Genomic DNA, 56,188 nt, shown 5'->3' with positions numbered 1-56,188 from the left:
AGGGTGGAAAAGAAGCTGTAGCCGGTCGGATGCAGGAAGCGGATGGTGTGCGGCGCCCGGCGCACCTCGATGCGGTCGCCCGGCTGCAGGTCGGACCAGGTCTGCATGTCGAAATGCACGCTGGCGCCGTGGTCGACCCGGCCCATGGCCGTGAGCGTGAGCTGCAGCACGGCATTGTCCGGCAGCACGATGGGGCGGTGCGACAGGGTCTGCGGCGCCACCGGAACCAGCAGCATGGCGTTCAGGCCGGGGTGCAGGATGGGGCCGTTGGCCGAGAGGGAGTAGGCCGTCGATCCAGTGGGGGTGGAGACGATCAGGCCGTCGGCGCGCTGCGTATACATATAGGTGCCGTCCACGTCCAGCCGCACCTCGATCATGCCGCCGCGCCCGGCCCGGTTCAGCACCACGTCGTTCAGCGCCGAGGCGCGGAACATGACTTCGTCGCCGCGCACCACGCAGCCGGTGAGCAGCATGCGGTCCTCGGCCTCGAAGCTGCCTTGCAGCAGGCCGGCCAGCGCGTCCTGGGCATCTTCCAGCGGGATGTCGGTGATGAAGCCCAGCCGGCCGTGGTTGATGCCCACCACCGGCACCCCCAGCGGGGCCAGCTGGCGCGCCGCGCCCAGCATGGTCCCGTCGCCGCCCACGACCACCGCCAGGTCGGCGCGCTGGCCGATCTGCTCGTAGGTGGCGGCGTCAAAGCCGGTGACGCCCGTGTTGCGGGCGGTGTCGGCCTCGATGAGCACGGTGCGCCCGGCCTGAGCCAGCGCACCGGCCAGGGCGGTCAGCAGGGTGTCCAGCCCGGTGTCCTGGTAGCGGCCGATCAGCGCGACGGTGGGAAAATGCATGGGTCGGTGCGTAGCGAAAGGGGTTGCGCTGATTATAGGGGGCGCATGGCTTGTGGCGCTGGACACAAACGACCCATAAAATAGCTGTCATGGACGATCGTGCGCGCGCGCTGCTCAAGGCTCTTATCGAACGCTACATCGCCGACGGGCAACCGGTCGGCTCGCGCACGTTGTCCAAGGTGTTCGACCTGTCGCCGGCCTCGATCCGCAACGTCATGGCCGACCTCGAGGAGCTCGGCCTGATCCAGAGCCCCCACACCTCGGCCGGGCGCGTGCCCACCCCGCGCGGCTACCGGGTATTCGTCGACACGCTGCTGGCGGCCCGGCCCATCGAGCTGGCCCATCCCCATCCGCCCGGCATGAACGGGCTGCTGCCCTCGGCCGACCCGGCCCGCGCGGTCAACGCGGCGGCCCAGCTGCTCTCGAACCTGACCCGTTTCGCCGGGGTGGTGCTGGCGCCCAAGCGCGCCCAGGTATTTCGCCAGATCGAGTTCATCCGCCTGTCCGAGCGCCGGGTGCTGCTGATCATCGTCACGCCCGACGGCGACGTGCAGAACCGCATCCTGATGGTGCCGCGCGACTACCGCGAACAAGAGCTGCTCGAGGCCAGCAATTTCTTCAACCAGCATTTCGCCGGCAAGTCCTTCGAGGCGGTGCGCGCGGCCCTGGCCACCGAGCTGGCCCAGCTGCGCGAGGATATCTCCCGGCTGATGCTGGCCGCCGTCGAGACCGGCACCGAGCCGGTCGACGAGAACGAATCGGTGGTCATCTCCGGCGAGCGCAAGCTGCTGGACGTCTCGGACCTGTCCTCGGACATGGACCGCCTGCGCAAGATGTTCTCCATCTTCGAGCAGAAAACCGAACTGCTGCAGCTGCTGGACGCCTCCAGCCGCGCCCAGGGCGTGCAGATCTACATCGGCGGCGACTCGCAGCTGGTGCCCATGGAAGACATGAGCGTCATCACCGCCCCCTACGGCGTGAACGGCCAGGTGGTGGGCACGCTGGGGGTCATCGGCCCCACGCGCATGGCCTACGACCGCGTCATCCCCATCGTGGACATCACTTCCCGCCTGCTCTCGAACGCGCTCAGCCAGAACCCTTCCTGAACCCCGCGCCCGTTCCGGGCGCCCCTAGAGGTATTGCCGTGTTCCTGAGATCGTTCAAATACATCTGGCCCGAGCGCTTCCTGCCCGAGCCCGCCCAGGACGATCCCTTCGACACCGATCCGCCGCTGGCCGCGGCCGGGCCCCTGGGCGTGCTGCTGGTCAACCTGGGCACCCCGGACGCCCCCACGGCGCCGGCCATCCGCCGCTATCTGGCCGAGTTCCTGTCCGATCCGCGGGTCATCGAGATCCCCCGCTACCTCTGGCTCCCCATCCTGCACGGGCTGGTGCTGCGCATGCGCCCGCCCAAGCTGGCGCCGCGCTACGCGCAGATCTGGATGCAGGAAGGCTCGCCGCTGCTGGTCCATACCCGCCGCCAGGCCCAGGCGCTGGCGGGCGAGCTGGGCGCGCGCGGCCTGGCGGTGCGGGTCGAGGCGGGCATGCGCTATGGCAACCCTTCGCTGGCCGACGCGCTGGCGCGGCTGCGCGCGGACGGCTGCGAGCGTATCCTGACCGTGCCGCTGTATCCGCAATATTCGGCCAGCACCACCGCCACGGTGGTGGACCAGGTGGGCCGCGAGGCCGCGCGCCTGCGCAACCAGCCGGAGCTGCGCTTTCTCAAGCGTTTCCATGTGGATCCGGGCTACATCGGCGCGCTGGCCGGCTCGATCCAGGCCTATTGGGACGCGCATGGCCGGCCGCAGAAGCTGCTGATGAGCTTTCACGGGCTGCCTCGCTACTCGATCGAGCTGGGCGATCCCTATTACCGCGACTGCCTGCAGACCGCGCGCGCCGTGCGCGAGCGCCTGGGGCTGGCGCCCGAGCAGGTCGAGGTCTCTTTCCAGAGCCGGTTCGGCACGGCCCGCTGGCTCGAACCCTATACCGAGCCCATGCTGGCCGAATTGGCCCGGCAAGGTGTTACCGAGGTGGATGTAGTGTGCCCGGGTTTTACCGCCGACTGCATCGAGACGCTGGAGGAAATCGCCCAGGAAGGGCGCGAGGCCTTCCTGCGGGCGGGGGGGCGCCAGTTCCGCTACATTCCGGCGCTCAACGACGATCCGGCCTGGATCCGGGCGCTGGCCGACCTGGTTCAAACTCAGTTACAGGGCTGGGCCGGCGCGCCGGCTGGCCGGGGATAAACTCGATGGCATCCGGGCCGGGCGCAGGCGCCCGCCCGCCGTGCAAGCTTGCTTGCCGCCCGTGCGGCAGCCAGGAGTCCATTGATGAGCACCCCCGAGAACCGCAGGCCCTCCCATACGTCCAAGATCGGCACTTCCTCCGAACCCGGCCACGGCAAGCCCAAGGAGGACGCGGTCGAGCGCGAGCTGGACGAGGCGCTGGAGGATACCTTCCCGGCCAGCGACCCGGTGGCCGTGACCCACGATCCCGACCACGCCGCCCAGGCCGAGCGCGACAAGGTGGACAAGGCCTTGAAGGACACCTTCCCGGCCAGCGACCCGCCCCCGACCACCCCCCGAAAGCCCTGACCGCCGTGGGGCCTTGAAATCCGGGCCGCGATCCCCATGTACGGGGAAATCGCAACTTTTATCCCCGGAGGATGCCCCATGACGGCTACGAACGAGCCCGACAACCCCAGGCCCGACGAGACCGCCAGCCCCGCTGCTGCCCCCGGGCAGCCCGATATCCAGGCCCCGGCCGCGCAAGAGCCGGCCGGGCAAGACCCGCAAGCCCAGGGCGAGCCGGCCCAGGGCGCCGACGCCGCCGGGCTGCAAGCCGCCCTGGCCGCCGCCCAGGGGCAAGTCCAGGAACTGCAGGACAAGCTGCTGCGCGCGCACGCCGAGATGGAAAACGTGCGGCGCCGCGCGCAGGACGAAGCAGCCAAGGCCCGCAAGTTCGGGATCGAGTCGTTCGCCGAGAGCCTGGTGCCGGTGCGCGACAGCCTGGAGGCCGCCCTGGCCCAGACCGGCCAGAGCGCCGAGGACCTGCGTGCCGGGGTCGAGGCCACCCTCAAGCAGCTGGTGTCGGCCTTCGAGCGCAACCACCTGAAGGAAGTCGCTCCCGCCGCCGGGGAGAAGTTCGATCCGCACCTGCACCAGGCCATTTCCTCGGTGCCGGCCGAACAGCCCGCCAACACCGTGGTCACCTGCCTGCAGAAGGGCTACCTGATCGCCGACCGCGTGCTGCGCCCGGCGCTGGTGACCGTCTCGGCCGGCGCCCAATAAGGCATTGGACCGGAGCCCGCCATGTCCGCCCTATCCTTCGATCCCACCCAGGTCTTCGAGGCCCTGGCCATGCAGCCCGTCGATAGCGAAGGCTTCGACGCCGCGGTGGTCGAAGGCGGCGGGGACACCCTGCATTGCGTGTTCCTGTGGGGCAAGGACTGCTACAACTGCAATCTGTTCAAGCAGGCCGCCCTGCTGCACCAGCAGGCGCTGCGCCAGCTCGATCTCAAGTGGTTCCAGGCCGACGTCTACCAGGACGTGGCGCTGGGGCGGCGCTTTGCGCTGCACGGGGTGCCCACCTTCGTGTTCTACCGGCGCGGCAAGCGCCTGGGGCGGATCACCGGCTGGCCCGGCCTGCCGCAGTTCCAGGCGGCGGTGGCCAAGTTGCAGGCCGAGGCTTGAAAACCATGGCGGCGTCCCCAATATAGCTAGCAACCCCGGCTTGAAGGCCGAAATTTGACCGAATTCACGTATTTCCTGATTAAATTTCTTAGGTAAGCCATCATGAGCAAAATCATCGGTATCGACCTGGGCACCACCAACAGCTGCGTGGCCGTGCTCGAAGGCGGTCAGGTCAAGATCATCGAAAACGCCGAAGGCGCCCGCACCACGCCCTCCATCGTCGCCTACCTCGAAGATGGCGAAATCCTGGTGGGCGCGCCGGCCAAGCGCCAGGCCGTCACCAACCCCAAGAACACCCTGTACGCGGTCAAGCGCCTGATCGGCCGCAAATTCGACGAAAAGGCGGTCCAGAAGGACATCGACCTGATGCCCTACAAGATCGTCAAGGCCGACAACGGCGACGCCTGGGTCGAGGCCCAGGGCAAGAAGCTGGCGCCGCCCCAGGTGTCGGCCGACGTGCTGCGCAAGATGAAAAAGACCGCCGAGGACTACCTGGGCGAGGAAGTCACCGAGGCCGTCATCACCGTGCCGGCCTATTTCAACGACAGCCAGCGCCAGGCCACCAAGGACGCCGGCCGCATCGCCGGCCTGGAGGTCAAGCGCATCATCAACGAGCCGACCGCGGCCGCGCTGGCCTTCGGCCTGGACAAGACCGAGAAGGGCGATCGCAAGATCGCCGTCTATGACCTGGGCGGCGGCACCTTCGACGTGTCGATCATCGAGATCGCCGACGTCGACGGCGAGAAGCAGTTCGAGGTGCTGTCCACCAACGGCGACACCTTCCTGGGCGGCGAGGACTTCGACCAGCGCCTGATCGACTACATCATCGCCGAGTTCAAGAAAGAGCAGGGCGTGGACCTGTCCAAGGACGTCCTGGCGCTGCAGCGCCTGAAGGAAGCCGCCGAGAAGGCCAAGATCGAGCTGTCCTCCAGCCAGCAGACCGAGATCAACCTGCCCTACATCACCGCCGACGCCTCCGGTCCCAAGCACCTGAACCTGAAGCTGACGCGCGCCAAGCTCGAAGCCCTGGTCGAGGAGCTGATCGAGCGCACCATCGAGCCGTGCCGCGTGGCCATCAAGGACGCCGGCGTGAAGGTCTCGGACATCGACGACGTGATCCTGGTCGGCGGCATGACCCGCATGCCCAAGGTGCAGGAAAAGGTCAAGGAGTTCTTCGGCAAGGAGCCGCGCAAGGACGTCAACCCCGACGAGGCGGTGGCCGCCGGCGCCGCCATCCAGGGTTCGGTGCTCTCGGGCGACCGCAAGGACGTGCTGCTGCTGGACGTGACCCCGCTGTCGCTGGGCATCGAGACCCTGGGCGGGGTCATGACCAAGATGATCCAGAAGAACACCACCATCCCCACGCGTTTCTCGCAGGTGTTCTCGACCGCCGACGACAACCAGCCGGCCGTGACCATCAAGGTGTTCCAGGGCGAGCGCGAGATCGCCGCGGGCAACAAGAGCCTGGGCGAGTTCAACCTGGAAGGCATCCCGCCCGCGCCGCGCGGCACGCCGCAGATCGAGGTCACCTTCGACATCGATTCGAACGGCATCCTGCACGTCTCGGCCAAGGACAAGGGCACCGGCAAGGAAAACAAGATCACCATCAAGGCCAACTCGGGCCTGACGGAAGAAGAGATCCAGCGCATGGTCAAGGACGCCGAGGCCAATGCGGCCGAGGATCACCGCGTGGCCGAGCTGGCGCAGGCGCGCAACCAGGCCGATGCGCTGGTGCACAGCACCCGCAAGTCGCTGGGCGAGTATGGCGACAAGCTCGATGCGGCCGACAAGGAGGCCATCGAGGCCGCCATCAAGGATGTCGAGGAAACCTTGAAGGGTTCGCCCGACAAGGCCCAGATCGACGCCAAGGTCGAGGCCCTGGCCACGGCCGCGCAGAAGCTGGGCGAGAAGATGTACGCCGACGCCCAGGCGCAGCAGGCGGCGCAGGCCCAGGCCGCGGCCGATGGCGCCAAGCCTGCGGACGACAACGTGGTCGATGCCGACTTCAAGGAAGTCAAGCGCGACCAGTAAGCCGGGCGGCCCGGCGGCAACCAAGCGCCGCGCGCGTCCAAGGGGGCGGGTGCGGTGCGCAAGCTACGCTCGGCGCCGGCGCTTTGCCGGCGGCCGGGCGTCTTCGCTCCAGGAATACGAACCGCCTTCAGGGCGCGAACTGAGCAATCATGGCAAAACGCGATTACTACGAAGTTCTGGGCGTCGCCAAGAACGCCTCGGATGACGAGATCAGGAAAGCCTACCGACGGTTGGCGATGAAATACCATCCGGACCGCAATCCGGACAGCAAGGAAGCCGAGGAAAAGTTCAAGGAGGCCAAGGAGGCCTACGAGATGCTTTCCGAGGCCGACAAGCGCAGCGCCTACGACCGGTACGGGCACGCCGGCGTCGACCCCAACGCGGCGGCGGGCGCGGGCATGCATGGCGGTTTTGCCGACGCCTTCGGCGACATCTTCGGCGAGATCTTCGGCGGCGGCCGGCGCCCCGGCGGCGGGCCGCAGGTCTATCGCGGCGCCGATCTCAAGTATGCGCTGGACATCACCCTGGAGCAGGCCGCCAACGGTTTCGATACCGAGATCCGCGTGCCCAGCTGGGAAAACTGCGATACCTGCCACGGTTCGGGCGCCAAGCCCGGCACGCAGCCCAAGACCTGCCGCACCTGCGGCGGCGCGGGCGCCGTGCGCATGCAGCAGGGCTTTTTCAGCGTGCAGCAGACCTGCCCGACCTGCCACGGCTCGGGCAAGGAGATCACCGAACCCTGCCCGGCCTGCGAAGGCGTGGGCCGCATCCGCCGCAACAAGACCCTGCAGGTGAAGATCCCGGCGGGCATCGACGACGGCATGCGCATCCGCTCCAGCGGCAACGGCGAGCCCGGGCTGAACGGCGGGCCGCCGGGCGACCTGTATGTGGAAATCCACATCAAGCCGCACAAGATCTTCCAGCGCGACGGCGACGATCTGCACTGCGAGCTGACCATTCCCTTCACCACCGCCGCCCTGGGCGGCGAGGTGCAGGTGCCCACGCTCACCGGCAAGGCCGAGATCGCCATTCCCGAGGGCACGCAGTCAGGCAAGACCTTCCGCCTGCGCGGCAAGGGCATCCGCGGCGTGCGCGCCAGCTATCCGGGCGACTTGTACTGCCACTTGGTGGTCGAGACGCCGGTGCGCCTGAACGAGGACCAGAAGGCGCTGCTGCGCCAGTTCGAGGCTTCGCTCAACGATGGCGGCGACCGCCACTCGCCGCAAAGCAAGTCCTGGACCGACCGCGTCAAGGAATTCTTCAGCTAGCAAGCAAGAAAGCCTGCTCCCAGGGAGCAGGCTTTGCGCCTGGACCGGCCGCGGCGGCGGCCTTTAGTTGGTCTTTTTCGGATAATCCAGGTTGCCGCGCGAAGTCTGGCCGGTGGCCTGGGCGGCATCGCGCTCGGCCGAGACCTCTTCGCGGGTTTGCGAAGTGGTCTGCTCGCGCTGGTTCAGCTGCGTCAGCTCGCCTTTTTGCTGCATGTCCCCGGTGGCGCGGGCCGCGTCGCGGTCCTGCGTTACTTCTTCCCGCGTATTCATGTTGGGCGAGCCGGTGCCCCCGGGCTGGTAGTCCAGGTTGCCGCGCGACTGCGTGCCTTCCTGCGGCCCGGTGCCGGGCGTGACCGGCGAGGCGGTGTCGGGCACGGTGGTCGTGCCGGCCTGCGCCAGCAGCTGCCCGCCGCCGGCCGGGCGGTCCAGACCGGCGGCATGGACGGATGCGGCGCCCAGCAGCGCCGAGGACACGATCACGATGGGGGTGAGCTTCTTCATGAGAGACCTCCGATACGGTTGTTTTGGATGCGGGCAGGGGCGGGCCGGTTGGCCATGCATCGCCTGCGCGTTGACCGTTGTTCCAGTATGGAGGCAGGAAAAACGGCCGTGTGAGCAGGTCTTACCCGGGCAAGGGGACCGGCCCGCCCCGGCTTGCCAACCGGTGCCATACGAAGCGTTTTTTCACAGCTTCAAGACAAAGCGTTGGCTGCCCGGCGCGCTGGCATGAACCAAATCCGCCGACTACACTCGAACGCTGGTTCGCATTCAGAGGATGTGCCGATGTCTATCGTGTTGTGGGGCGCGCGGCGCCTTCTGGCCGGGCTGGCCGCTGGTTTCCTGGCTTTTCAGACGGCGTGGGCGAGCCTGCCCAAGGGGCTGGAGCAGGTCGCGGTGGTCGAGGGAATCACCGAATACCGGCTGCACAACGGCCTGCGGGTGCTGCTTGCGCCGGACCAGTCCAAGCCCACCACCACCGTCAACATGACCTATCTCGTGGGTTCGCGCCACGAAAGCTACGGCCAGACCGGCATGGCGCACCTGCTCGAGCACATGCTGTTCAAGGGCACGCCCACGGTGCGCAACGCGCTGGGCGAATTCTCGCGCCGCGGCCTGCAGGCCAACGGCTCGACCTCCAGCGACCGCACCAATTACTTCGCCAGCTTCGCCGCCGATCCCGAAACCCTGGACTGGTACCTGGGCTGGCAGGCCGATGCCATGGTCAATTCGCTGATCGCGCGCGAGGACCTGGATTCGGAAATGACGGTGGTGCGCAACGAGATGGAAAGCGGCGAGAACAACCCTTTCCGCATCCTGATGCAGAAGATGCAGGCCGCCGCCTACCAGTGGCACAACTACGGCAAGAGCACCATCGGCGCGCGCTCGGACGTCGAGAACGTCGACGTGGCGCAGCTGCGCGAGTTCTACCATCGCTACTACCAGCCCGACAATGCGGTGCTGATCGTGGCCGGCCAGTTCGACCCGCAGGCTGCCTTGCAGTCCATCGCCCGGGCCTTCGGCAAGCTGCCGCGCCCCGAGCGCGAACTGCCGCCGCTGTATACGGTCGAGCCGGTGCAGGACGGCGAACGGGCCGTCACCCTGCGCCGCACGGGCGGCACGCCCCTGGTGGCGGCCATGTATCACATCCCGGCGGCGGCCAGCCCCGATTTCGCCGCCGTGGAGCTGGCCGCGCAGATCCTGGCCGATACCCCCTCCGGCCGCCTGTACCGCGAAATGGTGCCCAACCGGCTGGCCGCGGCCACCTTCGGCTTCACCATGGACCAGCACGACCCGGGCCTGGTCATGTTCGGCGCGCAGCTGCAGCCGGGCATGCCCCAGGACAAGGCGCTGGCCACCCTGACCGATACGCTGGAATCCGTCGGCAAGAACCCCTTTACCCAGGAAGAGCTCGATCGCGCGCGCAGCCAGTGGCTCTCGGCCTGGGAGCAGGCCTACAGCGATCCGGAGCAGGTCGGCGTGGCGCTGTCCGAGGCCATCGCCGCGGGCGACTGGCGGCTGTTCTTCCTGCAGCGCGACCGCGTGCGCGGGGCCACGCTCGAGCAGGTGCAGCAGGCCGCCGAAACCTACCTGCTGCAAAGCAACCGCACGCAGGGCCGCTACATCCCGACCGACAACCCGGTGCGCACCCCCTTGCTGCGCGCGCCCGACCTGGGCGAGGTCTTTCGCGACTACCAGGGCGATCCTGACTTCAAGCAGGCCGAAGCCTTCGACCCCACGCCGCAGAACATCGACAGCCGGACCGAGCGCAAGACCCTGAACCTGCCCAACGGCGAGGTCAGGCTGGCGCTGCTGCCCAAGGCCACCCGCGGCGGCCGGGTGCAGGCCGCGCTGGAGATCAACTTCGGCGATGCCGACATGCTCGGCGGCCAGCGCGCCGTCGCCTCGGCCGTGGCGGACCTGCTCGATCGCGGCACCGACAAGCTCAGCCGCCAGCAGATCCGCGACCGCATCGACCAGCTGCGCGCCGACGTGTCCTTCTCGGGCGGCGGCACCACGGTCTCGGTCAACATCTCGGCCCCGGGCGAGAACCTGCCCGAGCTGATCGCGCTGGCGCTGGACGTGGTGCGCAATGCCAGCTTCCCGCAATCGGAAGTGGACGAATACGTACGCCAGGCCCTGACCTCGGTGCGCAGCGCCATGACCGAGCCCACCGCCCTGGCCTCGCGCGCGCTGGCGCGCCACGGCAATCCCTGGCCGCGCGCGGATATCCGCTACGTGCCCACGTTCGAGGAGAACATCAAGGAAATCGAATCCCTGACCCGCAAGGCGCTGGTCGATTTCCACGCCAACATGTACGGCGCCGGGGCCGTGCGCTTCTCGGCGGTGGGCGACTTCGACCCGCAGGCCGCCGAGAAGGCCCTGGCCGAAGGCCTGGCGGGCTGGCGCCGCGCCCCGGCCTATACCCGGGTCAGCAACCCCTACCGCGAGGTCGAGCCCCGCCAGTTCGACATCGACACGCCGGACAAGGCCAATGCCTTCTACATCGCCGCCCGGCCGCTGCCCCTGCGCGATACCGATCCGGATTTCGCGCCGCTATACCTGGCCAACTTCCTGCTGGGCACCTCCGAGACCTCGCGCCTGTGGACGCGGGTGCGCGAGCAGGAGGGCCTGTCCTACAACGTGCGCAGCAACCTGTCGGTCTCGGCCTACGAGCCTTCGGCCACCTGGACGGTGTACGCGATCTTTGCGCCGGAGAACCGCAAGCGGCTGGAATCGGCCATGTCCGAGGAGCTGGCGCGGGCGGCCCGGGAAGGCTTTACCGAGGCCGAGGTCAAGGACGGCGTGGCCGCCCTGCTGAACTATCGCCGCCTGGCGCGCGCCCAGGACAGCGTGCTGGCCTCGACCTGGCTCAGCTACCTGGAGCGCGGCCGCACCTTCGCCTGGTCGGCCGATATCGACCGCCAGCTGCAGGCGCTGACCGCCGAACGGGTCAACGAGGCGGTACGCAAATACCTGGATCCCGAAGGCTTCGCCAGCGCCGTGGCCGGCGACTTCTAGCGCCCCAACACTCGCATGGCCTGCTCCAGTCCGGCCACGGTGACCGGGTACATGCGGTCCTGCATCAGGTTGCGCATCAGCCCGATGGACTGCCGGTATTGCCAGGACGCCGCAGGCTCGGGGTTGAGCCATACCGAATGCGGCCAGGCCTCTACCAGCCGCTGCATCCAGACGGCCCCCGGCTCGCGGTTGAAGTGTTCCACCGAGCCGCCGGGCTGCAGGATTTCGTAGGGGCTCATGGTGGCGTCGCCCACGATGATCAGGCGCCAGTCGGCGTTGTACTTGCGCAGGATGTCCACCGTATCGATGCGGTTGGACTGGCGCCGCGCGTTGGACTGCCACATGCTCTCGTAAGGGCAGTTGTGGAAATAATAGACCTCGAGATTGCGGAACTCGCTGCGCGCGGCCGAGAACAGTTCCTCGACCCGGGCGATGTGGTCGTCCATGCTGCCGCCCACGTCCAGCAGCATCAGCACCTTCACGGCATTGTGCCGCTCGGGGATCATGCGCAGGTCCAGGTGGCCGGCGTTGCGCGCGGTGCTTGCGATGGTGTCGTCCAGGTCCAGCTCCAGCTCGGCGCCCTGGCGCGCGAACCGGCGCAGCCGGCGCAGCGCCACCTTGAAGTTGCGCGTGCCCAGCTCCTGCTGGTCGTCGTAGTCGCGGTATTCGCGCGCCTCCCAGACCTTGACCGCGCTGCGCTGGCGCGATTGCCCGCCCACGCGGATGCCCTCGGGATGGTAGCCGCCGTGCCCGAAGGGCGAGGTGCCGCCCGTGCCTATCCATTTGCTGCCGCCAGCGTGGCGGCCCTGCTGCTCGGCCAGGCGCTCGCGAAACAGCTCCATCAGCTTGTCCCAGCCGTGCTTCTCGATGGCGGCCTTCTGTTCGGGCGTCAGGCTGCGCTCGAACTGCTGGATCAGCCAGTCCAGCGGGATTTCCTTGTCCGGCGGCAGCGCCGCCTCGATGCCCTTGTAGAAGCTGGCGAAAGCCTGGTCGTAGCGGTCGAACAGGGTTTCGTCCTTGATGAGCACGGTGCGCGCCAGGTGGTAAAAATCGTCCAGCCTGGGCCGCATCGCGCCTTGCCGCAGGGCCTGCAGCAGCGTCAGGTACTCGTTGACCGACACCGGCAGCCGGTGGGCCCGCAAGTGGTAGAAGAAATCAAGCAGCATGGCGCGCGAGTTGATGGGCCAGGTGCGCCCGGACCTCGGGCCATTCGCCGGCCAGCAGGCTGTACATCACCGTGTCGCGCACCGTGCCGTCGCGGCGCAGCGCATGATGGCGCAGCACGCCGTCGCGCCGTGCGCCCAGGCGCTCGATGGCGCGCTGCGAGGCGAAGTTGTAGTTGTCGGTGCGCCAGCCCACCACGCCGGCGCCCAGCGATTCGAAGGCGTGGGTGAGCAGCAGCAGCTTGCAGGCCGTGTTGACGTGGCTGCGCTGCCAGCTGGCCGCATACCAGGTGTAGCCGATCTCCAGGCGGGCCACCGGGGCCACGATGTCGTGATAGCGGGTGCTGCCGATGATCCTGCCGCTGCCTTCCTCCAGCACGGCGAAGGGCAGCATGTGGCCCTCGCGTGCGCCGGCCAGGGCGGCCTCGATGTAGGCGCCGGCCTGGCCGGGCTCGGGCACCGAGGTCACGCGCAGCTGCCAGAGCTTGCCGTCGGCTGCCGCGGTTTCCAGGGCCGGCGCGTGGGCCGGCTCGAGCGGGACCAGGCGCACGCCGTGGCCGGCCAGGGTGACGGGGGAGGGGGCTTGCTTGAATCCGGTGGCGGTCATGAGGGCGGTCGCGGTTTTGGGATGGGGATGGAAGCCGGGACGGGGCGCGGCGCAAAAGGCGGGCTAGCGGCGCTGGCCGGCGCGCGTCATGGCCGCCAGGCGCTCGAGCAGCTGCACGTCCTGCTCGTTCTTGAGCAGGGCGCCGGCCAGGATGGGCACGGCCGTGGCCGCGTGCGCGTCGATCTTTGCCGCGTCGATGTCCTCGGCCAGCAAAAGGTGCAGCCAGTCCAGCAGCTCGGAGGTGGAGGGCTTTTTCTTCAGGCCGGGCGCATCGCGCAGGGCCATGAAGTTATCCAGCGCCGCGCGCAGCACCTCGGCCTTGATCTCGGGAAAATGCACCTGCACGATCTCGCGCAGCGTGTCCCGGTCGGGAAAGCGGATGTAGTGAAAGAAGCAGCGGCGCAGGAAGGCGTCGGGCAGGTCCTTCTCGTTGTTGGACGTGATGATGACCAGGGGCCGGTGCACCGCCCGCACGGTCTCGCGCGTCTCGTAGACGTGAAACTCCATGCGGTCCAGCTCGCGCAGCAGGTCGTTGGGAAATTCGATGTCGGCCTTGTCGATCTCGTCGATCAGCACCACCACCGGCTCGGGCGAGGCAAAGGCCTGCCACAGCACCCCGCGCACGATGTAGTTGCGGATGTCGCGCACCTTCTCGTCGCCCAGCTGCGAGTCGCGCAGGCGCGAGACCGCGTCGTACTCGTACAGCCCCTGGTGCGCCTTGGTGGTGGACTTGATATGCCATTGCAGCAGCGGGCGCCCCAGGGCGCGGGCCACTTCCTCGGCCAGCATGGTCTTGCCGGTGCCCGGCTCGCCCTTGACCAGCAGCGGACGCTGCAGGGTCAGGGCGGCGTTGACGGCCAGCTTCAGGTCGTCGGTGGCCACGTAGCGGTCCGAGCCTTCGAAGCGGGCCGTGGTCGGTTGTGCAGGGGTCATGGCGTCAGCGGGGAGAATCAGGGCGCCGGGGCGCGGTTGGCAGGGGCCACGGGGGGCCGGTCAATTATCGTACAATCGCAGGGTTTTGCAGTCGGGCCCGCCCGGCCCGTGACTCGTTCCTATAACTAAAGCAAGAGCCACACCATGACGTTGAGAATTACTCTGAAACGCAAGACGACTGTGTTGGCCATGATGGCGTCCTGTTGGGCCGCCGGTCAAGCCATGGCGGCTGACGACCAGGCGGTGACCGGCAACGTGGAGAACGCTCGAGACAAAATCTCCATGTGTATCGGCTGTCATGGGATCAAGGGCTACAAGGCCAGTTTCCCCGAGGTCTACCACGTCCCCATGATCGCCGGCCAGAATGCCCGCTACATCGAGGCGGCGCTCAAGGAGTACGCCAGCGGCGCGCGCAGCCATCCGACCATGGATGCGATCGCCCGCAGCCTGTCCGAGCAGGACATCGCCGACTTGGCGGCCTACTACTCCAATCTCAAGTAAATCGAGGGGCAACCATGAAAAGCCATTCCGTTGCCCTGACGGGCGTGCTGCTGGCATTGGCCGGCTTCTCGGCGCAGGGCGCCGACCTGGCCGCCGGCAAGGCGCTGTTCGAGCAAACCTGCGCGTCCTGCCACGGCGCCGACGCCAAGACCAGCACCGATCCGTCCTATCCCATCCTGGCCGGCCAGCACGAGGACTACCTCGCGCACGCCCTGCGCGCCTACCGCCGCGGCCAGACCGGCGCGCCGGCCTCGGCCAACGTGCGCAAGAACCCCATCATGGGCGCCTTCGCCGCCCAGCTCTCGGACCAGGACATCGCCAACGTCGCCGCCTGGCTGGCGCGCCAGCCCAGCGACCTGGGCGTGCGCCGTTGAGAGTTGATATACTGGCCGACGCCCCCGGGCGCCCCTGACCGAGGAAGAACCGAGCGAGGACGAACCGGGGCCGGTGCGTCCGTGCTGCGCCGGCCTGCCTGTCTTGCAATGCGCGTTTGCCACGCGCCTGGCCGCCTTGCAGGCGGCACAGTCCTTCCAGACCGATTCGCCTGCCTAGTCCGCCTAGGGGTCGCCCGGCCTTGCCGGCCGGCCCGCGGGCTTCGCACGGCCAGGTTTCAGCCAACTTAGTGTTAGAGCGAGTTACCGAGAAAAATGTCCTCCACGTCGAAGATCATCTACACCCTGACTGACGAAGCCCCGGCATTGGCGACCTATTCGTTGCTGCCCATCGTCAAGGCCTACACCAAGAGCGCCGGCATCGCCGTCGAGACGCGCGACATCTCGCTGGCTGGCCGCATCATCGCCGTGTTCCCCGAGGTCCTGACCGACGCCCAGAAGCAGTCGGACGCGCTGGCCGAGCTGGGCCAGCTGGCCACCAAGCCCGAGGCCAACATCATCAAGCTGCCCAACATCAGCGCCTCGATCCCGCAGCTCAAGGCCGCGATCAAGGAGCTGCAGGAGCAAGGCTACAAGCTGCCCGACTATCCGGACGAGCCCCGCAACGACGCCGAGAAGGACATCAAGGCCCGCTACGACAAGGTCAAGGGCAGCGCCGTGAACCCCGTGCTGCGCGAGGGCAACTCCGACCGCCGCGCGCCCCTGTCGGTCAAGAACTACGCCCGCAAGCACCCGCACAAGATGGGCGCCTGGAGCGCCGACTCCAAGGCGCACGTGGCCCACATGAGCCAGGGCGATTTCTACGGCAGCGAAAAGTCCGCGCTGATCGAGAAGGCCGGCAATCTCAAGATCGAGCTGGCCGCCGCCGACGGCAGCAAGACGGTGCTCAAGGAAAAAACCGCGGTCGGCGCGGCCGACATCATCGACGCGGCCGTGCTCAGCCGCCAGGCGCTGCGCAGCTTCATCGAGGAGCAGGTGGCCGACGCCAAGGCGCAAGGCGTGCTGTTCTCGGTGCATCTGAAGGCCACCATGATGAAGGTGTCCGACCCGGTCATCTTCGGCCACTTCGTGTCGGTCTTCTACCAGGACGTGCTGGCCAAGCACGCCGATGCGCTCAAGCAGGCGGGCTTTGACCCCAACAACGGCATCGGCGACCTGTACGCCAAGATCAAGACGCTGCCGGCGGACAAGCAGGCCCAGATCGAGGCCGACATCCAGGCCCAGTACGCCAAGCGCCCGCAGCTGGCGATGGTCAATTCCGACAAGGGCATCACCAACCTGCACGTGCCCAGCGACGTCATCGTCGATGCCTCCATGCCCGCCATGATCCGCGACTCGGGCTGCATGTGGAACGCCGAAGGCAAGCTGCAACCGGCCAAGGCCGTCATCCCCGACCGCAGCTATGCCGGCATCTACCAGGCCGTCATCGACGACTGCAAGCGCAACGGCGCCTTCGATCCGGTCACCATGGGCAGCGTGCCCAACGTGGGCCTGATGGCCCAGGCCGCCGAGGAATACGGCTCGCACGACAAGACCTTCGTGATCCCGGCCGAGGGCACGGTGCGCGTCACCGACGAGGCCGGCAACGTGCTGCTCGAGCACGCCGTGCAGGCCGGCGACATCTGGCGCATGTGCGTGACGCGCGACGCGCCGGTGCAGGACTGGGTCAAGCTGGCCGTCACCCGCGCGCGCCTGTCCAACACCCCGGCCGTGTTCTGGCTGGACGCCGGCCGCGCGCACGACGCGCAGCTCATCGCCAAGGTCGAGCGCTATCTGAAGGACCACGACACCAGCGGCCTGGACCTGCGCATCCTCAAGCCGGTCGATGCCATCCAGTTCTCGCTGGACCGCATCCGCGCCGGCAAGGACACCATCTCGGTCACCGGCAACGTGCTGCGCGACTACCTGACCGACCTGTTCCCCATCATGGAACTGGGCACCAGCGCCAAGATGCTGTCCATCGTGCCGCTGATGGCCGGCGGCGGCCTGTTCGAGACGGGGGCCGGCGGCTCGGCGCCCAAGCACGTGCAGCAGTTTGTCGAGGAAGGCTTCCTGCGCTGGGATTCGCTGGGCGAGTTCCTGGCCCTGGCCGCCTCGCTCGAGCACCTGGGCAACACCTACGGCAATGCCCGCGCCAAGGTGCTGGCCAAGACGCTGGACGAAGCCACCGGCAAGTTCCTGGACCAGGACAAGTCGCCCGCCCGCAAGGTTGGCGGCCTGGACAACCGCGGCAGCCACTTCTACCTGGGCATGTACTGGGCCCAGGCCCTGGCCGCCCAGACCGAGGACAAGGACCTGGCCGGGCAGTTCGCCCCGCTGGCCCAGGCCCTGGCCGAGAACGAGGCCAAGATCCTCAAGGAACTGTCCGACGCGCAGGGCAAGCCCCAGGACCTGGGCGGCTACTACCACCCCGATCCCATCAAGGCCAGCCAGGCCATGCGGCCCAGCGCGACGTTCAACGCGGCGCTGCAGGGCCTGGGGAAGTAGGCCCGGGGCCGATGTCCTGATGTCTTGATGTCTTGAGAAAAAAGCCGGCGATCGTGCCGGCTTTTTTCATTGCCGCGGTCGGGACCACGGTTGGGCCCGACGCTTCGCCCGGCCCCGGCGGACGTCGCTTCGCCGGCCCCGGCGGACGTGTTTGCATGGGGCTTGCCGCCGGCCAGCTAGCCCGCCCGCTGCCGGATCAGCTCGATATAAGCCTCGCTGTCGAGCGGCGTGCCCAGCCGCTGCGCCTCCCATACCACCTGGCCCAGGCATTCCATGATCTCGTGGATGGCCTGGTGGCGATCGGTGCGGGCCGCCAGGCGTTCGTAGGCGGCGCGGATGCCGTGGGGATGGTCGATGGAGAGCTGCTCGGCGATGGCCAGGTGCATCGACAGGTGCAGGAAGGGATTGGTGCGGCCCGACTCGACCGGATAGTCGGCCGTCAGGGCGTCGGGGCGCTCCAGGTCGGCGTGGTATTCGGGATGCTCGGCGATCCAGTCCACCGCCATCGATTCGAGCGGGGTCTGGACTTCGCCGGCCTTGTGCTTGCGCCAGGCGTCGACGAAGAATTGGCGCACCTGGTCGCGCGAGGGATTGAACATGATGGGCAATGGCGGCGGGACAGGGCCGCGGGGCTGACGGTTGACGGCTGGGCCGGGGCATGCGGCGCCGGGCATGCTGGCGCGGCAGGCTGCGCGCGGTGCGTGCGGCACGGCCTATTTTACGCCTGCGCGCGGGCCGGCGCGTCGCGGCGGCGTCCAAGGATATAGAATTGCTGGGGCCGCCCGACACCGGCTCTCCGATACCGGCCCTCCGATACCGATTCCAGCATCCATCGAGTTTCCATGTCCTACCAGCACATCCAGGTCCCGGCACAGGGGCAGAGCATCACGGTCAACAGCGACAACTCGCTGGCCGTGCCCGACCAGGTGGTCATTCCCTTCATCGAAGGCGACGGCACCGGCGTGGACATCACGCCCGTCATGATCAAGGTCGTGGACGCCGCCGTCGAAAAAGCCTACGGCCCGGCGCGCCGCATCCACTGGATGGAAGTCTACGCGGGCGAGAAGGCGGCGCGCCGCTATGGCCAGGACCAGCTGCTGCCCGAGGAAACCCTGCAAGCGCTCAAGCAGTACGTCGTTTCCATCAAGGGCCCGCTGGCCGCGCCGGCCAGCGGCGGCATCCGCTCGCTGAACGTGGCGCTGCGCCAGCGGCTGGACCTGTACGCCTGCGTGCGGCCCATCGCCTATATCAAGGGCGTGCCCGCGCCGGTGCGCGAGCCCGAAAAGACCGACATGGTGATCTTTCGCGAGAACTCCGAGGACATCTATGCCGGCATCGAGTACCAGGCCGAATCCGAGCAGGCCCGCGCGCTCATCGCCTTCCTGCAGCAGCAGCTGGGCGCGGACAGGATCCGCTTTCCCGAGACGTCCTCGCTGGGCATCAAGCTGGTCTCGCGCGAAGGCACCGAGCGGCTGGTGCGCAAGGCCGCGCAGTATGCGATCGACCACGACCGCAGCTCGCTGACGCTGGTGCACAAGGGCAACATCATGAAGTACACCGAGGGCAGCTTCCGCGACTGGGCCTACGACCTGCTGCGCCGCGAGTTCGGCGCGCGGCCGCTGGACGGCGGGCCGTGGTGCCGTTTCAAGAATCCGCGCACGGGCCGCGACATCCTGGCCAAGGACGTGCTGATGGACGGCTTCCTGCAGCAAAGCCTGCGCCACCCCGCCGAGTACGACGTCATCGCCACCATGAACCTGAACGGCGACTACCTGTCCGACGCACTGGCCGCGCAGATCGGCGGCACCGGGATCGCCCCGGGGGCGAACCTGTCCGATTCGGTGGCCATGTTCGAGGCCACCCACGGCACCGCGCCCAAGTACGCCGGCAAGGACTACGTCAACCCCGGCTCGGCCATCCTGGCCGCGGCGCTGATGCTGCGCCACATGGGCTGGCACGAGCCCGCCGCCCTGATCTGCGAGGCCATGGAGAAAACCATCCTGTCCAAGCGGGTCACCTACGATTTCGCGCGGCTCATGCCCGGGGCCGAGCAGGTCTCGTGCTCGGGTTTCGGCCAGGCCATGATCGGCGCCATGCAGGCATGAAGCCGCTGCTGCTGGTCCTGATCCCGGTGGCCGAGGCGCACCGGGCGCGCATCGCCGAGCACTTCGAAGTGCTTTACGCGCCCAACGCCCGGATGGGGGCCGACCGCAGTTGCGGGGCCGAACAGATCGCCGCGCGCGGCGAGCAGATCCGGGCCGTGCTGACCAATGGCTCGGTGGGCTTGCTGGCCGCAGAGATCGACGCCATGCCCCGGCTCGAACTGGTCTGCGCGCTGGGCGTGGGCTACGAGAACATCGCGGTGGAGCACGCGCGCTCGCGCGGCATCGCGGTGGCCAACGGCGCCGGCACCAACGACGATTGCGTGGCCGACCACGCCATGATGCTGCTGATGGCGGCGGTGCGGCGCCTGCCCTTCCTGAACGACGGCGTGCGCCACGGACTGTGGCGCGACGAGCTGCCTTCCCTGCCCAGCATTTCCTTCCGGCGGCTGGGCATCCTGGGCATGGGCGCCATCGGCGGCAAGATCGCCCACCGCGCGCGGGCCTTTCACATGGAGATCGGCTATCACAACCGCCGGCCCAGGGACGAGGCCGACGGCCGCTATTTCGCCGACGTGCAGGGCCTGGCGCGGTGGTGCGATTTCCTGGTGGTGGCCGCCCCCGGGGGCAGCCAGACCCGCCACCTGGTGAACGAGGCGGTGCTCGATGCGCTCGGGCCCCAAGGCGTGCTGGTGAACATCGCCCGCGGCAGCCTGGTCGATACCGAGGCCCTGGCCCGCGCCTTGCGCGAGGGCCGCATCCAGGCCGCCGCGCTGGACGTCTACGAAAACGAGCCGGCGCCTCCCCAGGCGCTGCTGTCGTTTCCCAACGCGCTGCTCACGCCGCACGTGGGCGGCATGTCGCCGCAGGCCACCGCCGCCTCGGTGCAGCGTTTCCTGGACAACGCGCTGCGCCATTTCGCCGGGCAGCCCATGGTCTCGCCGGTTGGGGCGTCCTGAGCGATCTGCTGCGGTATCCTCATGCCGTCACATGCATAGGGAGCCACCGTGGCACGTGTCATTCCTGATGGCTGGGAAAACCTGGAGCGCACCGGCGCGGCGCAGCGCGCCCTGCAGACGCTGGCGCGGCTGGCCAAGGGCCTGCCCAGGGCCTACACCGTCTACCACGCGGTGCACTGGACCAATGTCGAAGGCCGCCACCTGATCTATGGCGAGATCGACTTCGTCGTGGTCAACCCGGCCGGGGCGCTGCTGCTCATCGAGCAAAAGAGCGGGGCGCTGGACGAAACCGGCCAGGGGCTGGCCAAGCGCCACGGCGGCAAGGCCGGTCTGGTGGCGGTGCAGATGGCGCGCAGCGCCAGCGGCCTGCGGGCCAAGCTGGCGCGCAGCCTGGAAACCGACGAGCAGTCGGTGGCGCTCGAATCGCTGCTCTATTGCCCCGACCACGTGGTGCGCGCGCCCACCACCGCGGGCCTGTCGCCCGAGCGCATCGTCGACGCCACGCGGCGCGATGCCCTGTGCCGGGTCATCCAGGAAGTCCTGCCGCCGGGCGAGCCCGCGCCCCAGGCCGTTGCCGTGCACCGTTTCCTGCGCGACATCATCCGCCTGGAAACCGACGTCAGCGCGCTGATCGGCCAGGCCCGCACGCTGGTCACCCGGCTGGCCGGCGGTCTGTCGCACTGGGCGCGCCAGATAGACATCGATCCGTTCCGGCTGCGCGTGACCGGCACGGCCGGCTCGGGCAAGACCCAGCTGGCGCTGGCCGAGTATCGCGAGGCGCTCGGACGCGGCCACCGGCCCCTGTATGTCTGCTTCAACCGGCCGCTGGCCGACCACTTCGCCCGCATCGCGCCGGCCGGCGGGCTGGCCTGCTCGTTCCACATGCTGTGCGACCGCGTGCTGCGCCAGGCCGGCCAGGCGCCGGACTTCTCGCGCCCGGGCGCCTTCGAGCAGTTGGTGGCGCAGGCCGCTGCGCAGCCGGTGCCCGAGTCGCTGCGCTTCGATACGGTGATCGTGGACGAGGGGCAGGATTTCAGCCCGGCCTGGCGCGACCAGGTCCTGCGCCATGCGCGTGCCCAGGCCCGCGTGCTGTGGCTGGAAGATCCCTTGCAGAACCTCTATGGCCATCCCCCGCCCGATTTGCCCGGCTGGGTGCGGTTGCGGGCTGACGGCAATTTCCGCAGCCCGCGTCCCATCGTGGCCTTCCTGCAGGCCCTGTTGCCCGCGCAGGTGCGCATCGACGCGCTGGCACCGGTGACCGAAGGCGAGATCGAACTCCTGTCCTACCGCGACGAGGAGAGCCTGCTGCACGCGGTCAAGCAGGGCATCCGCAAGTGCTATTCGGCCGGCTTCGGCCACGAGGACGTGGCCCTGCTCAGCTACCATGGCCGCAGCGGCTCGGCCCTGCTGGGCCTGGATCGCCTGGGGCCGCATCTGCTGCGGCGCTACACCGGCCGCTACGACCTGTTCGGCCAGCCCGAGTACACCCAGGGCGACGTGCTGGCCGAATCGGTGTATCGCTTCAAGGGCCAGTCGGTGCCGGCGGTGGTGCTGGCCGAGATCGATTTCGAGACCCTGGACGAACAGGCGGTGAGAAAGCTTTTCGTGGGCGCCACGCGCGCCACCATGAAGCTGGTGCTGGTGGCGCGCGAGCCGGCCGCGGCCATGCTGGCCGACAAGCTGGCGCGCTAGAATCACAGGGTACGTTCGCATCGAATCGGAGGCTCCATGGAGATCTTTGAAACGATCACGGCCCAGGCCGCGGCCATGCGCCTGCCGCTCTACGCGGTCACCCTGAGCGCCCCGTCCCGTCCCCGCGCGCCGCTGATGCTGATCCTGCATTGGCATGCCTTCCTGCGCGAAACCCCCTTGAAAACCCCGGGGCTGAGGCCGCCGCCCCGGCCGGTGGCGGCCTCGGCATTGCAGATCGATGTCCCCTGGCAGCAAGTGGAAACGCTGGACCGGGCCATGCTCGACGCGGCCTGGCAACTGGGCGCCTGGGAACTGGAGCGCAGCACCCATCGCCCCTGGTGGCGGCTGAACGCGCCCGCGCGCGAAACGCTGGACTGCCATCGCGCCTTTGCCGACTATCCCGACGACCAGGCCGGCCAGGCCAGCATGGTGCAGGCGCCGGACCAGGCGCAGATGCTGGCGCAGGCGGCCACCCGCGGCTACGTGCGCTGGCTGTTCCGCCCCCGGGTGGCCGGCGTGTGGCAGGCGCTGGACGAAGACGACGTGACCTTGCAGGCCCAGGGCGGGCGCGCCTTGCCCTGCCCGGTCTCGCCCTGGCCCTTCGACCGGCACCGCGCCGAGCGGCGCCTGTATCGCCTGGGGCGGGGCGGGCGGCTAGTTATATTTCCAAAAGAAATAAGAAAATAACCATTTCGTATTTGAAACCCCTGCCGGCGCCGCCATTTTCCGGTCGCAGCGATTGTTGCCGGGAGCCGGCGCGCCGCCCCATGCAGGGGCGGCGCGGCTCCCGATCCTTCTGGGTGATCTGATTCAACAAGGAGATCAATCATGGCGATTCGTCCCCTTCATGACCGGGTTATCGTCAAGCGAATCGAAAAGCAGCGCCAGACCGCCTCGGGCATCGTGATTCCCGACAGCGCGGCCGAGAAGCCCGAACAGGGCGAGGTGCTGGCCGTGGGCCCTGGCAAGCGCCAGCAAGACGGCACCGTCCATCCCCCCAGCCTGAAGGTCGGCGACCAGGTCCTGTTCGGCAAGTACGCCGGCCAGTCCGTCAAGGTCGACGACGAGGAAGTGCTCGTCCTGCGCGAGGACGACGTGCTGGCCGTCATCGAGCCGGCCCAGCAGCCGCTCAAGGCTGCCGCCTGAACACCGGGTCCTTTTGCCGCCGGGCCGCCCCAAGGCAAAAGCGGCCCCCTCGGGGGGCAGCAAGCCGTAAGGCGCAGCGTGGGGGCTCATTCTTCCATTGGAGTCAAGAGATGAGTGCGAAAGACGTACTGTTTCATGATGGCGCCCGCAACCGTATCGTCAAGGGCGTGAACATCCTGGCCAATGCCGTGAAAGTGACGCTGGGGCCCAAGGGCCGCAACGTGCTGCTCGAACGCAGCTTCGGCGCCCCGGTGGTCACCAAGGACGGCGTCTCGGTGGCCAAGGAAATCGAGCTGAAGGACAAGTTCGAGAACATCGGCGCGCAGGTGGTCAAGCAAGTGGCCTCCAAGACCGCCGATGTGGCCGGCGACGGCACCACCACCGCCACGGTGCTGGCCCAGGCCATCGTGCAGGAAGGCGTGCGCCACGTGGCCGCCGGCCTGAACCCCATGGACCTGAAGCGCGGCATCGACAAGGCCGTGGCCGCCGTGGTGGACGAGCTCAAGACCCTGTCCAAGCCCATTTCCACCAGCAAGGAAATCTCGCAGGTGGCGGCCCTGTCGGCCAATGCCGACGAGGCCATCGGCAAGATCATCGCCGACGCCATGGACAAGGTGGGCAAGGAAGGCGTGATCACCGTCGAGGACGGCAAGTCGCTGGAGAACGAGCTGGACGTGGTCGAGGGCATGCAGTTCGACCGCGGCTACCTGAGCCCGTACTTCATCAATGAGCCCGAGAAGCAGATCGCCGTGCTGGAAGATCCGCTGGTGCTGCTGCATGACAAGAAGATCTCCAACGTGCGCGAGCTGCTGCCCGTGCTCGAAGCCGCCGCCAAGGCCGGCAAGCCCTTGCTCATCGTGGCCGAGGACGTCGAGGGCGAGGCGCTGGCGACCCTGGTGGTCAACGCCATGCGCGGGGTGCTGAAGGTTGCCGCGGTCAAGGCCCCGGGCTTTGGCGACCGCCGCAAGGCCATGCTGGAGGACATCGCCGTGCTGACCGGCGCCACTGTCATCGCCGAGGAAACCGGCAAGCAGCTGGAGAAGGCCACCCTGGCCGACCTGGGCAGCGCCAAGCGCGTGGAAGTCCACAAGGAAAACACCATCGTCGTGGGCGGCGCCGGCGAGCAGTCGCGCATCGATGCGCGCGTCAAGTCGATCCAGGCCCAGATCGAGCAGGCCACCAGCGACTACGACCGCGAGAAGCTGCAGGAGCGCGTGGCCAAGCTGGCCGGCGGCGTGGCGGTGATCAAGGTGGGCGCGGCCACCGAAGTCGAGATGAAGGAGAAAAAGGACCGCGTGGACGACGCGCTGCACGCCACGCGCGCGGCGGTCGAGGAAGGCATCGTGCCCGGCGGCGGCGTGGCGCTGCTGCGCGCCCGCACCGCGCTGGCCAAGCTGCGGGGCGCCAATGCCGACCAGGACGCCGGTATCGACATCGTGCGCCGCGCGCTGGAAGCGCCCCTGCGCGCCATCGTGGCCAATGCCGGGGAAGAGCCCTCGGTGGTGGTGGCCAAGGTGGCCGAAGGCAAGGGCAACTTCGGCTATAACGCGGCCACCGGCGAGTACGGCGACCTCGTCGGGCTGGGCGTGGTGGACCCGACCAAGGTCACCCGCACGGCCTTGCAGAACGCCGCTTCCATTGCCGGCCTGATCCTGACCACCGAAGCCTCGGTGGCCGAGCTGCCCAAGGAAGAGAAGACGCCGGCGCCGGCCGGCGCGGACATGGACTTCTAGGCCTGTCCGGTGCGGGAACGGATGCTTGGCATGCAGGGATCCGTTTCCATCATGGCAGCCAGGTGCCCGATGAAGGCCCGCAGGATGGCGTCGTCCTGCGGGCCTTCGTCCGTCCGGATCCAGCCCAGCGTGCAGACGGGCGCATCGCGCAGCGGCAGGCACGCCAGTTCCGGCGTCGTCTGCCAGCGCGCCAGGCAGCCGTCGGCCAGCGCCACCCCCAGCCCCTGGGCGGCCAGCCGCGCGGCCACGTCTTCGCAGTGGTAATGGGCGCACACCCGCGGCGTGATGCGGGCGGGCTTGAGGTAATCGTCCACGGCCTGCCGCAGGCGGTGCGATCGCGCCGGCAGCACCAGGCCCACGCCCGCCAGGTCGGCCGCCGCCAGGCTGGCGCGGCGCGCCAGCGGATGGCTGGCCGGCAGCAGGCAGGCCAGCGGCGCGCGGGCCAGCGGCTGCGCCTGCAGGCGGGGATGATGCGCCGGCAGCCGCAGGACGGCCGCATCGGCCTCGTGGGCGAGCACGGCCTCCTGGGCCTGGCGATCGTCGCCGCAAGCCACCTCCAGCACCGCGTGCGGATGGGTGCGCGCCAGCGCCTGGGCGGCGCGCGGCAGCACATGCGCGGCCACGGCCCAGGGCAGGTGCACGCGCAGCAAGGTGCGTGGTTTTTCCCCGGCCTGCAACTGGGCCGCCTGGCGCTGCAAGGCCTGCCATTCGCCCAGCAGCGACTGCAGGGCGGGCTGCAGGGCCCGGGCTTGCGGCGTGGGCAGCAGCTGCCCCTTGCGCCGCAGGAACAAGGGCATCTGCAGCAAGGCTTCGGCTTGGGCCAGCGTGCGGCTGACGGTGGACTGCGACGCGCCGAGTTGCTTGGCTGCAACAGTCGTGGCGCCGGTGCGCAGAAAAGCGAGCAAGACCTCTATTTGCCTGGGGCGCATGTGGATTCGAAAAAACCATCAAAAACGGCGATGCGCACAAGATGAGCCAGGCAGGCGCTTTTGAACACTAACGATTCCTGAATATGCATTGCCCAATGCGTACCCCGCATAACGTTGTGACCTTGCGTGCCCGCTTCGATGATGCATGCCATGCCTGGGCGCCGACCGATGCGCCAGCGTCCGGGCCGACGCCGTTCCCGGCCTGCCGGCTCCGGCTTGCCGGCGGGTTCCATTCCTCGAAGACACCAAGGAGTTCACAATGATGATGAATCGCAAGACCACCGCCGCCGCGGTGCTGGCCGCCCTGGGCGTGCTGGCTGCCGGTGCCGCGCAGGCCCAGAGCTCGGTCACCCTGTACGGGATCGTCGATCTCGGCCTGGGCTACCAGAAGATCAAGGGCCAGGGGCTGGAGCAAAGCCGCACCGGCTTGATCGACGGCGTGCAAAGCGGCTCGCGCTGGGGCCTGCGCGGTTCCGAAGACCTGGGCAATGGCCTGCGCGCCGTCTTCCAGCTGGAAAGCGGCTTCAATCCCCGCACCGGCCGCTCGCTGCAAGGCGAGCGCCTGTTCGGCCGCCAGGCCACCGTCGGCCTGGCCGGCGACAGCTGGGGCCAACTGCTGGGCGGGCGCAAGACCAACATCACCTCCGAGTTCTTCGCCAGCATCGATCCCTTCGCGGCGGCCTTCGGCCAGGCCAACATCGGCACGGCCTTCTCGGCGGCCAATACCGTGCGCTGGGACAACCAGATCCAGTACCAGACGCCCAGCATCGGCGGCTTCCAGCTGGGCGTGGGCTATTCCTTCGACATCAACGAGACGGCCAACGCCATCGCCGTGAACGGCAACACCGGCGCGGTCACCGATAACTTCTCGACCAACCAGAAGAACCGCGGCATCACCGCCGGCCTGCGCTACGTCAACGGCCCGCTGAACCTGGCCGCCTCGTACGACCAGGTCAACCGCCGCAGCGGCGCGGCCGACGCCGGCGCGGGCAATCCGTTCGGCCCCACGGGCGATCGCATCCGCTCCTGGATGGTGGGCGGCAGCTTCGATTTCGAGGTGGTCAAGCTGGCGCTGGCCTATGGCCAGACCCGCGACGGCTGGTTCGGCTCGCCCGGCCTGCAAAGCGGCCAAAGCCTGCCCGGCACCGTCGAGGTGGGCGGCGCCACCGTCAACCTGCCCACCGGCAACTACCTGGGCACGTCGTTCCGCGAGGGCTCCAAGGTCAACTCCTACCTGGTCGGCCTGACCGCGCCCCTGGGTCCGGGCAGCCTGTTCGGCTCCTGGCAGCGCGCCGATCCCAGCAATGACCGCCTGACCGGCGACGACGCCACGCTGAACGTCTACAGCCTGGGCTATACCTACGACCTGTCCAAGCGCACCAACCTGTACGCCTATGGCTCCTATGCCAAGAACTACGCGTTCCTGGACGACGTCAAGAGCCAGCTGGTGGGCGTGGGCGTGCGCCACCGCTTCTAAGCTGCATCCGGCGCGGGTCCTTGCGGGCCCTCGCCGCCTGCGCCATGTTGGCACCGCTGCGGCGGTGCTTTTTTTTGCCGCCGGGCCGCCCCAAGGCAAAAAGCGGCCCCCTCGGGGGGCAGCAAGCCGAAGGCGCAGCGTGGGGGCTTTTTTTGCCGCCGGGCCGTCCCAAGGCAAAAAGCGGCCCCCTCGGGGGGCAGCAAGCCGAAGGCGCAGCGTGGGGGCTTTTTTTGCCGTCTTTATGCGCCCCGCTCGTCCCCCATCGTCCCCAGCACCGCGTCGCGCTTGTCCAGCAGGTGCTGGCGCAGGATGGCCGAGAGCCGCTTGCCGTCGCGCGCGCGCAGGGCCTCAATCATCTGGATGTGGTCCTGGATGGCGTGGTCCCACTTGGCTTCCTGGAAGTTCGAGCGAAAGCGCAGGGCCTGCAGGCGCAGGTTGATCGACACGTAGATCTGGCGCAGCGCCGGATTGCGCGCCGCCTGGCTGATGCGGTCGTGGATGGCGTGGTTGCGGCTGTAGTAGGCCGGCAGGTCGCGGCGGGCGCGGCAGGCCAGCATCTCCTCGTGCAGGGCTTCGATCTCGGCCAGCTCCCGGGCCGTGATGCGCTCGCAGGCCAGTTCGCCGCCGAAGGCCTCCAGGCCGCTCATCAGTTCGAAGGTCTGGCGGATGTCTTCTTCGGTCATGCGCGCCACCATGGCCCCGCGGTTGGGCAGGATCTCGACCAGGCTTTCGGCCGCCAGCACCTTGATGGCCTCGCGCAGCGGCGTGCGCGAGATGCCCAGGCTTTCGCACAGTTCGCGCTCGTTCAGCCGGGCGCCGGGCGGCAGCACGGCTTCGACGATCATGGTGCGCAGCCGGTCGGTGACGGTCTGGTGCAGCATCGGACGGCTGATCTTGCCGCTGGCGGCCGGGCCGGGCGTAGCCGCATGGAGCAGGGTATCGGTCATGCGAGGGTCCGCGATTCTTCGGATTTCGCGGTCGGGCCGCGCAATCGATCAATGCCTTGAATTGTAGAGATTTTTATCCCGCCCCCCGGGCCCATTGCCGGGATGGACAGGGTTCACATATTCGCATAAAGTATTTTGCATTCAAAATTCAACCAGAGGAGACGCCGCATGCTGACCTTGGACCGCCATCCCTCCGGCCGGCACTACCTGCAGATTCCCGGGCCCAGCCCCGTGCCCGACCGGCTGCTGCGGGCCATGAGCTATCCCACCATCGACCATCGCGGGCCCGAATTCGGCGCGCTGGGCCTGAAGGTGCTCGAAGGCATGCGCTGGGTGTTCAAGACCCGCCATCCGGTGGTGATCTACCCGGCTTCGGGCACCGGCGCCTGGGAGGCCGCGCTGTGCAATGTGCTCAGTCCGGGCGACGCGGTGCTCATGTACGAAACCGGCCAGTTCGCCGCGTTGTGGAAGAAGCTGGCCGAAGGGCTGGGCCTGAAGCCCGAGTTCCTGGGGCTGCCTGGCGCCGAAGGCTGGCGCCACGGGGTGGACGCCGCGCGCATCGAGGCGCGGCTGCGCCAGGATGCGCAGCACGCCATCAAGGCGGTCTGCGTGGTGCACAACGAAACCTCCACCGGCGTGACTTCCGACATCGCCGCGGTGCGCCGCGCCATCGATGCGGCGGGCCATCCCGCCTTGCTGATGGTCGACACCATCTCGGGCCTGGCCGCGGCCGACTACCGGCATGACGAGTGGGGCGTGGACGTGGCCATCTCCGGCTCGCAAAAGGGCCTGATGCTGCCGCCGGGGCTGAGCTTCAACGCCTTGTCGCCCAAGGCCATCGAGGCCAGCGGCCAGGCCCGGCTGCCGCGCAGCTTCTGGGGCTGGCACGAGATGCTCGAAATGAACAAGACCGGCTACTTCCCCTATACGCCCAATACCAACCTGCTCTATGCCCTGCACGAGTCGCTGGAGATGCTGCGCGAGGAGGGGCTGGAGAACGTCTTTGCGCGCCATCACCGGCTGGCGCGGGCGTGCCGCGAGGCGGTGCAGGCCTGGGGCCTGCAGATCCAGTGCGCCGACCCGGCGGTGTATTCGCCGGTGCTCACCGGCGTCATGATGCCCGAGGGCGTGGACGCCGACGCCGTGCGCAAGCTGATCTACGAGCGTTTCAACATGTCGCTGGGCGCCGGCCTGGGCAAGGTCAAGGGCAGGATGTTCCGCATCGGCCACCTGGGAGACTGCAACGAACTGACGCTGATGGCGGCGCTGGCCGGCTGCGAGATGGGATTGCAGCTGGCCGGCGTCGAGCTGGCCGGCAGCGGCGTGGCCGCGGCCATGCAGGTGCTGCGGCACGAGCAGGCCGCGCCCAGCCTGAAGGCTGCCTAGCGCAGCGAGTCGTACACCGGCCCCCGCAGAGGGGCCGGTTCGTTTCACAAGAAAAAACCCACCCGAAGGAGACAGACATGAGCGAGCATCGCAAGATCGGCGGGGGCACCATTGCCCCGAGCGTTTCGGCCCGGGGCGCGGCAGCCCGGGGCGCTTTGGCCCGCGGCGCGGCGGTCCTGGGTACGGCGGTATTGTCCGTCCTGGCCGTGCCTTCGTCCGCCTGGGCCTGGGAGCCCACGCGGCCGGTGGAAATGGTGGTGCCCTTCAGCGCCGGCGGCGCCTCGGACCAGATGGCCCGGTCCATCCAGGGCATCATCGCCAAGTACGAGCTGATGAAGCAGCCGGTGATCGTCGTCAACAAGGCCGGCGCATCGGGCGCCGAAGGCCTGATGGACGTCAAGGCTTCCAAGGGCGATCCGAACAAGCTGCTGGTCTCCTCCTCGGCGCTGTACACGGTGCCGCTGGTCAGCAAGCTGCCCTTCAACTGGCGCGAGCTCACGCCCGTGGCCATGGTGGCGATGGACGAGTTCGTGTTGTGGACCAACGCCAAGTCGCCCTACGACTCGGTGCAGTCCTTCGTGCAGGCGGCCAAGGCCGGGCAGGGCGGCAAGCGCCTGCGCATGGGCGGCACCAGTTCCAAGCGCGAAGACCACATGATCACCGCCATGATCGAGAAGCAGACCGGCGCCAAGTTCATCTACGTGCCCTACAAGGGCGGCGGCGAGGCCGCCACGCAGCTCTCGGGCAACCATATCGACGCCAACGTCAACAATCCTTCCGAATCGGTGGCGCAGTGGCGCGCCGGCGAGCATCGCGCGCTGTGCGTGTTCGCCCAGGCCCGCATGGACTACCGCGACAAGGTGGCCGGCGAGCAGAGCTGGCACGACGTGCCCACCTGCGCCGAGCAAGGGCTGGACGTCAGCTACCAGATGCTGCGCGTGATCATGATGCCCGGCGGCGCCACGCCCGAGCAGGCGCAGTACTACGCCAACGTGATGAAGCAGGTCACCGAAAAGCCCGAATGGATCGACTACATGAAGCGTTCGGCGCTCAAGGCCGAGTTCCTGCAGGGCAAGGAACTGGAGGCCTTCCTGGAGAAGGACGAGAAGCTGCACGAGCAGATCGTCAAGGACGCGGGATTCTGAGCGGAGGCGCGCGTGACGCAAGCAAACGAATCGGGGCAGGCGCCGCAAAGGGGCCTGGCCACGCGCCGCATCATGGAGATGGCCGTGGCCGCGATGGTGGGCGCGCTGGCCGCGCTGGCCATATGGGACAACCATCGCATCGGCGCGGGCTGGAGCGATGACGGGCCGCAGGCCGGCTACTTTCCGATGTGGATAGGCATCATCGTGCTGGCATGCTGCGTGGTGAATTTCGTGCAGGCCTGGCGCCAGGGCGAGCGCACCGCCTTCGTCACCGGCGGCCAGCTCAGGCAGGTGTTCGTGGTGCTGGCGCCGCTGGTGGTCTACGTGGCGCTGATCGGGCCGCTGGGCATCTACGTGTCCTCGGCGCTGTTCCTGGCCGGCTTCATGATCGCCGTGGGCAGGTTCGCCTGGTGGAAATCCGTGCTGTTCTCGGCCGCGCTGCTGGCGGCCTTCTTCTGGGTGTTCGAGCTCCAGTTCCGCGTGTCCCTGCCCAAGGGACCGCTGGAAGCGGCGCTGGGCTTCTGAGCGGCCGGGAGACGCAAACATGGATTCGATCGAATCGTTGATGGGCGGCTTTGCCATCGCCCTGTCGCTGCACAACCTGGGGCTGATGGCGCTGGGCATCCTGCTGGGGGTGGTCGTGGGCGTGCTGCCGGGCCTGGGCGGGCCCAACGGCGTGGCCATCCTGCTGCCGCTGACCTTCACCATGGAGCCGACCTCGGCCATCATCCTGCTCTCGTGCATCTACTGGGGCGCGTTGTTCGGCGGGGCCATCACGTCCATCCTGTTCAACATCCCCGGAGAAGCCTGGTCGGTGGCCACCACCTTCGACGGCTATCCCATGGCCCAGCAGGGAAGGGCGGGCGAGGCGCTGACGCTGGCCTTTACCGGCTCGTTCTTCGGCGCGATCTCGGGCATCCTGCTCATCACCTTCCTGGCGCCGGTGGTGGCGCAATTCGCCCTGCGGTTCGGCCCGGCCGAATTCTTCGCGGTCTACCTGCTGACCTTCTGCAGCTTCATCGGCATGGGCAAGGAGCGCAAGGCCAAGATCGTGGTCTCGATGGGCATCGGGCTGCTGCTGGCCGCCGTGGGCATGGACACGGTCTCGGGCGACCTGCGCATGACCTTCGGCCAGACCGAGCTGCTGCGCGGCTTCGATTTCCTGGTCGCGGTGATCGGCCTGTTCGGCATCAGCGAGATCCTGCTGACCATGGAAGAAGGCGTGGCCTTCAAGGGCAAGCGCGCCGCGCTCGACCTGAAGGTGGTGCTCAAGACCTGGATGCAGATGCCGCGCCACTTCCTGACCCTGCTGCGTTCGGCGCTGATCGGCTGCTGGCTGGGCGTGACGCCCGGCGGGGCCATCGCGGCTTCCTTCATGGGCTACGGCGTGGCCAAGAAGTTCGCGCGCCGGCCCGACGAGTTCGGCCGCGGCGAGCCGCAAGGCGTGCTGGCGCCCGAGACCGCGGCCCATGCCGCCGGCTCCAGCGCGCTGCTGCCCATGCTGTCGCTGGGCATCCCCGGCTCGGCCACGGCGGCCGTGCTGCTGGGCGGGCTGATGGTGTGGGGGCTGCAGCCCGGGCCGCTGCTGTTCGTCGAGCAGAAGGACTTCGTCTGGGGGCTGATCGCCAGCATGTACCTGGGCAACCTGGCCGGGCTGGTCATCGTGCTGACCACCGTGCCGCTGTTCGCGGCCATCCTGCGCGTGCCCTTCGCCGTGGTGGCGCCGCTGATCCTGACGGTCTGCGCCATCGGCGCCTTCACCGTCAACAATGCCCAATTCGACATCTGGCTGATGCTGCTGTTCGGCGTGGTGGGCTATTTCTTCAAGAAGCTGGAATACCCGCTGGCGCCGCTGGTGCTCGCCCTGGTGCTGGGCGATCGGGCCGAGGACGCCTTTCGCCAGACCATGCTGGTCTCGGGTGGCGACCTGGCGGTGTTCTGGTCCAACGGCCTGGTCGGCACCATCGTGACGCTGGCCCTGTTCATCCTGTTCTGGCCGGTGCTGGCCGCCTCGCTGCGCAGGCTGCGCGGGCCGGTGCTCCAGGAGTCCTGATCCATGGCGTTTTCCCTGCTCAAGCCCCGTTTCCTGTCTCCCGGCGCCGCCGCGGCCGCGCCGGGCCTGGCGCGCCAGCTGTCCGCGCACCTGCGCGGCGAGGTGCTGTTCGATGCCGGCTCGCGCGGCCGCTACGCCACCGACGCCTCGATCTACCAGTGCATGCCGCTGGGCGTGGCGGTGCCGCGCGACCAGGACGACCTGCTGGTCGCGCTGCAGATCGCCCGCGAGGCGCGCGTGCCGGTGGTGGCGCGCGGGGCGGGCACCAGCCAATGCGGCCAGACCGTCGGCGAAGGGCTGGTCATCGACAACAGCCGCTGGCTCAACGGGCTGGTCGAACTGGACGTGCAGGCGCGCACCGCCGTGGTCGAGCCCGGCATCGTGCTCGATCACCTGAACGCGCAGCTCAAGCCGCACGGCCTGTGGTTTCCCGTGGATGTCTCGACTTCGGCGCAATGCACGCTGGGCGGCATGGCGGGCAACAATTCCTGCGGCTCGCGATCGATCGCCTACGGCAACATGGTGCACAACGTGCTGGGTATCGACGCGGTGCTGGCCGACGGCACCCAGGCCCATTTCGGCCCCTGGGACGGCTGCCTGCCCGAGGCGCCGCGCCTGCGCGGGCTGGTCCAGGGCCTGCACGCCGTGGCGCAACGCGAGCGCGGCGAAATCGCCGAACGCATGCCGCAGGTGCTGCGCCGCGTGGCCGGCTACAACATCGACCTGTTCGACTGCCGCAACCCGCGGCCCTATACCGACGACGGCGTGCCCAACCTGTCGCATATCCTGGTGGGCTCCGAAGGCACGCTGGCCTACAGCCGGCGCATCAAGATCAAGCTGGCGCCGCTGCCGCGCGCCAAGGTGCTGGGCGTGGTCAATTTCCCGACCTTCTACCAGTCCATGGACATGACCCAGCACATCGTCAAGCTGGGCCCGGTGGCCGTCGAACTGGTCGACCGCACCATGATCGACCTGTCGCTGCGCAACCCCGCCTTCCGCCCGGTGATCGAGCGCGCGCTGGTGGGCGAGCCGCAGGCCGTGCTGCTGGTGGAGTTCGCCGGCGATGACGGGGCCGCGCTGTCGGCGCAACTGCGCGCGCTGCAGGACCTGATGGGCGAGCTGGGCCTGCCGGGCAGCGTGGTGGCCATGGAGGATGCGGCGGCGCAGAAGGCCTTGTGGGACGTGCGCAAGGCGGGCCTGAACATCATGATGAGCATGCGCGGCGACGGCAAGCCGGTGTCCTTCATCGAGGACTGCGCGGTGCCTTTGGAACACCTGGCCGAATACACGGCGCAGCTGACCGAGGTCTTCCATCGGCACGGCACCGAAGGCACCTGGTATGCCCATGCCAGCGTGGGCACCTTGCACGTGCGCCCCATCCTGGACATGCGCCGCGATGGGGCGGCCAAGATGCGCGCCATCGCGCAGGAGGCCGCCGAGCTGGTGCGCCGCTACAAGGGCGCCTATTCGGGCGAGCACGGCGACGGCCTGTGCCGCGGCGAGTGGGTGGCCTGGCAGTACGGCCCGCGCATCAACCAGGCCTTTCGCGAGATCAAGGCCTTGTTCGATCCGGACAACCTGTATTGCCCCGACCGCATCGTCGATCCGCCCGCCATGGACGACGCGCGCCTGTTCCGCTTCGCGCCGGGCTACCGCACCATCGCCATCCAGCCCGTGCTGGACTGGTCGGCCTGGGACGTGCGGCGCGATCCGCTGACCGGCGCGGAAACGGCCCCGGGCACCGGCGGCGATCCGGCGCTGGGCCTGGGCAAGGCCGTGGAGATGTGCAACAACAACGGCCATTGCCGCAAGTTCGATGCCGGCACCATGTGCCCGAGCTACCGCATCACCCGCGACGAAAAACACGTCACGCGCGGGCGCGCCAACACGCTGCGGCTGGCCTTGTCCGGCCAGCTGGGCGAAGGCGGGCTGCTGCGCCCCGAAGTCAAGGAGGCGCTGGACCTGTGCGTGTCCTGCAAGGGCTGCAAGCGCGATTGCCCCACCGGCGTGGACATGGCCAAGATGAAGATCGAGGCCCGCGCGGCCTGGGCCAGCCGGGACGGCCTGCGCTGGCGCGACCGCCTGGTGGCTTTCCTGCCGCGCTATGCGGGACGGCTGGCGCCGTGGGCGGGCTTGCTGCATGCCGCCCAATCGCTGCCCGGCGCCGGCTGGGCCAAGCGCCGCCTGGGGCTGGCGCCGGCCCGCTCGCTGCCGCGCTTTGCCCGGCCTTTCCTGCGGCAGGCGGGCTTGCAGCAGGCGGCTTGCGGCCCGGCCGGGCAGCAGGACAAGGAAGTGCTGCTGTTCGTCGATACCTTCAACAACCACATGGAACCCGAGAATGCCGCCGCCGCGCGCCGCGTGCTGGAGGCGGCCGGCTATCGCGTGCACCTGAACCTGGCGCCGGACGGACGCGGCCTGTGCTGCGGCCGCACCTTCCTGGCGGCGGGCCTGGTCGAGCAGGCCCGCGCCGAGGCGCGCCGCGCCCTGGATGCCTTGCTGCCCTTTGTCGAGCGCGGCGTGGCGGTGGTGGGGCTGGAGCCTTCCTGTCTGCTGACCCTGCGCGACGAGTTCCTGCACTACGGCTATGGCGAGCAGGCCGAGCAGCTGGCGCGGGCCTCTTTCCTGTTCGAGGAATTCCTGGTGCGCGAGCAGCGCGCCGGCCGCCTGGAGGTGGCCTGGCAAGCCGTGCCGCACGCGCGCGCGCTGGTGCACGGCCATTGCCACCAAAAGGCCTTCGATGCGCTGCGGCCGGTGCAGACCGTGCTGGGCTGGGTGCCGGGGCTGAAGGTGGACATGATCGAGTCCTCGTGCTGCGGCATGGCCGGCAGCTTCGGCTACGAGGCCGAGCATTTCGAGGCCTCGATGAAAATGGCCGAGCTCAGCCTGCTGCCTGCCGTGCGGGCCGACGCCCAGGCCCTGGTGGTGGCCGACGGCACCAGTTGCCGCCACCAGATCCACGACGGCGCGGGGCGCCAGGCCTTGCACGTGGCGCGCGTGCTGGCCATGGCCTTGCCGGAAAGTGGGCGCCAGGCGGGCGCCGGCCAGCCTCGATGAATGCACCATAAAGGTGCCGAATCGCGGCGGCCGTTTTGAGCTTATGCCTCAACTTAGGGCATTCCCCTAGTGTTCGAGGGGGAACTTTGGTGCAGAATTGCGTCCATGCAGGTGGGAGACAAGGCCCTGCATGGGCAACAACCGGCGGCACCGGTATATAAAAATATAAAGCTGTACCCAAGAAGAAAAACAAGAAAGCAAAGCGGCTGGCACCAGGCAGTGCCAGCCGTTTTTGCTTGGGCAAACTCCAACCCACACGCGCCATGCCGAAGACGCCACTGTCCCGTGCGCCCACCGACGGGCCGCCGCCCCGCGCCGAGCAAGCCGCCTGGCGCCGCAACCTCTTGCTGATCATCCTGCTGCTGGCGCTGTGGGCCTGTGCCGCCTTCGTGCCCAGCTATTTCGCGCGCGAATGGACCGGCCAGATACTGGGCTGGCCGTTCTCGTTCTGGATGGCGGCCTATGGCTCGCCGCTGGCCTTCCTGGCCATCGTGGGCGTGTACGCCTGGCTGATGAACCGCAAGCCCCGCAGGCCCTAGATGCCGTTCGGCGCCCGCAACCAGCAGGACTTCGCCCAGCAGCTGCGCAGCACCTATGTGCTGTATACGGCCGGTTTCGTGCTGCTCATCCTGGGGCTGGCGCTGTGCGAAGTGCTGGGCATGCCGCGCAATTGGATCGGCTATATCTTCCTGCTGGTCACCGTATGCCTGTACGCGGGCATCGGCATCCTGTGCCGGACTTCCGACCCGGCCGAATACTACGTGGCGGGCCGGCGGGTGCCGGCCTTCTACAACGGCATGGCCACGGCCGCCGATTGGATGTCGGTGGCCTCTTTCATCGGTGTGGCCGGCACGCTGTACCTGACCGGCTATGGCGGGCTGGCCTACATCCTGGGCTGGACCGGCGGCTACGTGCTGGTGGCGCTGCTGCTGGCGCCCTACCTGCGCAAGTTCGGCCGCTACACGCTGCCCGACTTCATGGGCGCGCGCTACGGCGGCAACCTGCCGCGCCTGGCCGGCGTGGCCTGCGCGGTGCTGTGCTCGTTCACCTACCTGGTGGCGCAGATCTACGGCGTGGGCATCATCACCACCCGCATGACCGGCATTTCCTTCGAGCTGGGCATCTTCGTGGCGCTGGGCGGCATGCTGGTGTGTTCGTTCCTGGGCGGCATGCGCGCGGTCACCTGGACGCAGGTGGGCCAGTACATCATCATGGTCATCGCCTACCTGGTGCCGGTGGTGTGGCTCTCGGTCAAGCACACCGGCGCGCCGGTGCCCCCGGTTTCGGCCGCCGCGGTGCTGCAGGAGCTCAGCGCCAAGGAAATCGAACTGATGGACGATGCGGGCGAGCTGAAGGTACGCACGCTCTGGCGCGCGCAGGCCGAGCAGATGCAGGCGCGGCTGCAGGCCCTGCCCGAGTCCTGGACCGAACAGCGGACCTTGCTGCGCAACCGCCTGGCCGAACTGAAGGAAGCCGAGGCCCCGATGGTGGAGATCCGCTCGCTCGAGCGCGAGCTGGCCAACTACCCGGACAGCGTCGAGGCCGCGCGCGCGGCCTGGTCGCAGGCGCGCGATGCCTACGCCGCCCGGGCCCAGGCGCCGGTGCCGCAGGCCGAACCCTATCCGCACGGCGACCCGGCCGAGCGCGAGCGATTGCGCAACAACTTCCTGGCCCTGGTGCTGTGCCTGATGCTGGGCACGGCGGGCATGCCGCACATCCTCATGCGCTCGTACACCACGCCCTCGGTCAGCGACGCCAGGCGTTCGGTGGTCTGGTCCTTGACGTTCATCCTGCTGCTGTACCTGATGGCGCCATCGCTGGCCGTGCTGATCAAGTACGAGGTGCTCACGCAGGTGGTGGGCACTTCCTTCGACGATCTGCCCGCCTGGGTGGGCGCCTGGAGCGCGGTCGATCCGCACCTGCTGGAGATCGTGGACCTGAACCGCGACGGCATCGTGCAGCGCGCCGAGATCGGCCTGGGCGCGGACGTGGTCGTGCTGGCCATGCCCGAGATCGGCGGCCTGCCCTACGTCATCTCGGGCCTGGTCGCCGCCGGGGCGCTGGCCGCGGCGCTCTCGACCGCCGACGGCCTGCTGCTGACCCTGTCCAACTCGCTTTCGCACGACACCTGGTACCGCATGGTCTCGCCGCGCATGAGCGGCGCGCGCCGGGTACTGGTGTCCAAGGTGCTGCTGCTGGCGGTGGCCTTCGGCGCGGCCTGGGTGGCGGCGCAAAAGCCGGCGGACATCCTGTTCATGGTGACGGCGTCCTTTTCGTTCGCCGCCTGCACCTTCTTCCCGGCCCTGGTGCTGGGCATCTTCTGGAAGCGCGCCAACCGCTGGGGCGCGACCTGGGGCATGGCCGCCGGCCTGGGGGTGACCGCCTGGTACATGGCCCAGACCCAGCCCTGGCTGCGCGAGGCGCTCTTCGGCGTGCCGCGCACCGACCCCGTGCAGCTGTGGTGGGGCATCCAGCCCATCGCCGCCGGCATCTTCGGCGCGCCGGTGGCCTTTGCCGTCATCGTGCTGGTGTCGCTCATCACGCCGCGGCCGGATGCGGCGACGCGGCAGTTGGTGGATTTTGTGCGAAGGCCGGATTGAGCGGGGCAGATGGGGTAAGGGGGGCAGAGGGCGTGAGGGCGGCCACGACGGCCGTCGATCAGCGGTCGCTAACGGATCAGCCGCCACTACTCCATATCAGCCGCCCCGCCATCCCTCAACAACACCCGCACTGATCCCTCTCCGCCATCGGCTGCCTTGCCCTGCGCAAAGGCCAGCACCACCGCGTGCTGCACCAGCCAGCGCGTCACCTTGTCGCGCAGCACCGGCTCGCCGGGCGAATTGTGGCCTTGCCCGTGGATCACCCGCACGCAGCGCAGGCCTTCCTGGGCGGCTTGCTGAAGGAAGCGCGCCAGCGCCGGCCGCGCCTGCTCCAGCGTCATGCCGTGCAGGTCCAGCTCGGTCCTCACCGACCAATAGCCGCGGCGCAGCTTGCGCAGCGTATCGGGCGCCATGCCGGTGCGCACGAAGGCGTTGCCCTCATCGGTAAGCAGGCGCGCCACGTATTCATCCGAGACTTCGGGCGGCGGCTTGGGTGTCTCGGGCTCCTGGCTGCCCATGGCCCAGGCGCGCCGGCGCAACTGCTCGTCGCTGGGCGGCCTGGCATGGCCGGCCCGGGCCACGCGGTCGCTGCGAATGGGTGTGACCGCGCCCATGGCTTGCCGGAACACGGCGGCGTCTTCGGGCGGGGCCTTGCCCGTGAAGGCGCTTGCCTGCGGGGCCTGCGCCGCCGGTCCGGGCGCCGCCAGCTTGCGGGCGGCCGCCTGTTGGTTGCGGCGGTTTTCCTCGGCCTGTTTTTGCAGCGCTTTCAGTTCAGCGAAACCCTGCTTGCTGTTTTTCATCGCAGGGGCATTCCAGGATGAATAAGCGGCTTTCTCTCGGCGGCCAGCCAAGCCGCAGGCGTAGCGTGAGGGGTTCTTTCCATCGTTCCGTTCAGGTCTTTCCCAGGGTGGACAAGATGGTCGCGCTCGGCGCGACGTTTCGGCATCTTCAAGCTATATCTGCGTGTCCGGGAGGGATCCAGTGCGCCGGCGGTGCGCGCGATGCCTCGGACTCGTTGTCAGAAATAACCTACTAGGTTAGCATCTCATGGAAAAAGCAAGGCCTCATTGTCCACTGCAAAGTGTCAAGGCCTTGGTCCAGGCTGGCCGGATACAGGCCACGGTTTCGGCCTTGTCGGGCGCCGCCGCGCTGGGCCTTGATTTCCCTGCAATGGTGGATGTCGTCATGGCCCTGACGCTTCGGGATTTTCACAAAAGCATGACGACCTACGCCAACCATCGTGTCTGGCAGGACGTCTATCGGCCCGATACGGTGGCCGGGCCGGTCTATCTGAAGTTGACGGTCATCGACGATGTGCTCATCGTGTCATTCAAGGAACTGTGACCATGAAATGCCCCATATGCGCCGCGGGCAGCCTGGTGCGGGACGTCCGGGACCGGCCTCATGCCTATAAAGGCGAAACGACCCTCATACCGGCGGTGAGGGGCCTGTATTGTCCGGCTTGCGGAGAATGCGTCCTGGATGCGGCCGAGTCCGCACGCGTAAGCGCTGCGATGCTGGCATTTAACAAACAGGTGAACGCCTCGACCGTGGACCCGGCCTTCATTGCCGCAGTCCGCCGCAAGCTGGCGCTGGACCAGCGCGAAGCGGCAGAGATATTCGGGGGCGGTGTCAATGCCTTTTCTCGTTACGAAACCGGCAAGACCCGGCCGCCGCTGGCTTTGGTCAAGCTGCTCAAGCTGCTGGATAGGCATCCCGAACTGCTGAGCGAAGTGCGCGCGGCCTGATGTCCGCTTGGCCTTCTACTGCCCCGCGTTCTCCAGCCACCGCTGCGCGTCCAGCGCGGCCATGCAGCCGGTGCCGGCGCTGGTGATGGCCTGGCGGTAGACGTGGTCCTGGACGTCGCCGGCGGCGAACACGCCGGGCACCGAGGTCATGGTGGCCAGGCCGTTCAGGCCGCTGCGGGTCTTGATGTAGCCGTTTTCCATGTCCAGCTGGCCCTCGAAGATGGCCGTGTTCGGATGGTGGCCGATGGCGATGAAGGCGCCGGTGACGGCCAGCTCCTCGGTGGCGCCGGTCTGCTTGTTGGCCAGCCGCACGCCGGTCACGCCCGAATCGTCGCCCAGCACTTCCTGCAATTCGCAGAACAGCTTCAGGCGCATGTTGCCGTTTTGCACCTTGGCCATCATCTTGTCGACCAGGATGGGCTCGGCGCGGAACTTGTCGCGCCGGTGGATCACCGTGACGGTGCGGCAGATGTTGGACAGGTACAGGGCCTCCTCGACCGCCGTGTTGCCCCCGCCCACCACCACCACGTCCTGGTCGCGGTAGAAGAAGCCGTCGCAGGTGGCGCAGCCCGAGACCCCGCGGCCCATGAAGGCCTCTTCGGAAGGCAGGCCCAGGTACTTGGCCGAGGCGCCGGTGGCGATGATCAGCGCGTCGCAGGTATAGACCGCGCCGGCGTCGCCGGTCAGCGTGAAGGGACGCCTGGACAGGTCGACCTTGGCGATCTGGTCGAATACCATTTCGGTATCGAAGCGCTCGGCGTGCTGCTGGAAGCGCTGCATCAGCTCCGGGCCCTGCACCCCGGCGAAGTCGGCCGGCCAGTTGTCCACGTCGGTGGTGGTCATGAGCTGGCCGCCCTGGGCCAAGCCGGTGACCAGCACGGGCTTGAGATTGGCGCGTGCGGCGTAGACCGCCGCGGTATAGCCGGCAGGGCCGGAGCCCAGGATCAACACATGGGCGTGCTTGGGAGAAGTCATGGAAATGGCCGCAGAATCTTGAAGTTAACACCCAATTATAATGAGCCGCATGCCTCGTATGACCGCTGCTTCTCCTCGCGCTTCCCGCAACACCCGTAACGGCCCCTCGCCCTTGCAGACCCGCTTGTCGGCACTGCTGCGCGAGGCGCGCTGGATCCTGTTCGCGGCGCTGGCGGCCTGGCTGGCGCTGGTGCTGGCCACCTGGAGCCCGCAGGACCCGGGCTGGTCGCACGCCGTGCCCGAAGGCGCCATCCACAACCGCGGCGGGGTCTTCGGCGCGCACCTGGCCGATATCCTCTTCTATCTGTTTGGTTTTTCCGCCTGGTGGTGGGTGGTGCTGCTGCTGCACCGCGTCTGGGCCGGCTACCGGCGCCTGGCCACCCAGATCCGCTCGCGCGGCGAGCCCGAGGTGCTGCCGCGCGTGCACTGGGAACAGGGCGTGGGCTTTTTCATCCTGCTGGTCGGCTCGGTGGGGCTGGAAGCCTTGCGCCTGTTCACGCTGGGCATGGAGCTGCCGGCGCGCAGCGATGACGGCAGCGGGGCGGGCGGGGTCATCGGCCAGGCCCTGGCGGGCCTGGCGGCCCAGTCGCTGGGCTTTACCGGCGCCACGCTGGCGCTGCTGGTCATGATCGCCATCGGTTCGAGCCTGTTCTTCAATTTCTCGTGGCTGCAAGTGTCCGAGCGGGTCGGCCTGGCCATCGAGGCGGCCGTGCGCCGGCTGCGCGACGCCTATGTCGCGCGCCAGGACCGCAAGGTCGGCGAGGTGGCCAAGCAGGTGCGCACCGAGCAGGTGGTGGCCAAGCAGGAAAAACTGGTGCACGAGCAGCCCGTGCGCATCGAGCCGGCCATTACCGTGGTGCCCAAGTCCGAGCGCATCGAGAAGGAAAAGCAGCAGATCCTGTTCGCCGACCCGGTGCACGGCGACCTGCCGGCCATCTCGCTGCTGGATCCGCCCGCGGCCGCGCAGGAAACCGTCGCGCCCGAAACCATCGAATTCACCTCGCGCCTGATCGAGAAGAAGCTGGCCGACTTCGGCGTGCAGGTCACCGTGGTCGCCGCCCAGGCCGGGCCCGTCATCACCCGCTACGAGATCGAGCCGGCCACCGGGGTCAAGGGCAGCCAGATCGTCAACCTGGCCAAGGACCTGGCGCGCGCGCTCAGCCTGGTCAGCATCCGCGTGGTCGAGACCATACCGGGCAAGAACCTCATGGGCCTGGAGCTGCCCAATCCGCGCCGCCAGACCGTGCGGCTGTCCGAGATCCTGGGCTCGCAGACCTACCACGCCAGCAACTCGGTGCTGACCATGGCGCTGGGCAAGGACATCGCCGGCCACCCGGTGGTGGCCGACCTGGGCAAGATGCCCCACCTGCTGGTGGCCGGCACCACCGGCTCGGGCAAGTCGGTGGGGATCAACGCCATGATCCTGTCGCTGCTGTACAAGGCCGATGCCAGCCATACCCGCATCATCCTGATCGATCCCAAGATGCTCGAGATGAGCGTCTACGAAGGCATTCCGCACCTGCTGGCGCCGGTGGTCACCGACATGCGCCAGGCCGCCAACGCGCTGAACTGGTGCGTGGCCGAGATGGAAAAGCGCTACCGCGTCATGAGCAAGCTGGGCGTGCGCAACCTGGCTGGCTACAACGCCAAGATCCGCGACGCGGCCAAGCGCGAAGAGCCCATCCCCAATCCCTTCTCGCTCACGCCCGACGCGCCCGAACCGCTGGCCGAGCTGCCGCAGATCGTGGTGGTCATCGACGAGCTGGCCGATCTCATGATGGTGGTGGGCAAGAAGATCGAGGAGCTCATCGCGCGCCTGGCGCAAAAGGCGCGCGCGGCCGGCATCCACCTCATCCTGGCCACCCAGCGCCCCAGCGTGGACGTCATCACCGGGCTGATCAAGGCCAACATTCCCACCCGCATCGCCTTCCAGGTCTCGTCCAAGGTCGATTCGCGCACCATCCTGGACCAGATGGGCGCCGAGGCCCTGCTGGGCCAGGGCGACATGCTGTACATGCCGCCGGGCAGCGGCCTGCCGGTGCGCGTGCACGGGGCCTTCGTGTCCGACGACGAGGTGCACCGCGTCGTCGAGCACCTGAAGGCCCAGGGCGAACCCAACTACGTCGAGGGCCTGCTCGAAGGCGGGCTCGAAGGCGATACGGGCGAGGGCGCGGGCGGGGTCACGGGCTTTGCCGACGCCGAGTCCGATCCCATGTACGACCAGGCCGTCGAGGTCGTGCTCAAGCACCGCCGCGCCTCCATCTCGCTGGTGCAGCGCCACCTGCGCATCGGCTATAACCGCGCCGCCCGCCTGCTCGAACAGATGGAAAACGCCGGCGTGGTCTCGGCCATGCAATCGAACGGCAACCGCGAGATCCTCGCGCCCAAGCGCGAGGAAGAATAGGGCGGAACCGGCCCGCCCGCGGGCGGTCCATATCCACAGAGAGCGGCCCTTCCAGGCCGCCGACGGAGTCCTCCATGCGTATCCTGCTGATGTCCGCCTTGTTTTGCGTCTCGGCGCTGGCCCATGCCGGCGCCTCCGACCAGCTCAAGGCCTTCGTGAGCGAGGTCAAGTCGGCCACCGGCTCGTTCTCGCAGTACACCGTGGGCACGCAGGGCCAGCCCCGGCCCCGGCAGAGCGGCCAGTTCGCGTTCGAGCGCCCGGGGCGCTTCAAATGGGTGGTGCAGCAGCCCTACGAGCAATCCATCGTCTCGGACGGCAAGCAGCTGTTCCAGTTCGATCCGGACCTGAACCAGGTCACGGTGCGCCAGGTCGACGAGGCCATCGGCACCTCGCCGGCGGCCATCCTGTTCGGCTCGGGTTCGCTCGAACAGGCCTTCGACGTCAGCGAGCTGCCCGACCGCGACGGCCTGCAATGGCTGCGCGCCAAGCCGCGCGGCGCCGACGCCGGCTTTGCCCAGGTGGATATCGGCCTGAAGGGCAACCAGCCCGTGCGGGTCGAACTGCTCGATGCCTTCGGCCAGACCACCCGCGTCGAGATCACGGGCATCTCGCCCAATCCCTCTTTGCCCCAGGACGAGTTCCGCTTCGTGCCGCCGGCCGGCGCCGACGTGGTCCAGATGTAGGAAGGCCCGGCGCCGGCAGGCGTCAGGCGCCCAGCTTGACCTGGAAGCCGCGCTGCACGGCGGGGCGGGCCATCAGGGTGGCGTACCAGCGCTGCACGTTGGGATAGTCGGCCAGGCCCACCTTGTGGCGCTCGTGCCGCCAGGCCCAGCCCAGGATGGCGAAATCGGCCACCGACAGCGTATCGGCCACGAACTGCCTGTCCGCCAGGCGCCGGTCCAGCACGCCGTACAGGCGCCGCGTCTCGTCCAGGTAGCGCTTGACCCCGTAGCGGCGGTCCTCTTCGTTTTGCAGGCCCAGGAAGTGGTGCGCCTGCCCGGGCATCGGCCCGAACCCGCCCATCTGCCACATCAGCCACTCCAGCACCGGGATCCGCTCGCCCAGGCCGCGCGGCAGGAACTTGCCGGTTTTCTCGCCCAGGTACAGCAGGATCGCGCCGGACTCGAACACGCTGACCGGCTTGCCGTCCGGCCCGTCCGGATCGACGATGGCCGGGATGCGGTTGTTCGGGCTGATCTTCAGGAAAGCCGGCTCGAACTGCTCGCCGCGTCCGATATTCACGGGGTGCACGGTATAGGGCAGTTCCATTTCTTCGAGGGCGATGCTGATCTTGCGGCCGTTGGGCGTATCCCAGGTGTGCAGTGCGATGCTCATGCGTTCGGGTCCAGGCGGTTGCGGGAAGGCCGGCGCCTTTGAAATAGGCGCCGGCCCCGCACACGACGGTACACCAAAAGTCCCCCGCTGGACGACACCGCCGTTCTTTTCAATCCACGGTGACCCCGGCCATCTTGATTACGCCGGACCATTTGTCGATCTCGGCGGCCAGGTAGGCTTCGAATTCCTGGGGCGTGCTGGTCACCACCTGGGCGCCGAGCTGGGCGAAACGGGCGCGCACATCGGGCTGCTCCAGCGCCTGCACGATGTGCCGGTTCAGCGAGTCGATCACCGGCCCGGGCGTGCCGGCCGGGGCCAGCACGCCGCCCCAGGACGTGGATTCGAAGCCGGGCACGCCTTGCTCGGCGATGACGGGATACTGCGCCAGCGAGGCGGGACGTTCCCGGGAGGCCGTGCCCAAGACCCGCAGCTTGCCGCCCGTGATGAACGGCATGGCCGCCACCGACGTGGCGAACGTCATGCCCACGTGTCCGCCCTGAACGTCGGTCATCGCCGGTACGTCGCCCTTGTAGGGCACGTGCACGATGTCGATGCCGGCCATGTCCTTGAACAGTTCGGCTGTCAGATGCGTGGCGGACCCGGGCCCGCCCGAGCCGAACTGGACGGTGCCTGGATGCTTGCGGGCATGCTCGATCAGTTCACCCACTGTTTCGACCTGCAGGGACGGGCCCACCAGCAGCACGATAGGCACCGAACTGGCTAGCGTGATGGGTGCGAAGCTCTTGCGCGCATCGAACGGCAGCTTGGGGTACAGGCCGGCATTGATGGCGTTCGGGCCGACATTGCCCATCAGGATGGTGTAGCCGTCCGGGGCCGCCTTGGCCACGGCTTCCAGGGCGATGATGCCATTGGCGCCGGGCCGGTTCTCGATGATGAACGGCTGGCCGTAGCTTGCTGTGAGCTTTTCGGCCAGCAGCCGGGCAATCACGTCGGAGGCGCCCCCGGGCGGATAGGGGACGACGAAACGTACCGGCTTGGACGGATAGGCGGGCTGTTGCGCGATGGCGGCGCCTGCGCCGGCCGCGGCAAGCACGAGCAGGGCTGCCCGCGCGATACGGATCCACGTTTTCATGCCGAAGTCTCCTGTGGTTCTTATAGGGAAGGCGCCTGCCGGTTCGGCTGCGAGGCCGGCGCCTGGGCCAAGATCGCGGCTAAGCCCGCACGACTTCTCCCAGATATGCACCGGCCTGCACCAGCGCGGGCTGCAGGCGTGCCATGGGCAGTTCGGCGCAGGGCGTGGCCGTGGCCGAGCATAGCGCCGCGGCCACGCCGGCGGCTTCGCCGGTGGTCATGCAAGGTGCCATGTTGCGCGTGGCGCCGTTGGCGTATTCGCTGACCGAGATGCAGCGCCCGGCCACCAGCAGGTTGCGCACGTTCTGCGGCACCAGCGCGCGGTAGGGGATGTCGTAGGCGCCGTCGCCGCCGATGTCTATATGTTCCTGCTTCTTGCCGTCGGGATGGTGAATGTCCACCGGAAAGCACCCCTGGCCGATGGCGTCGTCGAAGCGGCGGCCGGCGCGGATATCCGACTCGTCCAGTTCGTACAGGCCTCGCACGTTGCGGGTCTCGCGCACACCGACGAAGGCATTGGGTATGAACGAGGCATGTTCGAAACCCGGCACGTGGGCGCGCAGGAAGGCCCCCAGCTTGTGCAACTGCTCGGTCAGCGCGACGGTGGCGCGCGAAAGCGCGATGGGATCGCTGCCGTCGATGTGCGCCAGCCGGCTACCGTTGAAGTTCAGCTGGTCGGGCCAGACCGTATTGGTCCAGAACTGGTGGTCGTCGTGGTCATAGATGCCCAATTCGCGCAGCACGCCGTTCCACCGGGTGAAAGTGCCGTGGAAATACACGGGGATGGGCTCGGACTCTCCCCGCTTGGTGGCCCACGCTGGCGGGTGCTCCGAGAGCGCCTGGCAGGCGCGTCGCGTGTCCACCGAGACCACGCGCATCATCATCGATACAGGCTGCATTGCGCCCGAGCCGCTCCAGCCGGTGCGCACCGGCGCCTGGGCCCGCAAGGCCAGGTCCGCATCGCCTGTCGCATCGACGAATACCCGCGCTTTCAGGTAGCCCAGCTTGCTCTTGCTGCATACCAGGACGCGCTCGATGCTGTCCTGACGCATGTCGGCGTCGACCAGCGCGGTGTTGTACAGGATCGTCACGCCCGCGTGCGCCAGCATGGCCGTGGTCTGCATGCGGAACAGGTCGGCATCGACCGGCGTGACCGAATGCACGTAGCCTTCTGGCAGCGGCACATGGCCGACCGCGCCGCCTTGTTCGACCAGCGCGTCGACGATTTCCTGGGCCAGGCCGCGCACCACCTGCCGGCCATCCTTGGTCTTGAACGTATGGATGCACAGCCCGGTAGCGGCGTTGCCGCCGATGAACGGCCGCGGCTCCAGCAGTACGGTGCGCGCGCCCTGGCGGGCGGCCGCCAGGGCGGCGCAGATGCCGGTCACGCCCGCACCGGCAACCAGCACATCGTAGGTTTCATCGATCAGGTCTGCGGGGGTCTGCATGGCGTCTCGTCGTTCCTCTGGTTGGTTCGTCTGACCTGTCCGACTGCCGGCTGGTAAGTCCATGCCGGCGCGGGCAGGCGTCATACCGACTCTATGGCAAGCCCTTTGTGCATACAATTGATGAATTGTTATTGATTAATCAAGCAACTTGATGAATTTGACCTTGCGTCACTTACGGGCCTTCGTTGCCGTCGCCCAACTCGGCGGTTTTTCGGCCGCGGCGGCTCGCTTGCATCTGACCCAGTCCGCCTTGAGCATGCTGGTCCGTGCGCTGGAGGAAGACCTGGGGGTGACGCTGTTCGAGCGCACCACGCGCAAGGTCATGCTGACCGACGCCGGCCGGGGCTTCCTGCCCCAGGCCGAAGCCATCCTGGTGGATCTGCATAACGCCGTGGCCGAGACGCGCGCATGGGCGGCGCGCGCACGCGGGCGCATCGTCGTGGCTACCACGCCCACTTTTGCTGCAACGTTGCTGCCCCGAGCGCTCGAACGTTTTCAAGTGGAGCATCCGGACGTCCTGGTTGTCGTACGCGACGACCTGGGCCCGGCAGGCATTCAGCGTCTGGTCCAGGAAGGCGCGGCCGAGCTGGGTATCGCGCCGGTGGACCGCAGCCGCGCCGAACTGCTGGTGATAGAGGTGTTGATGGACGACGAACTGGTACTGGCCGTGCCGGTTGCCCATTCCCTCGCACGCCTGCGCCAGGCAAGCTGGAAAGCGCTGGCCGGCGCCCCCCTGATCGCCTTCGGGCGCGACAATGCCTTGCAGGCACTGGTCGATGGCGCTTCGGCTGCCGCAGGCGTGCAACTGGCCCCGCGCTACGAGGTCTCTTCGATCTCCACCGCCGTTTCCATGGTGGAGGCAGGGCTGGGCGTAGCCGTCCTGCCGTCTTATGCGCGGACCCTGCGGCGCTCGCGGCGTATCCAGTACCGGCCGCTGGTGGCGCCTGCGGTGCAGCGCGAGTTGTGCCTGCTGGCGCACCGCGACCGCGCGATGCCGCCTGCCGCACAGGCTTTCGGGCGGATTCTGCGGGCGCAGATGGCTGCCGACGTGGTGTAATAACTGGATGTCCGAACAGCATTTGCAGCCATGAGCGCAGACCTTTTCACCGCCGCCGGGCCGGCCGGCAGCGTGCCGCTGGCCGAGCGCCTGCGCCCGCGCACTCTTTCCGACGTGGTGGGGCAGTCGCACCTGCTCAGCCCCGGCAAGCCCCTGCAGGTGGCCTTCGCCTCGGGCCGGCCGCATTCCATGATCTTCTGGGGCCCGCCGGGCGTGGGCAAGACCACGCTGGCGCGCCTGATGGCCGAAGGCTTCGACGCCCAGTTCATCGCCATCTCGGCGGTGCTCGGCGGGGTCAAGGACATCCGCGACGCCGTGGTCTCGGCCCAGGTCGCGCAGGGCCAGGGGCGGCGCACCATCCTGTTCGTGGACGAGGTGCACCGCTTCAACAAGGCCCAGCAGGACGCCTTCCTGCCCTATGTCGAAAGCGGCCTGTTCACCTTCATTGGCGCCACGACCGAAAATCCGTCCTTCGAAGTCAATTCGGCGCTGCTCTCGCGCGCGCGGGTCTACGTGCTGGAGTCGCTCAGCCAGCCGGAGCTGCTTACCCTGATCGAGCGCGCCGTGACGGCGCTGAACCAGGACGGCGGCGGCGAGCCCCTGCTGTTCACCCAGGCCGCGCGCGAGCAGCTGGCCGGCTGGGCCGACGGCGATGCGCGCCGGCTCATCAACGCAGTCGAGGTCGTGGCCGAGTCCGCGCGCACGGCCGGGCGCGGGCAGGTCGACCCCGAGTGGCTGGAAACCGCGCTATCGCAGAACCTGCGCCGTTTCGACAAGGGCGGCGACGCCTTCTACGACCAGATCAGCGCCTTGCACAAGGCGGTGCGCGGCTCGGACCCGGACGCCTCGCTGTACTGGTTCGCGCGCATGCTCGATGGCGGCGCCGACCCGCGCTACCTGTCGCGCCGCATCGTGCGCATGGCGATCGAGGACATCGGCCTGGCCGACCCGCGCGCCGGCGAGATCGCGCTGTCGGCCGCCGACATCTACGAAAGGCTGGGATCGCCCGAAGGCGAGCTGGCGCTGGCGCAGGCGGTGGTGTACCTGGCCTGCGCGCCCAAGTCCAACGCCGTGTACATGGCCTACAAGGAGGCGCGCCGCTATGCCGAGACGCACGGCAGCGCCCCGGTGCCCATGCACCTGCGCAATGCGCCCACCAAGCTGATGAAGGCCCTGGGCCACGGCCGAGCCTACCGTTATGCCCACGACGAGCCTCACGGCTATGCAGCCGGCGAGCGCTACATGCCCGACGGCCTGAACGCGCGGTTCTACAAGCCGACCGACCGCGGCCTGGAGGCTAAAATCCAGCAAAAGCTGGCTTTCCTGCGCGAGCTCGACCGCCAGTCCCGAGGCGGCAAGCCGTCCTGAAGCCGCCGCCATCCGGCGTGCCGCACGGCCCGGCGCGCCGATTTTTTTCATCCTCTTTTTTCCGGTTCATCATGCTCGACCCGACCCTGCTGCGCAAAGATCTTCAATCCGTGGTTGCCCGGCTGCAAGCCCGCGGCTTCGCTTTCGACGTCGCACGTTTCGAGTCGCTCGAGTCCCGCCGCAAGGCGCTGCAAACCGAAACCGAGTCGCTGCAGGCGCGGCGCAACGCCCTGGCCAAGCAGATCGGCCAGCTCAAGGCGCGCGGCGAGGACGCCAGCGCCGTGATGGCCGAATCGCAGGCCGTGCCCGCGCGCCTGAAAACGCTCGAGGAAGAACTGGGCGCCCTGCAGCAGGAGCTCAACGCGCTGCTGCTGGCCGTGCCCAACCTGCCGCACGAAAGCGTGCCGGCCGGCGCTTGCAGCGACGACAACGTCGAAGTGAGGCGCTGGCTGCCCGGGCAGGCCGGTCCCGATGGCAATCCGCCCGCCTTGCCCTTCGTGCCCCAGGATCACGTGGCGCTGGGCGCGCCGCTGGGCCTGGACTTCGACACCGCCGCCAAGCTCTCGGGCGCGCGCTTCGCCTTCATGCGCGGCCCGGTCGCCCGCCTGCACCGCGCGCTCGCGCAGTTCATGCTGGACCTGCAGACCACCGCGCACGGCTACACCGAGTGCTACACCCCCTACATCGTCCACGGCTCGACGCTGGTGGGCACGGGCCAGCTGCCCAGGTTCAAGGACGACATGTTCTGGGTCACCAAGGGCGGCGAGTCCGAACCCGAGACGGACGAGCAGGGCCGCCCCGTCCCGCGCGAAGACCTCTACCTGATCTCCACCTCCGAGATCACGCTGACCAGCTCGGTGCGCGATGCCATCGTGCCGGCCGAGCAGCTGCCCATCAAGCTGACCGCCCATACGCCGTGCTTTCGCTCGGAAGCCGGCAGCGGCGGGCGCGACACGCGCGGCCTGGTGCGCCAGCACCAGTTCGACAAGGTCGAGATGGTGCAGATCGTCCATCCCGCGCAATCCTACGAGGCGCTCGAAGAAATGGTGGGCCATGCCGAGGCGGTGCTGCAAAAGCTCGAACTGCCCTACCGCGTGGTGCTGCTGTGCACCGGCGACATGGGTTTCGGCGCGGCCAAGACCTATGACCTGGAAGTCTGGCTGCCGGCCCAGGACACCTGGCGCGAGATCTCGTCGGTGTCCAACTGCGAGGCCTTCCAGGCCCGCCGCATGCAGGCGCGCACCCGCGCCGGCCAGGGCAAGCCCGAATACCTGCACACCTTGAACGGCTCGGGCCTGGCCGTGGGCCGCGCGCTGGTGGCCGTGCTCGAAAACCACCAGCAGGCCGACGGCTCGATCCGCGTGCCCGCGGCGCTGCAGCCCTACCTGGGCGGACAGGCGGTGCTCAAGGCCTAGCGCCTGGCCATGCCCGCGGGATGCACACGGATCCCGCGGGCATGACCACGGCGTGACCTGTCATCCTCCCGAGCATCCTACTTTCCGCTGCAATACCCGCCTGCCACGATACGACGCTCCAGCTTAGGGCAGGAGAAGTCGGATGCAAGCGAGCAGGGCGGCCGCCGCGCGGCGGGACAGGCATGGGCGCGGCCGGGACGGCCGGCGCCAGCGCGGCTTCTCGCTGATCGAGATCATGATCGTGGTGGTCATCATGGGGGTGCTGGCCGCGCTGGTCGTGCCCAACGTGCTGGACCGCCCCGACCAGGCCCGCGCCGTGGCCGCGCGCCAGGACATCGGCGCCATCATGCAGGCGCTCAAGCTCTACCGGCTGGACAACGGCCGCTACCCGAGCAATGCCCAGGGCCTGCGCGCGCTGTCGGAAAAGCCCGGCGACGGCCCGGTGCCGCCCAACTGGCGGCCTTACCTGGACCGCCTGCCGGTCGATCCCTGGAACAACCCCTATCAATACCTGAATCCCGGCGCCAACGGCGAGATCGACGTCTTCTCGCTGGGCGCGGACGGCCAGCCGGGCGGCGAGGGCGTGGACGCCGACATCGGCTCCTGGCAGCTCTAGGCAGGAGCCGCGATGCAGCATCGCCAGCGTCCCTTCGTGCCGGGCCAGCAGGGCATGGCGGCCGTGGCCGCGCTGCTGATCGTGGCCGTGGTCAGCGTCATGGCCGCCGGCATCCTGGCGCGCCAGGCCGCCCGCACCGATAGCGCGCAGGCCGAGCAAAGCCGCGTGCAGGCGCGCTGGCTGCTGCGCGGCGGGCTGGCCTGGGCGCAGGCGCTGCTCGAGCGCGAGGCGCAGCGCGACCCGGCTACGCGGCTGGACGGCGCCTGGAGCCAGCCCGTGGCCTTGCGCCCGGGCGGGCGCTCGCGTGCGCAGTTCGGCGTCTATCGCGGGGAAATCATCGACGAGCAGGGCAAGTTCAACCTGCGCAACCTCGAATGGGACGGCGAGGTGGTCGTCTCCGAGGTCGAGGCCTTCACGCGCCTGTGCGCGATGCTGGGCGTGCCCGCGGCAAGCGCCGACGCCATCATGCGCCGGGTGCTGCTGGCCATCGCCTCGCCGCAGCGCGCCCCGCGCCCCGATGCGCAGGATCCGCAGACGCAGGCCCGGCGCCAGGCCGAGCAGCAGGTGCGGGCGCGCCTGGGGCTGCCCGCCAGCCTGCCCCGGCCCCGCGCGCCGTTCCCGCGCGCGCTCGAAGACCTGCTGGCTGTCGAGGGCGTGGACGCCCAGGTCATCGCGCGGCTCAAGCCCTACGTCACCATCCTGCCGGCGCGCACCTGGCTCAACGCCAACACCACGCGCGCCGAGGTGCTGGCCGCGTGGATCCCGGGCTATACGCTCGAACGCGCCCGCGCGCTGCTCGGCCAGCGCGACCAGGGGCAGTGGTTCGTCAACCGCGGCGACATCATGAACCGCCTGCAGATGCCCGAGCTGCGCAACGAACGCCTGCCCATCGGCATCCAAAGCAATTTTTTCCTGGTGCGCGGCGTGGTCGAGCACCAGGGCGTGGTCATGATCATGGCAGCCCTGCTGCACGACGACAAGCGGACGACGCCGCGCGTGGTCTGGACCCGGGAAGGCGCATGAAACCGGCCGGCCTGCGCCTTGCCCTGCCGCGGCTGGACCGGCTGCAGCCCGACGCCGTGGCGGCCTATGCCGTGCTGGCCGGCGGGCAATGGCAACCGGGGCAAGCAAGCCTGGCCGAGATCGCCCGGCGTTACGGCATGCTGCGCGCCGAGGCCGTGCTGCATCCGGAATCCTGCGCGCTGGTGGCCGTGTCCATGCCGCCCTTGCCCGAGAAGCGCCGGCGCGCCGCGGTGACGGGCGAAGTCGAGGCACTGGCCCTGGGGCCGGTCGAATCGCTGGCGCTGGCCTACGGGCCGCGCCAGGCCGACGGCGCCGTGCCGCTGGCCTGGCTGCCGCAGCAGGCCCTGCAGACGGCCATGGCGCAGCTGCGCGCCATCGGCCTGCGCCTGCAGGCCTTGTATCCGGCGCCGTTTTTCCTGCCGGTGCAGGGGCCGGCGCCGGCCATGATCCAGGTCGATGGCTGGCAGATGGTGCGCACCGGCACGGCCAGCGGCCTGGTCCTGCCGCCTGGCGCGCCCTTGCCGGCCGAGGCCGCGGCCGCCGCGATGCCGCCGCCGGCCTTGTGCTGGTCCGGCCCCGCGCCGGGCTGGTCGCTGCCGGTCCCGGGCGCGCACGCGGGGCGGCCGGCGGCGCGCTGGGGCCTGGCCGCCGCCCTGCTGGCCGGCGCCATGCTGGCCTGGCTGGGCGGCCTGAGCCTGCAGGCCGCCCGCCTGGCCACGCACGGCAAGGCCCTGCAAGACCATATGCGCGCGCGCGTGCAGGACGTCTTTCCCGAGCTGCCCATCGTGGTCAACCCCTTACAGCAAGCCCGCCAGCAGCGCGAGGCGCGGCTGGCCGGCGCGTCCGAAGAGGCAGGCGAGCCCGATTTCGCGCGCATGCTGCGCGCGGCCTCGGCCAGCCTGGACGGCTTGCAGGGGCAGGTCCAGACGCTGCGCTACCAGGACGGCGTGCTCTTCATCGGCCTGCGCGGCGGCCCGCCGCCGTCCGAATCGCAGGCCGCCGCCGTGGCCGAGCGCGCCCAGGCCGCGGGCCTGAGCATCGCGCCGCACGCCGGCGGCTGGCAGGTGCATGCCCGGCAAGAGAGCCTGGCGGCGCGGCCCGCCGCCGGCCAGGGCAATGGCGCAAGCAGGACGGGCCGATGAGCGGGCTGTCGCAGCGCCTGAATGCCTGGGCCGCACGCCGGCGCGCGCCGGCGGCGGCGCAGGCCCGCTGGGCGGACTTGCGCAGGCGCGCGGCCGCCCAATGGCGCACGCTGTCCGCGCGCGAGCGGCGCCTGTGCGCGGCCGCCGCGGCCGTGCTGGGCGCGGGCACGGTGTGGCTGTTCTGGGCCGAGCCGGCCTTGCGGCAGATCAGCCGCTGGCAGGCCGAGATCCCCCGCCTGCAATCTCAGGCCGCCGCGCTGGAGGAGGTGCTGCGCGACGTGGCGCCGCCTTCGGCCGGCACCGCGTCCGGGCACGGCGACCTCGGCCAGGCCTTGCGCCAGAGCCTGGCGCAAGCCGGCCTGGCGGGCCGCTTCGCCCTGGACCAGGCCGATGGCCGCCAGGGCGGCGCGCAGGCAGGCACGGTGCGCGTGGCCTTCGAGGCCGCCCCCGCGCACGCCTTGATGCCTTGGCTGCTTGCCGGCCCGGGCAGCCTGGGGCTGGCGGTGCGGCAGGCGCAATTGCAGCGTGACCCGCAAGCGCAGCCCGATGCGCCCGGCACGGTTACCGGCTGGCTGCAACTGGCCAGCCCCGATACTCTTGAGGAAGATTCCTGATGCGGCAGTGCGATGCAAGGCAAGAGGCCGTTGCGGCCCAGGGGGCGGACTATTCGCTAAAGCATGATTCTTATCTGAATCAGGTCATGCTGGCGGGCCGGCACGTGCGCCCGCCCGGGACGGACGGCCCGCGCTGCGTGCCGCGCGCCTTTCCCTGGCTGTTCTGCGTGCTGCTGGCCGGCTGCGCCGCGCCGCAGGCCGAAGAGCCGCTGTTGCGCGCGGGCGTCTATACCCCGGCGCCGGCCCGGCAGGCGGCGGGCATCGAGCCGGCGCCGCCGGCCCGGGCCGAGCCCTTGCCGCCCGCCGAGCGGCAGCCCGTCATCCGCCCGGTGCGCCAGTCCGGCGCCGCTGCCGGCGCGGGCCCGTCCGCCGGCGCGGACCGCGCACCGCGGCCGGCCGGCCCGCCCGACCTGAACGACGGCAAGGTGTTGCTGAACTTCGTCGACGCCGACCTGCAAGGCGTGCTGCGCGCGCTGGCGCGCTTTACCGGCCGCAACTTCCTGGTCGATCCGCGCGTCAAGGGCCAGCTGACCCTGGTGTCCGATGGCGAGGTGTCGGCCGATACCGCCTACGGCATGCTGCTGGGGGCCTTGCGCATGCAGGGCTACACCATCGTCGATGTCGGCGGGGTCAGCCGCGTGGTGCCGGCCGCCGATGCCAAGCTGCAAGGCGGCGGCGTCAACGAGCCGGCCGCGCCGGGCGGCATGGCCACGCGCACTTTCCGTCTGAGCTACGAGAACGCCGAGAAGCTGGTGCCCATCCTGCGCCCCATGATCGCGCCGGACAATCCCATCACCGCCTATCCCGGCAACAATACCATCGTCGTGACCGACTACGCGGAAAACCTGGAGCGCATCGCCCGCATCATCGAAAGCATCGACACGCCCACCGCGCTGGATACGGACGTGGTCAAGATCTACAACGGCGTGGCCCTGGACATCGCCGCCCTGGCCGCCGAGCTGCTGCAGACCGGCGGCCAGCAGGGCGAGGGCATCGCCGTGCTGGCCGACCCGCGCTCGAACAGCGTGATCATCCGCTCCAGCAGCCCCGAGCGCACCGCCGTGGCGCGCGACCTGGTCATCAAGCTGGACAACGTGCAGACCGATCCGGGCAACCTGCACGTGGTGCATCTGCGCAATGCGCAGGCGACTCAGCTGGCGGCCGTGCTGCGCGGGGTGCTGACCGGCGAATCCGGCATGGCCGGCGCCGGCGGCGACGATGCCGTGCGCGCCGCGCTGGGCGCGGGCGGCATGCTGGCCGGCCCGGGCGCGGGCGCCGGCGCGAGATCGGAAGA

The 56,188-nt window shown here is 68.8% G+C and carries 50 protein-coding genes (1 of these 50 cut by a window edge); 37 read left to right on the top strand and 13 right to left on the bottom strand.

The window, feature by feature from the left end:
• Nucleotides 1-845: the 5' portion of an NAD kinase gene (locus tag V8Z80_RS18535; protein WP_155196877.1), read on the bottom strand. It extends 58 nt beyond the left edge of the window; the window shows 845 of its 903 coding nt (coding positions 1-845); its start codon is at nt 843-845; its stop codon lies off the left edge, out of view.
• 89 nt (nt 846-934) lie between these two features.
• Here V8Z80_RS18535 and hrcA point away from each other — a divergent pair, with 89 nt between their 5' ends.
• The 7 genes from hrcA to dnaJ all read left to right on the top strand — a co-directional run bounded on the left by hrcA (nt 935) and on the right by dnaJ (nt 7,832).
• Nucleotides 935-1,951 (top strand): heat-inducible transcriptional repressor HrcA, encoded by a 1,017-nt coding sequence (gene hrcA, locus V8Z80_RS18530; protein ID WP_155196876.1) that lies wholly within the window; start codon nt 935-937, stop codon nt 1,949-1,951.
• A gap of 38 nt (nt 1,952-1,989) precedes the next feature.
• Entirely contained in the window at nt 1,990-3,087 is a 1,098-nt protein-coding gene (gene hemH / locus V8Z80_RS18525) for a ferrochelatase (protein ID WP_336063063.1), read from the top strand.
• Nucleotides 3,088-3,171: 84 nt separating this feature from the next.
• On the top strand, nt 3,172-3,435 hold the full coding sequence (locus tag V8Z80_RS18520; protein WP_336063062.1) for a hypothetical protein: 264 nt from the start codon (nt 3,172-3,174) through the stop codon (nt 3,433-3,435).
• A gap of 78 nt (nt 3,436-3,513) precedes the next feature.
• A complete protein-coding gene (grpE, locus tag V8Z80_RS18515; protein WP_336063061.1) occupies nt 3,514-4,131 on the top strand; it encodes a nucleotide exchange factor GrpE in 618 nt (205 codons plus the stop codon).
• Between the two features lie 21 nt (nt 4,132-4,152).
• Entirely contained in the window at nt 4,153-4,533 is a 381-nt protein-coding gene (locus V8Z80_RS18510; RefSeq protein ID WP_155196872.1) for a thioredoxin family protein, read from the top strand.
• A gap of 102 nt (nt 4,534-4,635) precedes the next feature.
• On the top strand, nt 4,636-6,564 hold the full coding sequence (gene dnaK, locus V8Z80_RS18505; RefSeq protein ID WP_155196871.1) for a molecular chaperone DnaK: 1,929 nt from the start codon (nt 4,636-4,638) through the stop codon (nt 6,562-6,564).
• A gap of 149 nt (nt 6,565-6,713) precedes the next feature.
• Nucleotides 6,714-7,832 carry a molecular chaperone DnaJ gene (dnaJ, locus tag V8Z80_RS18500; RefSeq protein WP_155196870.1) on the top strand — a complete coding sequence of 373 codons (1,119 nt, stop codon included), beginning with the start codon at nt 6,714-6,716 and terminating at the stop codon, nt 7,830-7,832.
• Nucleotides 7,833-7,895: 63 nt separating this feature from the next.
• Here dnaJ and V8Z80_RS18495 read toward each other — a convergent pair whose 3' ends face one another.
• Nucleotides 7,896-8,333 (bottom strand): hypothetical protein, encoded by a 438-nt coding sequence (locus tag V8Z80_RS18495; RefSeq protein WP_336063060.1) that lies wholly within the window; start codon nt 8,331-8,333, stop codon nt 7,896-7,898.
• Between the two features lie 282 nt (nt 8,334-8,615).
• Here V8Z80_RS18495 and V8Z80_RS18490 point away from each other — a divergent pair, with 282 nt between their 5' ends.
• Entirely contained in the window at nt 8,616-11,351 is a 2,736-nt protein-coding gene (locus V8Z80_RS18490) for a M16 family metallopeptidase (RefSeq protein ID WP_336063059.1), read from the top strand.
• Here the strand turns inward: V8Z80_RS18490 and V8Z80_RS18485 are convergent.
• The 3 genes from V8Z80_RS18485 to V8Z80_RS18475 form a co-directional block, all read right to left on the bottom strand.
• Nucleotides 11,348-12,517 (bottom strand): vWA domain-containing protein, encoded by a 1,170-nt coding sequence (locus V8Z80_RS18485; RefSeq protein WP_336063058.1) that lies wholly within the window; start codon nt 12,515-12,517, stop codon nt 11,348-11,350. The genes V8Z80_RS18490 and V8Z80_RS18485 overlap by 4 nt on opposite strands.
• Nucleotides 12,507-13,121: a GNAT family N-acetyltransferase gene (locus tag V8Z80_RS18480; protein WP_155197416.1), complete on the bottom strand. Its 615-nt coding sequence runs from the start codon at nt 13,119-13,121 to the stop codon at nt 12,507-12,509. Before V8Z80_RS18480 ends, V8Z80_RS18485 begins: the two co-directional genes overlap by 11 nt.
• Nucleotides 13,122-13,184: 63 nt before the next feature.
• Complete coding sequence (locus V8Z80_RS18475; protein ID WP_336063057.1) at nt 13,185-14,054, bottom strand: AAA family ATPase; 870 nt, start codon at nt 14,052-14,054, stop codon at nt 13,185-13,187.
• A gap of 144 nt (nt 14,055-14,198) precedes the next feature.
• Between V8Z80_RS18475 and V8Z80_RS18470 the strand changes: the two genes are divergently transcribed.
• The 3 genes from V8Z80_RS18470 (at nt 14,199) to V8Z80_RS18460 (ending at nt 17,434) form a co-directional block, all read left to right on the top strand.
• Nucleotides 14,199-14,555, top strand: coding sequence for a c-type cytochrome (locus tag V8Z80_RS18470; protein WP_155197412.1), 357 nt, complete (start codon nt 14,199-14,201; stop codon nt 14,553-14,555).
• A gap of 14 nt (nt 14,556-14,569) precedes the next feature.
• Entirely contained in the window at nt 14,570-14,929 is a 360-nt protein-coding gene (locus V8Z80_RS18465; RefSeq protein ID WP_155197410.1) for a c-type cytochrome, read from the top strand.
• Between the two features lie 273 nt (nt 14,930-15,202).
• Nucleotides 15,203-17,434 (top strand): NADP-dependent isocitrate dehydrogenase, encoded by a 2,232-nt coding sequence (locus V8Z80_RS18460; RefSeq protein ID WP_336063056.1) that lies wholly within the window; start codon nt 15,203-15,205, stop codon nt 17,432-17,434.
• Between the two features lie 176 nt (nt 17,435-17,610).
• On the opposite strand, the gene V8Z80_RS18455 is transcribed toward V8Z80_RS18460, so the two are convergent.
• Nucleotides 17,611-18,033, bottom strand: a complete 423-nt coding sequence (locus V8Z80_RS18455) for a DUF1841 family protein (protein ID WP_155195702.1) — start codon at nt 18,031-18,033, stop codon at nt 17,611-17,613.
• 243 nt (nt 18,034-18,276) lie between these two features.
• On the opposite strand from V8Z80_RS18455, the gene icd reads away from it, so the two are divergent.
• From icd to groL, 6 genes are all read left to right on the top strand, one after another.
• On the top strand, nt 18,277-19,539 hold the full coding sequence (gene icd / locus V8Z80_RS18450) for an NADP-dependent isocitrate dehydrogenase (protein WP_336063055.1): 1,263 nt from the start codon (nt 18,277-18,279) through the stop codon (nt 19,537-19,539).
• Nucleotides 19,536-20,495, top strand: coding sequence for a 2-hydroxyacid dehydrogenase (locus V8Z80_RS18445; RefSeq protein WP_336063054.1), 960 nt, complete (start codon nt 19,536-19,538; stop codon nt 20,493-20,495). Before icd ends, V8Z80_RS18445 begins: the two co-directional genes overlap by 4 nt.
• Before the next feature lie 48 nt (nt 20,496-20,543).
• Nucleotides 20,544-22,187: an ATP-dependent helicase gene (locus V8Z80_RS18440; protein WP_336063052.1), complete on the top strand. Its 1,644-nt coding sequence runs from the start codon at nt 20,544-20,546 to the stop codon at nt 22,185-22,187.
• A 36-nt stretch (nt 22,188-22,223) separates the two neighbouring features.
• Nucleotides 22,224-22,874: a diguanylate cyclase gene (locus V8Z80_RS18435; RefSeq protein ID WP_336063051.1), complete on the top strand. Its 651-nt coding sequence runs from the start codon at nt 22,224-22,226 to the stop codon at nt 22,872-22,874.
• A 141-nt stretch (nt 22,875-23,015) separates the two neighbouring features.
• The gene (locus V8Z80_RS18430; RefSeq protein WP_336063050.1) at nt 23,016-23,333 is read left to right on the top strand and encodes a co-chaperone GroES; all 318 of its coding nucleotides are present in this window, start codon (nt 23,016-23,018) and stop codon (nt 23,331-23,333) included.
• A gap of 110 nt (nt 23,334-23,443) precedes the next feature.
• Nucleotides 23,444-25,066, top strand: coding sequence for a chaperonin GroEL (gene groL, locus V8Z80_RS18425; protein ID WP_336063049.1), 1,623 nt, complete (start codon nt 23,444-23,446; stop codon nt 25,064-25,066).
• Here groL and V8Z80_RS18420 read toward each other — a convergent pair.
• Nucleotides 25,063-25,995 (bottom strand): LysR family transcriptional regulator, encoded by a 933-nt coding sequence (locus V8Z80_RS18420; RefSeq protein WP_155195690.1) that lies wholly within the window; start codon nt 25,993-25,995, stop codon nt 25,063-25,065. The genes groL and V8Z80_RS18420 overlap by 4 nt on opposite strands.
• A 265-nt stretch (nt 25,996-26,260) precedes the next feature.
• Between V8Z80_RS18420 and V8Z80_RS18415 the strand changes: the two genes are divergently transcribed.
• A complete protein-coding gene (locus V8Z80_RS18415; RefSeq protein WP_336063065.1) occupies nt 26,261-27,472 on the top strand; it encodes a porin in 1,212 nt (403 codons plus the stop codon).
• A gap of 239 nt (nt 27,473-27,711) precedes the next feature.
• On the opposite strand, the gene V8Z80_RS18410 is transcribed toward V8Z80_RS18415, so the two are convergent.
• Nucleotides 27,712-28,419, bottom strand: coding sequence for a GntR family transcriptional regulator (locus V8Z80_RS18410; RefSeq protein ID WP_155195688.1), 708 nt, complete (start codon nt 28,417-28,419; stop codon nt 27,712-27,714).
• A 168-nt stretch (nt 28,420-28,587) separates the two neighbouring features.
• Here V8Z80_RS18410 and V8Z80_RS18405 point away from each other — a divergent pair, with 168 nt between their 5' ends.
• The 7 genes from V8Z80_RS18405 (at nt 28,588) to V8Z80_RS18375 (ending at nt 38,657) form a co-directional block, all read left to right on the top strand.
• Nucleotides 28,588-29,805, top strand: a complete 1,218-nt coding sequence (locus V8Z80_RS18405) for a pyridoxal-phosphate-dependent aminotransferase family protein (protein WP_155195686.1) — start codon at nt 28,588-28,590, stop codon at nt 29,803-29,805.
• A gap of 77 nt (nt 29,806-29,882) precedes the next feature.
• Entirely contained in the window at nt 29,883-30,950 is a 1,068-nt protein-coding gene (locus V8Z80_RS18400; protein ID WP_336063048.1) for a Bug family tripartite tricarboxylate transporter substrate binding protein, read from the top strand.
• A 12-nt stretch (nt 30,951-30,962) separates the two neighbouring features.
• Nucleotides 30,963-31,475: a tripartite tricarboxylate transporter TctB family protein gene (locus V8Z80_RS18395; RefSeq protein WP_336063047.1), complete on the top strand. Its 513-nt coding sequence runs from the start codon at nt 30,963-30,965 to the stop codon at nt 31,473-31,475.
• A gap of 19 nt (nt 31,476-31,494) precedes the next feature.
• A complete protein-coding gene (locus tag V8Z80_RS18390; protein ID WP_155195683.1) occupies nt 31,495-33,003 on the top strand; it encodes a tripartite tricarboxylate transporter permease in 1,509 nt (502 codons plus the stop codon).
• 3 nt (nt 33,004-33,006) lie between these two features.
• Nucleotides 33,007-36,057: an FAD-binding and (Fe-S)-binding domain-containing protein gene (locus tag V8Z80_RS18385; RefSeq protein WP_336063046.1), complete on the top strand. Its 3,051-nt coding sequence runs from the start codon at nt 33,007-33,009 to the stop codon at nt 36,055-36,057.
• Nucleotides 36,058-36,320: 263 nt separating this feature from the next.
• Nucleotides 36,321-36,596, top strand: a complete 276-nt coding sequence (locus V8Z80_RS18380) for a DUF4212 domain-containing protein (protein ID WP_155195679.1) — start codon at nt 36,321-36,323, stop codon at nt 36,594-36,596.
• On the top strand, nt 36,597-38,657 hold the full coding sequence (locus tag V8Z80_RS18375; RefSeq protein ID WP_155195677.1) for a sodium:solute symporter family protein: 2,061 nt from the start codon (nt 36,597-36,599) through the stop codon (nt 38,655-38,657).
• A gap of 86 nt (nt 38,658-38,743) precedes the next feature.
• On the opposite strand, the gene V8Z80_RS18370 is transcribed toward V8Z80_RS18375, so the two are convergent.
• Nucleotides 38,744-39,457 carry a Smr/MutS family protein gene (locus tag V8Z80_RS18370; RefSeq protein ID WP_336063044.1) on the bottom strand — a complete coding sequence of 238 codons (714 nt, stop codon included), beginning with the start codon at nt 39,455-39,457 and terminating at the stop codon, nt 38,744-38,746.
• 247 nt (nt 39,458-39,704) lie between these two features.
• Here V8Z80_RS18370 and V8Z80_RS18365 point away from each other — a divergent pair, with 247 nt between their 5' ends.
• On the top strand, nt 39,705-40,001 hold the full coding sequence (locus tag V8Z80_RS18365; RefSeq protein ID WP_336063043.1) for a type II toxin-antitoxin system MqsR family toxin: 297 nt from the start codon (nt 39,705-39,707) through the stop codon (nt 39,999-40,001).
• Nucleotides 40,002-40,003: 2 nt separating this feature from the next.
• Nucleotides 40,004-40,405 carry a type II toxin-antitoxin system MqsA family antitoxin gene (locus V8Z80_RS18360; RefSeq protein WP_336063042.1) on the top strand — a complete coding sequence of 134 codons (402 nt, stop codon included), beginning with the start codon at nt 40,004-40,006 and terminating at the stop codon, nt 40,403-40,405.
• A gap of 15 nt (nt 40,406-40,420) precedes the next feature.
• Here V8Z80_RS18360 and trxB read toward each other — a convergent pair whose 3' ends face one another.
• The gene (gene trxB / locus V8Z80_RS18355; protein WP_155195673.1) at nt 40,421-41,380 is read right to left on the bottom strand and encodes a thioredoxin-disulfide reductase; all 960 of its coding nucleotides are present in this window, start codon (nt 41,378-41,380) and stop codon (nt 40,421-40,423) included.
• A gap of 49 nt (nt 41,381-41,429) precedes the next feature.
• Between trxB and V8Z80_RS18350 the strand changes: the two genes are divergently transcribed.
• Together V8Z80_RS18350 and lolA are read left to right on the top strand one after the other, a co-directional pair.
• Nucleotides 41,430-43,784: a DNA translocase FtsK gene (locus V8Z80_RS18350; protein WP_155195671.1), complete on the top strand. Its 2,355-nt coding sequence runs from the start codon at nt 41,430-41,432 to the stop codon at nt 43,782-43,784.
• A gap of 74 nt (nt 43,785-43,858) precedes the next feature.
• Nucleotides 43,859-44,467, top strand: a complete 609-nt coding sequence (gene lolA, locus V8Z80_RS18345) for an outer membrane lipoprotein chaperone LolA (protein ID WP_336063041.1) — start codon at nt 43,859-43,861, stop codon at nt 44,465-44,467.
• Nucleotides 44,468-44,489: 22 nt separating this feature from the next.
• Here lolA and V8Z80_RS18340 read toward each other — a convergent pair whose 3' ends face one another.
• From V8Z80_RS18340 to V8Z80_RS18330, 3 genes are all read right to left on the bottom strand, one after another.
• Entirely contained in the window at nt 44,490-45,119 is a 630-nt protein-coding gene (locus V8Z80_RS18340) for a glutathione S-transferase family protein (protein WP_336063040.1), read from the bottom strand.
• Nucleotides 45,120-45,228: 109 nt separating this feature from the next.
• Nucleotides 45,229-46,212, bottom strand: a complete 984-nt coding sequence (locus V8Z80_RS18335; RefSeq protein WP_336063039.1) for a Bug family tripartite tricarboxylate transporter substrate binding protein — start codon at nt 46,210-46,212, stop codon at nt 45,229-45,231.
• Nucleotides 46,213-46,291: 79 nt separating this feature from the next.
• Nucleotides 46,292-47,659, bottom strand: a complete 1,368-nt coding sequence (locus tag V8Z80_RS18330) for an FAD-dependent oxidoreductase (RefSeq protein WP_336063038.1) — start codon at nt 47,657-47,659, stop codon at nt 46,292-46,294.
• A 151-nt stretch (nt 47,660-47,810) separates the two neighbouring features.
• Between V8Z80_RS18330 and V8Z80_RS18325 the strand changes: the two genes are divergently transcribed.
• From V8Z80_RS18325 to V8Z80_RS18290, 8 genes are all read left to right on the top strand, one after another.
• On the top strand, nt 47,811-48,716 hold the full coding sequence (locus tag V8Z80_RS18325; RefSeq protein WP_336063037.1) for a LysR family transcriptional regulator: 906 nt from the start codon (nt 47,811-47,813) through the stop codon (nt 48,714-48,716).
• A 30-nt stretch (nt 48,717-48,746) separates the two neighbouring features.
• On the top strand, nt 48,747-50,084 hold the full coding sequence (locus V8Z80_RS18320; RefSeq protein ID WP_155195659.1) for a replication-associated recombination protein A: 1,338 nt from the start codon (nt 48,747-48,749) through the stop codon (nt 50,082-50,084).
• A 71-nt stretch (nt 50,085-50,155) separates the two neighbouring features.
• A complete protein-coding gene (gene serS / locus V8Z80_RS18315; RefSeq protein ID WP_336063036.1) occupies nt 50,156-51,499 on the top strand; it encodes a serine--tRNA ligase in 1,344 nt (447 codons plus the stop codon).
• Between the two features lie 142 nt (nt 51,500-51,641).
• A complete protein-coding gene (gene gspG, locus V8Z80_RS18310; protein ID WP_155195655.1) occupies nt 51,642-52,115 on the top strand; it encodes a type II secretion system major pseudopilin GspG in 474 nt (157 codons plus the stop codon).
• A 12-nt stretch (nt 52,116-52,127) separates the two neighbouring features.
• Nucleotides 52,128-53,138, top strand: coding sequence for a type II secretion system minor pseudopilin GspK (gene gspK, locus V8Z80_RS18305; RefSeq protein WP_155195653.1), 1,011 nt, complete (start codon nt 52,128-52,130; stop codon nt 53,136-53,138).
• On the top strand, nt 53,135-54,280 hold the full coding sequence (gspL, locus tag V8Z80_RS18300; RefSeq protein ID WP_336063035.1) for a type II secretion system protein GspL: 1,146 nt from the start codon (nt 53,135-53,137) through the stop codon (nt 54,278-54,280). The genes gspK and gspL overlap by 4 nt, the downstream gene beginning before the upstream one ends.
• Complete coding sequence (gene gspM, locus V8Z80_RS18295; protein ID WP_155195649.1) at nt 54,277-54,894, top strand: type II secretion system protein GspM; 618 nt, start codon at nt 54,277-54,279, stop codon at nt 54,892-54,894. The genes gspL and gspM overlap by 4 nt, the downstream gene beginning before the upstream one ends.
• A gap of 86 nt (nt 54,895-54,980) precedes the next feature.
• A partial coding sequence (locus V8Z80_RS18290; protein ID WP_336063034.1) for a secretin N-terminal domain-containing protein occupies nt 54,981-56,188 on the top strand: 1,208 nt, incomplete at its 3' end.

It is taken from the genome of Orrella sp. JC864, assembly GCF_037026685.1.
Taxonomy (GTDB): Bacteria; Pseudomonadota; Gammaproteobacteria; order Burkholderiales; family Burkholderiaceae_B; genus Orrella.
The sequence above is the reverse complement of the archived record's forward strand: the minus strand, read 5'-3'. Positions and strand labels throughout refer to the sequence as shown.

Bases quoted from the DNA above. Each gene is read 5' to 3' on its own strand.
- hrcA (WP_155196876.1), top strand. From the start codon at position 935: ATGGACGATCGTGCGCGCGCGCTGCTCAAGGCTCTTATCGAACGCTAC.
- V8Z80_RS18520 (WP_336063062.1), top strand. From the start codon at position 3,172: ATGAGCACCCCCGAGAACCGCAGGCCCTCCCATACGTCCAAGATCGGC.
- grpE (WP_336063061.1), top strand. From the start codon at position 3,514: ATGACGGCTACGAACGAGCCCGACAACCCCAGGCCCGACGAGACCGCC.
- V8Z80_RS18510 (WP_155196872.1), top strand. From the start codon at position 4,153: ATGTCCGCCCTATCCTTCGATCCCACCCAGGTCTTCGAGGCCCTGGCC.
- dnaK (WP_155196871.1), top strand. From the start codon at position 4,636: ATGAGCAAAATCATCGGTATCGACCTGGGCACCACCAACAGCTGCGTG.
- dnaJ (WP_155196870.1), top strand. From the start codon at position 6,714: ATGGCAAAACGCGATTACTACGAAGTTCTGGGCGTCGCCAAGAACGCC.
- V8Z80_RS18495 (WP_336063060.1), bottom strand. From the start codon at position 8,333: ATGAAGAAGCTCACCCCCATCGTGATCGTGTCCTCGGCGCTGCTGGGC.
- V8Z80_RS18490 (WP_336063059.1), top strand. From the start codon at position 8,616: ATGTCTATCGTGTTGTGGGGCGCGCGGCGCCTTCTGGCCGGGCTGGCC.
- V8Z80_RS18485 (WP_336063058.1), bottom strand. From the start codon at position 12,517: ATGCTGCTTGATTTCTTCTACCACTTGCGGGCCCACCGGCTGCCGGTG.
- V8Z80_RS18480 (WP_155197416.1), bottom strand. From the start codon at position 13,121: ATGACCGCCACCGGATTCAAGCAAGCCCCCTCCCCCGTCACCCTGGCC.
- V8Z80_RS18475 (WP_336063057.1), bottom strand. From the start codon at position 14,054: ATGACCCCTGCACAACCGACCACGGCCCGCTTCGAAGGCTCGGACCGC.
- V8Z80_RS18470 (WP_155197412.1), top strand. From the start codon at position 14,199: ATGACGTTGAGAATTACTCTGAAACGCAAGACGACTGTGTTGGCCATG.
- V8Z80_RS18465 (WP_155197410.1), top strand. From the start codon at position 14,570: ATGAAAAGCCATTCCGTTGCCCTGACGGGCGTGCTGCTGGCATTGGCC.
- V8Z80_RS18460 (WP_336063056.1), top strand. From the start codon at position 15,203: ATGTCCTCCACGTCGAAGATCATCTACACCCTGACTGACGAAGCCCCG.
- V8Z80_RS18455 (WP_155195702.1), bottom strand. From the start codon at position 18,033: ATGTTCAATCCCTCGCGCGACCAGGTGCGCCAATTCTTCGTCGACGCC.
- icd (WP_336063055.1), top strand. From the start codon at position 18,277: ATGTCCTACCAGCACATCCAGGTCCCGGCACAGGGGCAGAGCATCACG.
- V8Z80_RS18445 (WP_336063054.1), top strand. From the start codon at position 19,536: ATGAAGCCGCTGCTGCTGGTCCTGATCCCGGTGGCCGAGGCGCACCGG.
- V8Z80_RS18435 (WP_336063051.1), top strand. From the start codon at position 22,224: ATGGAGATCTTTGAAACGATCACGGCCCAGGCCGCGGCCATGCGCCTG.
- V8Z80_RS18430 (WP_336063050.1), top strand. From the start codon at position 23,016: ATGGCGATTCGTCCCCTTCATGACCGGGTTATCGTCAAGCGAATCGAA.
- groL (WP_336063049.1), top strand. From the start codon at position 23,444: ATGAGTGCGAAAGACGTACTGTTTCATGATGGCGCCCGCAACCGTATC.
- V8Z80_RS18420 (WP_155195690.1), bottom strand. From the start codon at position 25,995: ATGCGCCCCAGGCAAATAGAGGTCTTGCTCGCTTTTCTGCGCACCGGC.
- V8Z80_RS18415 (WP_336063065.1), top strand. From the start codon at position 26,261: ATGAATCGCAAGACCACCGCCGCCGCGGTGCTGGCCGCCCTGGGCGTG.
- V8Z80_RS18410 (WP_155195688.1), bottom strand. From the start codon at position 28,419: ATGACCGATACCCTGCTCCATGCGGCTACGCCCGGCCCGGCCGCCAGC.
- V8Z80_RS18405 (WP_155195686.1), top strand. From the start codon at position 28,588: ATGCTGACCTTGGACCGCCATCCCTCCGGCCGGCACTACCTGCAGATT.
- V8Z80_RS18400 (WP_336063048.1), top strand. From the start codon at position 29,883: ATGAGCGAGCATCGCAAGATCGGCGGGGGCACCATTGCCCCGAGCGTT.
- V8Z80_RS18390 (WP_155195683.1), top strand. From the start codon at position 31,495: ATGGATTCGATCGAATCGTTGATGGGCGGCTTTGCCATCGCCCTGTCG.
- V8Z80_RS18385 (WP_336063046.1), top strand. From the start codon at position 33,007: ATGGCGTTTTCCCTGCTCAAGCCCCGTTTCCTGTCTCCCGGCGCCGCC.
- V8Z80_RS18380 (WP_155195679.1), top strand. From the start codon at position 36,321: ATGCCGAAGACGCCACTGTCCCGTGCGCCCACCGACGGGCCGCCGCCC.
- V8Z80_RS18375 (WP_155195677.1), top strand. From the start codon at position 36,597: ATGCCGTTCGGCGCCCGCAACCAGCAGGACTTCGCCCAGCAGCTGCGC.
- V8Z80_RS18370 (WP_336063044.1), bottom strand. From the start codon at position 39,457: ATGAAAAACAGCAAGCAGGGTTTCGCTGAACTGAAAGCGCTGCAAAAA.
- V8Z80_RS18365 (WP_336063043.1), top strand. From the start codon at position 39,705: ATGGAAAAAGCAAGGCCTCATTGTCCACTGCAAAGTGTCAAGGCCTTG.
- V8Z80_RS18360 (WP_336063042.1), top strand. From the start codon at position 40,004: ATGAAATGCCCCATATGCGCCGCGGGCAGCCTGGTGCGGGACGTCCGG.
- trxB (WP_155195673.1), bottom strand. From the start codon at position 41,380: ATGACTTCTCCCAAGCACGCCCATGTGTTGATCCTGGGCTCCGGCCCT.
- V8Z80_RS18350 (WP_155195671.1), top strand. From the start codon at position 41,430: ATGCCTCGTATGACCGCTGCTTCTCCTCGCGCTTCCCGCAACACCCGT.
- lolA (WP_336063041.1), top strand. From the start codon at position 43,859: ATGCGTATCCTGCTGATGTCCGCCTTGTTTTGCGTCTCGGCGCTGGCC.
- V8Z80_RS18340 (WP_336063040.1), bottom strand. From the start codon at position 45,119: ATGAGCATCGCACTGCACACCTGGGATACGCCCAACGGCCGCAAGATC.
- V8Z80_RS18335 (WP_336063039.1), bottom strand. From the start codon at position 46,212: ATGAAAACGTGGATCCGTATCGCGCGGGCAGCCCTGCTCGTGCTTGCC.
- V8Z80_RS18330 (WP_336063038.1), bottom strand. From the start codon at position 47,659: ATGCAGACCCCCGCAGACCTGATCGATGAAACCTACGATGTGCTGGTT.
- V8Z80_RS18325 (WP_336063037.1), top strand. From the start codon at position 47,811: ATGAATTTGACCTTGCGTCACTTACGGGCCTTCGTTGCCGTCGCCCAA.
- V8Z80_RS18320 (WP_155195659.1), top strand. From the start codon at position 48,747: ATGAGCGCAGACCTTTTCACCGCCGCCGGGCCGGCCGGCAGCGTGCCG.
- serS (WP_336063036.1), top strand. From the start codon at position 50,156: ATGCTCGACCCGACCCTGCTGCGCAAAGATCTTCAATCCGTGGTTGCC.
- gspG (WP_155195655.1), top strand. From the start codon at position 51,642: ATGCAAGCGAGCAGGGCGGCCGCCGCGCGGCGGGACAGGCATGGGCGC.
- gspK (WP_155195653.1), top strand. From the start codon at position 52,128: ATGCAGCATCGCCAGCGTCCCTTCGTGCCGGGCCAGCAGGGCATGGCG.
- gspL (WP_336063035.1), top strand. From the start codon at position 53,135: ATGAAACCGGCCGGCCTGCGCCTTGCCCTGCCGCGGCTGGACCGGCTG.
- gspM (WP_155195649.1), top strand. From the start codon at position 54,277: ATGAGCGGGCTGTCGCAGCGCCTGAATGCCTGGGCCGCACGCCGGCGC.